The 56,329-nt window shown below is 69.1% G+C and carries 52 protein-coding genes and 1 pseudogene (1 of these 53 cut by a window edge); 32 read left to right on the plus strand and 21 right to left on the minus strand.

Annotated elements, in window-relative coordinates; translation table 11 throughout:
* From AC1DO7_RS03255 to AC1DO7_RS03265, 3 genes are all read right to left on the minus strand, one after another.
* A partial coding sequence (locus AC1DO7_RS03255) for a phosphatase PAP2 family protein (RefSeq protein ID WP_477115794.1) occupies nt 1–1,089 on the minus strand: 1,089 nt, incomplete at its 3' end.
* Entirely contained in the window at nt 1,089–2,864 is a 1,776-nt protein-coding gene (locus AC1DO7_RS03260) for a bifunctional alpha/beta hydrolase/class I SAM-dependent methyltransferase (protein ID WP_441616985.1), read from the minus strand. The genes AC1DO7_RS03260 and AC1DO7_RS03255, both read right to left, overlap by 1 nt.
* Before the next feature lie 6 nt (nt 2,865–2,870).
* Nucleotides 2,871–3,533 carry a CDP-alcohol phosphatidyltransferase family protein gene (locus AC1DO7_RS03265; protein WP_441616987.1) on the minus strand — a complete coding sequence of 221 codons (663 nt, stop codon included), beginning with the start codon at nt 3,531–3,533 and terminating at the stop codon, nt 2,871–2,873.
* 492 nt (nt 3,534–4,025) lie between these two features.
* Here AC1DO7_RS03265 and AC1DO7_RS03270 point away from each other — a divergent pair, with 492 nt between their 5' ends.
* Nucleotides 4,026–4,295, plus strand: coding sequence for a copper resistance protein CopQ (locus AC1DO7_RS03270; RefSeq protein WP_441616989.1), 270 nt, complete (start codon nt 4,026–4,028; stop codon nt 4,293–4,295).
* 44 nt (nt 4,296–4,339) lie between these two features.
* Here the strand turns inward: AC1DO7_RS03270 and AC1DO7_RS03275 are convergent, their stop codons facing one another.
* Both AC1DO7_RS03275 and AC1DO7_RS03280 read right to left on the minus strand, forming a co-directional pair.
* The gene (locus AC1DO7_RS03275; protein WP_441616991.1) at nt 4,340–5,182 is read right to left on the minus strand and encodes a beta-keto acid cleavage family enzyme; all 843 of its coding nucleotides are present in this window, start codon (nt 5,180–5,182) and stop codon (nt 4,340–4,342) included.
* A 48-nt stretch (nt 5,183–5,230) separates the two neighbouring features.
* Complete coding sequence (locus AC1DO7_RS03280) at nt 5,231–6,205, minus strand: 3-hydroxyacyl-CoA dehydrogenase family protein (protein WP_477115781.1); 975 nt, start codon at nt 6,203–6,205, stop codon at nt 5,231–5,233.
* Nucleotides 6,206–6,339: 134 nt separating this feature from the next.
* Between AC1DO7_RS03280 and AC1DO7_RS03285 the strand changes: the two genes are divergently transcribed.
* From AC1DO7_RS03285 to AC1DO7_RS03300, 4 genes are all read left to right on the plus strand, one after another.
* Nucleotides 6,340–7,266 carry a LysR family transcriptional regulator gene (locus AC1DO7_RS03285; RefSeq protein ID WP_441616995.1) on the plus strand — a complete coding sequence of 309 codons (927 nt, stop codon included), beginning with the start codon at nt 6,340–6,342 and terminating at the stop codon, nt 7,264–7,266.
* A gap of 190 nt (nt 7,267–7,456) precedes the next feature.
* Nucleotides 7,457–9,646 (plus strand): cation:proton antiporter, encoded by a 2,190-nt coding sequence (locus AC1DO7_RS03290; protein WP_441616997.1) that lies wholly within the window; start codon nt 7,457–7,459, stop codon nt 9,644–9,646.
* Between the two features lie 233 nt (nt 9,647–9,879).
* Nucleotides 9,880–10,911: a tripartite tricarboxylate transporter substrate binding protein gene (locus AC1DO7_RS03295; RefSeq protein ID WP_441616999.1), complete on the plus strand. Its 1,032-nt coding sequence runs from the start codon at nt 9,880–9,882 to the stop codon at nt 10,909–10,911.
* A 208-nt stretch (nt 10,912–11,119) separates the two neighbouring features.
* On the plus strand, nt 11,120–11,623 hold the full coding sequence (locus AC1DO7_RS03300; protein WP_441617001.1) for a phasin family protein: 504 nt from the start codon (nt 11,120–11,122) through the stop codon (nt 11,621–11,623).
* 45 nt (nt 11,624–11,668) lie between these two features.
* On the opposite strand, the gene AC1DO7_RS03305 is transcribed toward AC1DO7_RS03300, so the two are convergent.
* The gene (locus AC1DO7_RS03305) at nt 11,669–12,052 is read right to left on the minus strand and encodes a hypothetical protein (RefSeq protein WP_441617003.1); all 384 of its coding nucleotides are present in this window, start codon (nt 12,050–12,052) and stop codon (nt 11,669–11,671) included.
* Between the two features lie 259 nt (nt 12,053–12,311).
* Between AC1DO7_RS03305 and AC1DO7_RS03310 the strand changes: the two genes are divergently transcribed.
* From AC1DO7_RS03310 to AC1DO7_RS03330, 5 genes are all read left to right on the plus strand, one after another.
* Nucleotides 12,312–12,491, plus strand: coding sequence for a hypothetical protein (locus AC1DO7_RS03310; protein ID WP_441617005.1), 180 nt, complete (start codon nt 12,312–12,314; stop codon nt 12,489–12,491).
* A gap of 148 nt (nt 12,492–12,639) precedes the next feature.
* Nucleotides 12,640–13,413, plus strand: coding sequence for a GIN domain-containing protein (locus AC1DO7_RS03315; protein ID WP_441617007.1), 774 nt, complete (start codon nt 12,640–12,642; stop codon nt 13,411–13,413).
* Nucleotides 13,414–13,599: 186 nt separating this feature from the next.
* Nucleotides 13,600–14,460 carry an NAD(P)-dependent oxidoreductase gene (locus AC1DO7_RS03320; protein WP_441617009.1) on the plus strand — a complete coding sequence of 287 codons (861 nt, stop codon included), beginning with the start codon at nt 13,600–13,602 and terminating at the stop codon, nt 14,458–14,460.
* A 222-nt stretch (nt 14,461–14,682) separates the two neighbouring features.
* Complete coding sequence (locus AC1DO7_RS03325; RefSeq protein WP_441617011.1) at nt 14,683–14,865, plus strand: glycine zipper 2TM domain-containing protein; 183 nt, start codon at nt 14,683–14,685, stop codon at nt 14,863–14,865.
* Between the two features lie 80 nt (nt 14,866–14,945).
* Nucleotides 14,946–15,104 (plus strand): DUF3309 family protein, encoded by a 159-nt coding sequence (locus AC1DO7_RS03330; protein ID WP_441617013.1) that lies wholly within the window; start codon nt 14,946–14,948, stop codon nt 15,102–15,104.
* A gap of 192 nt (nt 15,105–15,296) precedes the next feature.
* Here the strand turns inward: AC1DO7_RS03330 and AC1DO7_RS03335 are convergent, their stop codons facing one another.
* The 4 genes from AC1DO7_RS03335 to AC1DO7_RS03350 form a co-directional block, all read right to left on the minus strand.
* Nucleotides 15,297–16,469, minus strand: a complete 1,173-nt coding sequence (locus AC1DO7_RS03335) for an acyl-CoA dehydrogenase family protein (protein ID WP_477115782.1) — start codon at nt 16,467–16,469, stop codon at nt 15,297–15,299.
* A 7-nt stretch (nt 16,470–16,476) separates the two neighbouring features.
* Nucleotides 16,477–17,463: a tripartite tricarboxylate transporter substrate binding protein gene (locus AC1DO7_RS03340; RefSeq protein ID WP_441617017.1), complete on the minus strand. Its 987-nt coding sequence runs from the start codon at nt 17,461–17,463 to the stop codon at nt 16,477–16,479.
* Between the two features lie 106 nt (nt 17,464–17,569).
* Entirely contained in the window at nt 17,570–18,547 is a 978-nt protein-coding gene (locus tag AC1DO7_RS03345; protein WP_441617114.1) for a tripartite tricarboxylate transporter substrate binding protein, read from the minus strand.
* A 77-nt stretch (nt 18,548–18,624) separates the two neighbouring features.
* Nucleotides 18,625–19,035 (minus strand): cupin domain-containing protein, encoded by a 411-nt coding sequence (locus tag AC1DO7_RS03350; protein WP_441617019.1) that lies wholly within the window; start codon nt 19,033–19,035, stop codon nt 18,625–18,627.
* 244 nt (nt 19,036–19,279) lie between these two features.
* Between AC1DO7_RS03350 and AC1DO7_RS03355 the strand changes: the two genes are divergently transcribed.
* Nucleotides 19,280–20,209: a LysR family transcriptional regulator gene (locus tag AC1DO7_RS03355; protein WP_477115783.1), complete on the plus strand. Its 930-nt coding sequence runs from the start codon at nt 19,280–19,282 to the stop codon at nt 20,207–20,209.
* 31 nt (nt 20,210–20,240) lie between these two features.
* Here AC1DO7_RS03355 and AC1DO7_RS03360 read toward each other — a convergent pair whose 3' ends face one another.
* Nucleotides 20,241–21,371: an alkene reductase gene (locus AC1DO7_RS03360; protein ID WP_477115784.1), complete on the minus strand. Its 1,131-nt coding sequence runs from the start codon at nt 21,369–21,371 to the stop codon at nt 20,241–20,243.
* Nucleotides 21,372–21,713: 342 nt separating this feature from the next.
* On the opposite strand from AC1DO7_RS03360, the gene AC1DO7_RS03365 reads away from it, so the two are divergent.
* The 3 genes and pseudogenes from AC1DO7_RS03365 (at nt 21,714) to AC1DO7_RS03375 (ending at nt 24,564) form a co-directional block, all read left to right on the plus strand.
* Nucleotides 21,714–22,451, plus strand: a complete 738-nt coding sequence (locus tag AC1DO7_RS03365; RefSeq protein WP_441617025.1) for a Gfo/Idh/MocA family protein — start codon at nt 21,714–21,716, stop codon at nt 22,449–22,451.
* A gap of 60 nt (nt 22,452–22,511) precedes the next feature.
* A complete protein-coding gene (locus tag AC1DO7_RS03370) occupies nt 22,512–23,753 on the plus strand; it encodes an MFS transporter (RefSeq protein WP_441643253.1) in 1,242 nt (413 codons plus the stop codon).
* Nucleotides 23,754–23,866: 113 nt separating this feature from the next.
* Nucleotides 23,867–24,564, plus strand: a pseudogene (locus tag AC1DO7_RS03375) (oxidoreductase).
* A gap of 81 nt (nt 24,565–24,645) precedes the next feature.
* Here AC1DO7_RS03375 and AC1DO7_RS03380 read toward each other — a convergent pair.
* Nucleotides 24,646–25,731: a ferritin-like domain-containing protein gene (locus AC1DO7_RS03380; protein WP_441617029.1), complete on the minus strand. Its 1,086-nt coding sequence runs from the start codon at nt 25,729–25,731 to the stop codon at nt 24,646–24,648.
* Nucleotides 25,732–26,145: 414 nt separating this feature from the next.
* Between AC1DO7_RS03380 and AC1DO7_RS03385 the strand changes: the two genes are divergently transcribed.
* A complete protein-coding gene (locus AC1DO7_RS03385) occupies nt 26,146–26,826 on the plus strand; it encodes a TetR/AcrR family transcriptional regulator (protein ID WP_477115785.1) in 681 nt (226 codons plus the stop codon).
* Here AC1DO7_RS03385 and AC1DO7_RS03390 read toward each other — a convergent pair whose 3' ends face one another.
* On the minus strand, nt 26,827–27,837 hold the full coding sequence (locus AC1DO7_RS03390; protein WP_441617033.1) for a GlxA family transcriptional regulator: 1,011 nt from the start codon (nt 27,835–27,837) through the stop codon (nt 26,827–26,829).
* 201 nt (nt 27,838–28,038) lie between these two features.
* Between AC1DO7_RS03390 and AC1DO7_RS03395 the strand changes: the two genes are divergently transcribed.
* From AC1DO7_RS03395 to AC1DO7_RS03420, 6 genes are all read left to right on the plus strand, one after another.
* Nucleotides 28,039–29,097 (plus strand): ABC transporter substrate-binding protein, encoded by a 1,059-nt coding sequence (locus AC1DO7_RS03395; protein ID WP_441617035.1) that lies wholly within the window; start codon nt 28,039–28,041, stop codon nt 29,095–29,097.
* The gene (locus tag AC1DO7_RS03400; protein WP_441617037.1) at nt 29,078–30,124 is read left to right on the plus strand and encodes an ABC transporter permease; all 1,047 of its coding nucleotides are present in this window, start codon (nt 29,078–29,080) and stop codon (nt 30,122–30,124) included. The genes AC1DO7_RS03395 and AC1DO7_RS03400 overlap by 20 nt, the downstream gene beginning before the upstream one ends.
* Nucleotides 30,118–30,945, plus strand: a complete 828-nt coding sequence (locus AC1DO7_RS03405; RefSeq protein ID WP_441617039.1) for an ABC transporter ATP-binding protein — start codon at nt 30,118–30,120, stop codon at nt 30,943–30,945. The genes AC1DO7_RS03400 and AC1DO7_RS03405 overlap by 7 nt, the downstream gene beginning before the upstream one ends.
* 42 nt (nt 30,946–30,987) lie before the next feature.
* Nucleotides 30,988–31,917, plus strand: coding sequence for a type 2 periplasmic-binding domain-containing protein (locus tag AC1DO7_RS03410; RefSeq protein ID WP_477115786.1), 930 nt, complete (start codon nt 30,988–30,990; stop codon nt 31,915–31,917).
* Nucleotides 31,918–31,983: 66 nt separating this feature from the next.
* Nucleotides 31,984–33,261 (plus strand): acyl-CoA dehydrogenase family protein, encoded by a 1,278-nt coding sequence (locus AC1DO7_RS03415; RefSeq protein WP_477115787.1) that lies wholly within the window; start codon nt 31,984–31,986, stop codon nt 33,259–33,261.
* A gap of 7 nt (nt 33,262–33,268) precedes the next feature.
* Nucleotides 33,269–34,711 (plus strand): FAD/NAD(P)-binding protein, encoded by a 1,443-nt coding sequence (locus AC1DO7_RS03420; protein ID WP_441617045.1) that lies wholly within the window; start codon nt 33,269–33,271, stop codon nt 34,709–34,711.
* Nucleotides 34,712–34,793: 82 nt separating this feature from the next.
* On the opposite strand, the gene AC1DO7_RS03425 is transcribed toward AC1DO7_RS03420, so the two are convergent.
* Both AC1DO7_RS03425 and AC1DO7_RS03430 read right to left on the minus strand, forming a co-directional pair.
* Nucleotides 34,794–35,636, minus strand: a complete 843-nt coding sequence (locus AC1DO7_RS03425; protein WP_441617047.1) for a substrate-binding domain-containing protein — start codon at nt 35,634–35,636, stop codon at nt 34,794–34,796.
* Between the two features lie 144 nt (nt 35,637–35,780).
* Nucleotides 35,781–36,704 (minus strand): LysR family transcriptional regulator, encoded by a 924-nt coding sequence (locus tag AC1DO7_RS03430; RefSeq protein WP_441617049.1) that lies wholly within the window; start codon nt 36,702–36,704, stop codon nt 35,781–35,783.
* Between the two features lie 285 nt (nt 36,705–36,989).
* Here AC1DO7_RS03430 and AC1DO7_RS03435 point away from each other — a divergent pair, with 285 nt between their 5' ends.
* Nucleotides 36,990–38,207: a GGDEF domain-containing protein gene (locus AC1DO7_RS03435; RefSeq protein WP_441617051.1), complete on the plus strand. Its 1,218-nt coding sequence runs from the start codon at nt 36,990–36,992 to the stop codon at nt 38,205–38,207.
* On the opposite strand, the gene AC1DO7_RS03440 is transcribed toward AC1DO7_RS03435, so the two are convergent.
* Entirely contained in the window at nt 38,204–39,313 is a 1,110-nt protein-coding gene (locus AC1DO7_RS03440) for an AraC family transcriptional regulator (protein WP_441617053.1), read from the minus strand. The genes AC1DO7_RS03435 and AC1DO7_RS03440 overlap by 4 nt on opposite strands.
* Before the next feature lie 169 nt (nt 39,314–39,482).
* Between AC1DO7_RS03440 and AC1DO7_RS03445 the strand changes: the two genes are divergently transcribed.
* The 5 genes from AC1DO7_RS03445 (at nt 39,483) to AC1DO7_RS03465 (ending at nt 45,067) form a co-directional block, all read left to right on the plus strand.
* Nucleotides 39,483–40,616: an acyl-CoA dehydrogenase family protein gene (locus tag AC1DO7_RS03445; RefSeq protein WP_441617055.1), complete on the plus strand. Its 1,134-nt coding sequence runs from the start codon at nt 39,483–39,485 to the stop codon at nt 40,614–40,616.
* 63 nt (nt 40,617–40,679) lie between these two features.
* A complete protein-coding gene (locus tag AC1DO7_RS03450; RefSeq protein ID WP_441617057.1) occupies nt 40,680–42,206 on the plus strand; it encodes a CoA-acylating methylmalonate-semialdehyde dehydrogenase in 1,527 nt (508 codons plus the stop codon).
* 25 nt (nt 42,207–42,231) lie between these two features.
* Nucleotides 42,232–43,134, plus strand: coding sequence for a 3-hydroxyisobutyrate dehydrogenase (gene mmsB, locus AC1DO7_RS03455; protein WP_441617059.1), 903 nt, complete (start codon nt 42,232–42,234; stop codon nt 43,132–43,134).
* Nucleotides 43,131–43,901 (plus strand): enoyl-CoA hydratase, encoded by a 771-nt coding sequence (locus AC1DO7_RS03460; RefSeq protein WP_441617061.1) that lies wholly within the window; start codon nt 43,131–43,133, stop codon nt 43,899–43,901. The genes mmsB and AC1DO7_RS03460 overlap by 4 nt, the downstream gene beginning before the upstream one ends.
* 8 nt (nt 43,902–43,909) lie before the next feature.
* Nucleotides 43,910–45,067 (plus strand): enoyl-CoA hydratase/isomerase family protein, encoded by a 1,158-nt coding sequence (locus AC1DO7_RS03465; RefSeq protein WP_441617063.1) that lies wholly within the window; start codon nt 43,910–43,912, stop codon nt 45,065–45,067.
* Nucleotides 45,068–45,076: 9 nt separating this feature from the next.
* On the opposite strand, the gene alaC is transcribed toward AC1DO7_RS03465, so the two are convergent.
* The 4 genes from alaC to AC1DO7_RS03485 form a co-directional block, all read right to left on the minus strand.
* Nucleotides 45,077–46,333 (minus strand): alanine transaminase, encoded by a 1,257-nt coding sequence (alaC, locus tag AC1DO7_RS03470; RefSeq protein ID WP_477115788.1) that lies wholly within the window; start codon nt 46,331–46,333, stop codon nt 45,077–45,079.
* A gap of 153 nt (nt 46,334–46,486) precedes the next feature.
* Nucleotides 46,487–46,993, minus strand: coding sequence for a winged helix-turn-helix transcriptional regulator (locus AC1DO7_RS03475; RefSeq protein WP_441617067.1), 507 nt, complete (start codon nt 46,991–46,993; stop codon nt 46,487–46,489).
* Between the two features lie 146 nt (nt 46,994–47,139).
* Nucleotides 47,140–47,955, minus strand: coding sequence for a siderophore-interacting protein (locus AC1DO7_RS03480; RefSeq protein ID WP_441617069.1), 816 nt, complete (start codon nt 47,953–47,955; stop codon nt 47,140–47,142).
* Between the two features lie 81 nt (nt 47,956–48,036).
* A complete protein-coding gene (locus tag AC1DO7_RS03485) occupies nt 48,037–48,753 on the minus strand; it encodes a PadR family transcriptional regulator (RefSeq protein WP_441617071.1) in 717 nt (238 codons plus the stop codon).
* Between the two features lie 269 nt (nt 48,754–49,022).
* Here AC1DO7_RS03485 and AC1DO7_RS03490 point away from each other — a divergent pair, with 269 nt between their 5' ends.
* Together AC1DO7_RS03490 and AC1DO7_RS03495 are read left to right on the plus strand one after the other, a co-directional pair.
* Nucleotides 49,023–49,238, plus strand: a complete 216-nt coding sequence (locus AC1DO7_RS03490; protein ID WP_477115789.1) for a hypothetical protein — start codon at nt 49,023–49,025, stop codon at nt 49,236–49,238.
* A gap of 175 nt (nt 49,239–49,413) precedes the next feature.
* Nucleotides 49,414–51,720 (plus strand): patatin-like phospholipase family protein, encoded by a 2,307-nt coding sequence (locus tag AC1DO7_RS03495; RefSeq protein WP_441617116.1) that lies wholly within the window; start codon nt 49,414–49,416, stop codon nt 51,718–51,720.
* A 281-nt stretch (nt 51,721–52,001) separates the two neighbouring features.
* On the opposite strand, the gene AC1DO7_RS03500 is transcribed toward AC1DO7_RS03495, so the two are convergent.
* A complete protein-coding gene (locus tag AC1DO7_RS03500) occupies nt 52,002–52,766 on the minus strand; it encodes a TetR/AcrR family transcriptional regulator (protein WP_477115790.1) in 765 nt (254 codons plus the stop codon).
* Between the two features lie 324 nt (nt 52,767–53,090).
* On the opposite strand from AC1DO7_RS03500, the gene AC1DO7_RS03505 reads away from it, so the two are divergent.
* From AC1DO7_RS03505 to AC1DO7_RS03515, 3 genes are all read left to right on the plus strand, one after another.
* Nucleotides 53,091–54,119, plus strand: coding sequence for a branched-chain amino acid aminotransferase (locus tag AC1DO7_RS03505; RefSeq protein WP_477115791.1), 1,029 nt, complete (start codon nt 53,091–53,093; stop codon nt 54,117–54,119).
* Nucleotides 54,120–54,528: 409 nt separating this feature from the next.
* Nucleotides 54,529–55,521, plus strand: coding sequence for a Bug family tripartite tricarboxylate transporter substrate binding protein (locus AC1DO7_RS03510; protein WP_441617079.1), 993 nt, complete (start codon nt 54,529–54,531; stop codon nt 55,519–55,521).
* A 4-nt stretch (nt 55,522–55,525) separates the two neighbouring features.
* Nucleotides 55,526–56,329, plus strand: the 5' portion of a protein-coding gene (locus AC1DO7_RS03515) for a M20/M25/M40 family metallo-hydrolase (RefSeq protein WP_477115792.1). It continues 699 nt past the right edge of the window; only the first 804 of its 1,503 coding nucleotides appear in the window; the start codon lies at nt 55,526–55,528; its stop codon lies beyond the right edge, outside the window.

Consider the following 56,329-nt stretch of genomic DNA (forward strand, 5'->3'; position numbering starts at 1 on the left):
GGGGATGCCGGCGGGCGCGAGCCGCGGCAATTCCGCGGTCAGGTCCAGCACCGCCTGCGCGCCAAGCCGGCGCAGCCCGCCTGCGTCGGGGAAGCGGCCCACCCAGATACCGGGCACGATCTCGCTGGCCTGCGGCCGGCCGCGCGTCCACCAGCGCGAATTGGCAAAGGCGCCAAGCTGGTACGGCGCCAGCACCCACCGCGCCGCCATCGGCATGCTGCCGTCGGGCCCTTTCTGGAACAACGCAGGCAACCCCCGCCGGTAGATCGCTGCCACGCAGGCCAGCGCCAGCGCCAGCCAGCCAAGCAGCAACGCCGCCAGGGCCGAGGCTGGCAGCACCGCCAGCGCCAGCGCGCCGGCCCCCAGGGCGCCGGCGGCGTAGCGCACGGAAAGCTGGCGCGTGCGCACCCCGCGCCCGGCCACGCCCCGCCGCTCGCCCTGCCCCAGCGGGAAGAGGAAGACGCAGAACCAGCCCACCAGCCAGCCGGTCGGCAAATCGATGGCATGGTGCTGGTAGGTGGTCAGCACCGAGATGCCGATCAGCGCGAACCACACATGCAGCAGCCAGCGCCAGGCACCGCGCGCATGCATGGCATAGGCCACCCACAGGATCACCAGCAAGCTGATATGCAGCGACGGCGCCTGGTTGAACGGCTTGTCGAAGCCGCCCAACAGCGCAAACAGACGGCCCGGCAAGCCGTCCGCCGGCGGGCGCTCGAAGGCAAAGCGCAACGGAAACGCGATGAAGCAGGCCACCGAGATCAGTTGCGCCGCCAGCAGCCGCCTGGCATGCGTGATGAGCGCCGCGCGCGTGCGCCACAGGAAGAAGGACAGGCCGTAGAGCAGATCGATCGACCAGTACGGCACGATGCTCCACGGTACGAAGGGAATATGCCGTTCCCACCCGAAGTAGAAATACGGCACGTCCGCGCGCAAGCTGGCCAGCCAGTTGGCGAAGCCGTAGGAAGAGAAAAACAGCACGCCCATGGCGCAGAGCAAGGCCAGCGCCAAACCCCACGGACGGGTTTCGGCAACGTCCATGCGCGGCGCCGTGCCTGCGCTGCCGCCTTCGGCCTGCTGCTGGAACATCACGCGACCCTGCGCGCCAGGCTGACCGTGAAGATGCCCCACGGATCGATGCGCTGCGCGATCTTCTCGAAGCCCGCCTGGCGGACCAGTTCGTCCATCTCGGCCTGCGAGCGGCGCCGCATGACCCAGGCCGAACCTGCGCGGTGACTGGTCAGCGCGCGCGCGATGAACTCCAGCTGCGGATGCCAGGGCTGCCCCGTATAGACCAGGTAGCCGCCCGGCGCCACCGCCCGGGCGAGGCCGCCCAGCGAGCGCGCCACCATGGCGTTGTCGCCGAACAGCTCGTACAGGCCGGAGACGATGGCCAGCGTGGGTGCCGGGTCGAGCGCGGCAAGCCCGTCACCGTCGAATGCATCGCCCTTCTCGAAGCGTGCGATATCCGCCAGGCCCTTGCTGCGGATGAGTGCGCGGCCTTGCTTGACGTTGATGTCGCTGTAGTCGCGCAGCAGGATGCTCTGCACGTGCTGCGCGGCGGAGCCGTTGAACACCTTGGCGGCAAGGGCCTCGAGCACGTAGCGGCCGTGGCCCGCCGCGATATCGACGATCCGCACCGGCACGCCGGCGGCACGCAGGGTGCCGATGGCCTGGCCAAGCAACTCCTCGACATGCACCTTGCGCTGGCGGATGCCGCGCCAGCCGATAGCGTCCAGGTAGCCGCGGTCGATCAGCGGTCCGATCCCGAACCTGCCCTGCGCCTTGTTGCAGTAGACGTAGTCCAGCGTGGAGCCCGAGTCGAAACCGGTCTGCTGCCCGAGGCGTACGCCGTCCGACAGCAGGCCGCCGAACTTCAGGCCGGCCCGTGTCAGGGCCCAGTACATGCCGGCCGGGCCGGCTGCGGGCCGGCCCAGGCGGTCGGACTCGTCCTTGAAGACGCCCCTGCGGTCCGCATCGAGCAGCGAGACTGGCGCCGACGGCATCTCGAACTCGCGCACGATAAAGCGCCGCGCGGCCGTCACGGCTTGCGCCCGGTCGCGCTCGCCAAGGGTGTCGTGATAGAAGCCGTCCAGCACGATACGCTCTTTCACGCCCGAGCCAAGCCGTTCGAAAAAGGCGTCCTGTGGCGCGCGGTGCACCACCCAGTCGGCGCCCGAGATCAGCAGCTGCGTGGGCACCGTGATGGCGGCCGCGTCGGCCACGATACGCTCGGCGGTCTCGTAGAGATCGAGCAGGATATTGACGGCGATCGGGCGCGTGATGAGCGGATCCTGCTGGTAGCTGGCAACGCGCTCCGGATCGTGCGTCAGGAACCTGGCCTTGACGTAGCTGTTGACGAAGAACTTGCCGCGCAGCTTGTGCATCAGCTTCAGTCCAGGCCGTGCCAGCGGTATGTAGAGCTTGACCTTGAATGCCGGCGAGGCCAGCACCAGGCAGCGGATCCGTGGCGCGTAGTCATGCACCCAGGTGGACACCAGTACCGCGCCGACGCTTTGCGCCACCACGGCGATGCGGCTGACCGGAATGCCATGCACGGCGGCGATGTGGTCGACGAAGGTCTGGATATCGCGCACCGACGTCGCCAGGCTGGGACTGTATCCGCGCTCGCCCGGCGAACGCCCGTGACCGCGCGCATCCCATGCGAAGAAGGCGTGTCCCGGCAGGTCAAGCTCATCGACCAGGTGGGCGATGCGCCCGGAGTGCTCGTGGCCCCGGTGGAACAGCACCACGGCACCCTGCGGCGCGTCATCCCTGGCTGGCCAGTGGCGGTAGAACAGCGACTGCCCGTCATGGGTCTCGAACTGTGCCTCGACGGCGGAACGCCCGGTTTGACTGTCCACGTAGGTTCACTCCACGGGTTGGGAAGACGGTTCGGTGCGTGGCGGCTGCGTGCGTGCGCTGCGGGCCTGCGTGCCCTCGGCCACCCCGCGGCGTACCCGGTTGGCAATGGTCAGCAGCGACAGCACGGCCAGCAGCACAAATAGCCAGTGCGCCAGCGGGGCCAGTCCACGGCCGAGACCGACCCACAGCCCCAGCGCGCCCAGCACCAGGGCGCGATCGCTCTTGCCAAGCGGGCCGTCATAGCGGCGGCTGGCCCCGGCCAGCGGGCCGATCAGGCCCGCGCATTCGACAATCACCGCCAGCACGGCAAACACCATGACCTCGCCGGCACCGAACGGGGCCACCATGGCAAACGGCAGGATCAGCGCAAGATCGGAGACGATATCGCCCAGTTCATTGAGATAAGCCCCCAGCACGCTTTGCTGGCCGTGTTCGCGCGCGAGCATGCCATCGATGGCATTGAGCGCCATGCGCAGGAACAGCCAGAGCGGCATCAGCAGGAATACGCCCGGAAGCCAGGCCAGCGCTGCCGTCAGCGCGCCGATCACCAGGGAGCCCGCGGCGGCGGCGAGCGTGACCTGGTTGGCCGTGACGCCACGCGCGGCAAGATGCTTCACCAAGGGCCGCAGCAGAGCCTGGAACTTCGGTTTGATCTGGTAAAGCGTCATGTTTGCGGCCGTTTCAGGCCTTATGTTTTCTGCTTCATCAATGATGGTGCGGCCGTGAGCCGCGTGCGCCCCTGTCTCCGAAGCGTCCAGAAGCGTCCAGAATCGTCCCGAGACACCTTCCCGTGTGCAGCACGCCCCACAATCGCGCAAGGATAGCGTGATTGCGCATTTCCGCCAATCATTAAGAATTTATGAGATTTTTGGCACATTTTCGACACGATTGGGCGCGGTACCGCCACGACGCGCACTTACATGATTGGAGAAGCGGCGCCGGATCGCAATAGAAGGAATGCCTGAGGAGCGTATTGCGCCAACCGCCCGGGAAGGACTCGGCCCGCGCGGCGGCGTCGCCGGGTGCAGCCACGCGGGCTGAAAGCCGGGATGATGCATGACAGCATTGTCATGCGGGGGTCATGTTGCCGTGGCCGCCGTCTTTCTAGACTTGCCTCCAAGGTCGATCGATGGCGATCGGCAAATCCTCGGAGAAGAACGATGCGTACTTTCAAGCAAGCCATGCTGCTCGCCGCCACGGCCGCCACGCTGGCCGGCGCGGCCGGTTTCGCCAGCGCCGCCCCGCGCAGCGTGGATCCCTACCTCGACGGCGCGGCCGCGGGGCAGCCGCGGGATGCAGGCGCGCAAGGCGTCAGCAACCACGGGACGCGCGACCCGTTCACCGATGGCGGCGGCAACATCAGCCCGCGCAACCCCTTCAGCGACGGCGCCCGCACCGGCCCGCGCGACAGCTTCACCGACGGCGTGTGAGCGCGCTCATTGCCGCCCGGCCCTCGCCGGCCGACGGCACGTGCTCAGCGGATCTGGCCGTAGATGCGGCGGGCCTGCTCGGCCGACGCTAGCGGGCGGCCCAGGGTCCGCGCGCCATCCGCAGCCTGCCCGACGAGCGCCGCGTTGCCTGGCGCGGTGCTGCCGTCGCGCAGCTTCAGGTTGTTCTCGAATCCCACCCGCACGTGGCCGCCGAAGGCAGCCGCGGTGGTCACGCAGGCATTCTCCTCGCGGCCGAAGGCGCAGATCGCCCACGGCAACGTACCGTCGAACACCTGCAGGAACGGCAGCAGGTCGCGCGGCGACGAAACCTGTCCGGCCGAGTACCGGCCCAGCACAAACAGCACCGACCACGCGCCCGGCGGCACCAGCCCCCGGGCGCGCAGCGCTTGCCAGCGCTCCACGTCGGCCGCGTCGTACAGGATGATCTGCGTCATCACGCGCTCCTGCGCCAGCCAGGCCAGGAACGCGGCCAGCTCGGTTTCGGCGATATCCGGCACCGCGATTTCGCGCAGTCCGATCGACACCGCCTCCGGACGCAGTTCGCGCACCATGGCGATCTGCTCGGCGGCGCGGTAGATGCCGGCCGCCTCGCTGGTCACCTGCACCAGCAACTCATCGCCCACCGCCTGCTTCACGGCGGCCAGCGCCTCGCGGTAGAGCTGGGCATCGAGGGAATGGCGGCCGTCGGGCTGGCGCACATGCATGTGCATCATGGCCGCGCCCGCGTCCAGGCAGGCGCGAGCCTCGGCCGCCAGCGCGGCCGCGGTGGTCGGCACCGCCTGGTGGTCGGCGGCGGTCTTGTACGCGCCGTTCGGTGCTACGGTAATGATCAGCGGCGAATCCGCCAGCAGGGCTTGTTCGGTCATGGTGCGCTCGGTATGGATGGCGTGTGCGGGATAAGGTCTAGGTTCGGATCAGGGCTCGATCGCGGGCAACTCGGGCGCGATCAGGTCGAGCCCCGCGCGCAGCAGCCGGTCATAGCGCTCCCGCTCGGCCGCGATGGCCTGCGGCGTCCACTGGTAGAAGCCTTCGCCGGTCTTCATGCCGTGGCGGCCGTCCGCCGCCCGCTCGGTCAGGCAGCGCGCCGGCTCGGCGGCATTGCAGAAGGTAGGGTACATGGTCGCGCCCGCCGCGGCATGCACGTCGATGCCGGCGTGGTCGCGCTGCATGACGGGCCCGGCCGCCAGGAAGCGGAAGCCAAAGCCAAAACGCACCGCCGCGTCCACATCCTCGGGCGAGGCGATGCCACGGTCGATCAGATCGAACGCCTCGCGTGACAAGGCGTGCTGCAGGCGGTTGGCCAGGAAGCCCGGCAGGTCCTTCTTCACCTTCACGGGCACCATGCCGCAGCGCCGCATGAACGCGATCAGCGCGTCTGCGCCAGTTTCGGCACTCCCCGCCCCCATCACCACTTCCACCAGCGGCACCAGGTGCGCCGGCATGAAGAAATGCAGGCCGAGCATGCGCTCGYGCGTGGCCAGGCCCTCGCCGATGGCGCTGATGGGGAAGCTGGAACTGTTGCTGGCGAGAATGGCGTCGGAGCGCGCCCGCTGAACCAGGTCGGCAAAGAGGGCACGCTTGATGTCCAGCCGCTCGGGTATGCATTCGATCACCAGGTCGACCGTGTTCCAGTCGATCGCATCAAGCGACGCAGCCACCGCCAGCCCGGACATGMCGGCCTCGGCGTCCGGTCCGATGGCGGCGAGATTGGCGCCGACGCGTGTCGATACGGCGGCGGCACGCCCGGCGTCCGGTTCCACCACGGTGGTGCGGCAATGTGCCCGCGCCAGCACGACGGCCACGTCGGCACCCATGGTGCCGCCGCCGACCACCACGGCGTGAGCCTTGCCGGGAGCGGCAAGCGGGAACGTTACGGGGGCGTGTGGCATGGCAGATCCTTTTCTATGACGGCTATGACGGCTTTAGGCGGGCGTTTTACAGTGCGAGCGCCAGTGTAGACAATCCCCTTTGATTGATGAATCAGATTTTTTAGATAAAATGATCTAAAAACGAGATCAATCCAATGAAGATCAACCTGTCGATGCGCGATGTCGAGACCACGCTGGTGCTCGGCCGGACCCTGAACTTCCGCCAGGCTGCCGGCCAGTTGCATCTTTCGCAGTCGGCCTTGTCCACCCAGATCCTGCGCATCGAGGAGTCGCTCGGGGTGCGCCTGTTCGACCGCACCACCCGCACCGTGCGGCTGACCGCGGCTGGCGAAGTCTTCATGCGGCAGGCGGCTGTGCTGCAGGCAGCCTTCCGCGACACCATCGACGCGGTCAGCGGCATTGCCAGCGCGCAGCGGGGCCAGGTCGCCGTGGCCGCCCTGCCCTCGCTCGCCGCACGCCTGCTGCCGCGTGTGCTGATGGCCTTCCGGCGCGACCATCCCAAGGTCGCGCTCAAGGTCTACGACACGCTCTCCGGCCCCGCCTTCGACCTGGTGCGGGCCGGCGAGGTGGACTTTGCGCTGACCGCGGCGGACCCGCAGCAGGCCGATCTGCATTACGAGCCGATGATGTCCGACCGCTTCGTGCTGCTGATCCCGGCCACGCACCCGCTCGCGCAAGGCAAGGGGCCGCTGCGCTGGGCCGATACGGTGGACGCCGAGCATGTGTCGATGACCCATCCCAGCAGCGTGCGCCAGTACGCCGAGTGGGCCTTCCTGCAGAACCGCATCCGCTTCCAGCCGGGCTTCGAGGCCGAGCACCTGGCCACCATCGCGGCCATGGTCGAATGCGGTTTTGGCGTGGCCGCGCTGCCGGAGATCGCGGCCGGCACGGTGCGCCAGCCCGGCATCGTCGAGCGCCTGCTGACCGCGCCGGTGACGGAGCGCTCGATCGGCCTGGTGACACCGCGCAACCGCAGCCTGTCGCCGGCCGCGACTGCGCTGGCGAGCGTGCTGCGGGCCCATCTGGCGCAGGCCGGTGGTGGCGTGGCGCAGGCCGGCTGAAGCCGCCCGGGCCAATCCGCAAGCAAACCGTACAGCGCTTGAAAGCGCCCGGCGATTCGGGGTATGGTCGGAGCCAGCCGCCGTCCAAGGATCCCGCAGTGACATCATCTCCAGCACCACCAGCATCAGCGCCAGAATCTGCGCCAGCACCAGCGCCGTACCGGGCCGCGCCAGCGTTGCGGAGTCGCGCTTGAATATCGTCGTCGACGTCCTGATCCTGGCCGGCGCCCTGCTGGCCATCGTGGCCGTGGTGCAGGTGGCCGCGGCCAGGCTGTCGCTGCCGGAATCCACCCTGCTGTCGGCCATCGGCATTGCCATCGGCGCGGGCTACGTGGCCATCGATGCCTCCGCCCCGCAGTTCGCCTGGCACTTCCTCCATCCGCTGATCGATCCGGCCCTGCCGCCCGAGGCCTATCTGTGGATCTTCCTGCCGCCGCTGCTGTTCCACGCCGCGCTGACCGCCGACGTGCGCAACATGCTGCCGGACGCGGCGCCCGTCCTGCTGCTGGCCATCGTGGCGGTGATCGTGGCCACCGGCGTGATCGGCCTGGTCACCGCGCTGGCCAGCGGCGCCAGCCTGGTGGTGTGCCTGCTGCTCGGCGCCGTGGTCGCCACCACCGACCCGGCCGCGGTGATTGCCATCTTCCGCGACGTGGGCGCGCCGGCCCGGCTGATCCGGCTGGTCGAAGGCGAGAGCCTGCTCAACGATGCCGCCGCCATTGCCATCGCGGGCGTGCTGGTCGCCATGCTGACCGGCCACGGCACCGAGGCCACGCTGGCCGCCGGCCTGCGCGAGCTGGCCTGGTCCTTCGCCGGTGGCGTGCTGTGCGGCATCGTCGCCGGGCGGCTGGTGGCGGACCTGCTGCCGCGCCTGGCCGGACTGGCCATGGCCGAAGGCGCGCTCACGCTGGCGTTGCCCTATCCGCTGTACCTGCTGGCCGAGCAGATGCTCGGCGTGTCGGGCGTGGTGGCCGTGGTATGCGCCGGCCTGATGGTCAGCGCGCTGGGCCCGACGCGGCTGAGGCCGCGCAACTGGCGCCACCTGCGCATGATCTGGGAGCAGTTCGCCGGCATCGCGGGAGCTGTCGTCTTCCTCCTGGCGTCCGTGCGCGTGCCGTCGATGCTGGCCGGGGTGACGCTGCACCACGGCGTGCTGCTGGCGGTACTGGTGCTGGCCGCGCTGGCCGCGCGCCTGCTGGCGCTGTTCGGCCTGCTGCCGCTGCTGTCCTGGCTCAAGCTGAGCGCGCCGATCAACGGCGCCTACAAGCTGGCGATCGCCTGGGGCGGCCTGCGTGGCGCGGTCACGCTGGTACTGGCGCTGGGCATCGCCGAGAACGACGCGCTGCCGATCGAATCACGCCATTTCATCGCCATCCTGGCGACCGGCTTCGTGCTGGTCAGCCTGCTGCTCAACGGCACCACGCTGCGCTGGCTGATCCGCCAGCTCGGCCTGGACCGGCTGTCGCCGCAGGACCAGGCGCTCCAGCGCCAGGCCATCCAGCTCTCCACCGAAGAGGTGGAGGCCACGCTCAACCGCATCGCCGAAACCTTCGGCCTGCCGCCAGCAGCCGCGCGCGAGGTCGCGCTGCAATACCGGCGCGAGATCGAGCTGGGGTCGGTGAAGTTCGATTTCGATAGCGCGCTGTCCGAGCGCGACCGCCTCAGCATCGGGCTGGTCACGCTGGCCACGCGCGAGCGCGAGCTGATCCCGGAATATGGCGACGGCGTGATCTCGGTCGCCAACCTCGATGCCATGGTGCACAACACCACGCGCATGATCGATGCCGCGCGCGAACAGGGGCGCCTGGGCTACAACCGCGCCGCGCGCCACATCCTGGATTACCAGCGCGGCTACCGCGTGGCGCTGTTCCTGCACCAGCGCCTGTCGATCGACCGGCCGCTGGCGCGCGCGCTGGCCGACCGCTTCGAGCTGCTGGTGTGCCGCCAGACGGTGCTGGAACGCCTGCGGCAATACAACCGCTCACTGCTCACGCCGGTGTTCGGCGCCCGCCTGGCCACGGTGCTCGACGGCGTGCTGGGAGACCGGACCAAATCGGTGCAGGGCGGGCTGGACGAGATGCGCGCCCAGTTCGGCAGCTACACGCTGGCGCTGGAGAAGCGCCTGCTGATGCTGTTCGCGCTGCGCAAAGGACAGCGCTCGCTGGAGGCGATGCGCGAGGAGAATGTGATTTCCAAGGAGGCCCACAACCAGATCGCCCAGGTGATCCTGCGGGCCTGGCAGGCCAACCTGCCGCGGCCACCGCTGCGCAGCGCGTGGGATGACGCCGCAGCGCGTCCGGCACCGCCGGCAGGCCCCGGCCACGCGGCGGCGCCGCCGCCCCGGCGCCAGCCCGAGCCTGAAACACGCGAACCCTATTAGTTCACAGGAAGACGATGTCTTCCTCCAGCGGATAGGCGGCAATGCCGCAACGTCGCACCGTCCGGATCAGCCTGATTGATTTGATTGGAAATACAGATCAGTCGATAGAAAAATTCTGATTCTTCTATCAAGAGGCGCCCCCTACACTCTGCCCTGACGAGCCGGGCGTCCCCGCGCTGCGACCGCAGCGGCCAGCATTCCAACTCATACCATCCCGGCGCAGGAGATCCCCCATGACTGGCTTCCGACGCTCTGTTCGCCGCAGCGTTTCCGCGCCCCGGCGCCATCTGTTGCTCAGCGCGCTGGCCAGCGCCGGCGCCCTGCTGGCGGGCGCCGCCTGCCCCGGCCTGGCTGCCGCCGCCGACTATCCCGCCAAGCCGATCCGCCTCGTGGTGCCCTACCCGCCGGGCGGCGCCACCGACGTGATCGGCCGCACCCTGGCCCAGCATCTTTCCACCGCGCTCGGCCAGCAGGTGGTGGTCGACAACCGCGCGGGCGCGGCCGGCAATATCGGCGCCGAGCTGGTGGCCAAGGCTCCCGCCGACGGCTACACCCTGCTGATGGGCGCGCTGACCAGCCACGCCATCAACGCGGCGCTGTACAAGAGCCGCGTGTCCTACGACATCGAAAAGAGCTTCGCGCCGATTTCGATCGTCGGCAACGTGCCGCTGGTGTTCGTGGTCAACCCCACCGTGAAAGCGGGCAGCCTGCCCCAGCTGATCGCGCTGGCCAAGGCCAGCCCCGGCGCCGTCACATTCGCTTCGGCCGGCAACGGCTCGCCCCAGCACCTGGCCGGCGAGATGTTCAAGCGCATGGCCGGGGTCGACATGCTGCACGTGCCCTACAAGGGCAGCGGCCCGGCCATGACCGACCTGATCGGCGGCCAGGTGCTGAGCATGATCGAAACCGTGCCGGCGGCCCAGTCCTATGTCAAGGGCGGGAAGATCCGCGCGCTCGCCGTCACCACCAGTGAGCGCGTCACCGCGCTGCCTGACGTGCCCACGGCACGCGAGGCAGGCCTCAAGGACTTCGAGGTGAACTCCATGTTCGGCATTGTCGCGCCGGCCGGCACCCCGGCCCCCGTGATCGACCGGATCAACAGTGAACTGAAGAAGATCCTGGCCGAGCCCGAGGTCAAGGCATCGCTGCTCAATCAGGGAGCGATCGCCACCTGGACCACGCCGGCGCAGACCCAGGCGCGCATCAAGGCGGAACTGGCGAAATGGACCGCAGTGATCAAGGAAGCCGGCGTCAAGCCGGACTAAACGCGGAACGAAAGCCGGCCGCAGCGCCCTAAATGGCGGCCGCACCGCCCCGGTGCCGGCCAGCCCACACGGACCGTGGGCATGTTGCAGCTCTTGACTCCGCGTCGAATACGCCTATGCTGACTAGCAGCGATGCTGCGGCGCAGCAGGCTCTGGTGCCGCCTGCGGAATCCCCGCAGGCGCCCGGCATCGCCCTCGGAGATTTTCAATGGCGCAACCCCCTCGCTCCACTTCTGTCGAAGCACACCTGGCGTTCCCGGACCCGTTTTTCGGCCTTGCCGACACATGGACACAAGCAGCGGAGAAGATCGGCGCACTGAACGCGCAAACAGCACAGGCTTTGTTCGCGGAAGGCGCTGAGTATGCGGCCGAAGCCGCGGCACAGCCGTTTACCTTCGGCACGTTCCGCCCGGAAATGGCCGATGTGATGGGCCAGCGCATGGCGGCCTATCTCAACAGCCTGAACGAAATCATCAACGCCGCCCAACTGCAATGGACGCAGGGGCTGCACCAGCAATTCGCCGCCATAAGCGGCAGCGACCCGTTCCAGTGGTGCCTGATGGGCCGCGACTTCCTGCCCGACCAGGGCAACGTGTTGCCGGCCATGGGCGACGCGATGACCAAGTGGGTCACGGCGTACCTGCCTGGCGCGGCGCCATTGCTGCCGGCCCCAGGCAGCAATGGCAGCGGCGCCACGCAGGCATCTGCTTAAGCGCTTGCCGCAGCCGCTCCGCGCTTGCCCTCCCGGCGGTCCTCCTCACTGGCAGGCCGTGCCCGGAACGGGCTTGCCGGAGTTGGTCGCACCCTGGCAGGCATCGCCCACGGCGGTGTCGGAGGACATGTTGCCGTAGGGCCTGAGCTTGCCGGCCACCGTGCAGCAAAAGCGTGGCTCGCTCGGGGCCGGCGCGCTCTTGGTCATGCGCGCCGAGGCCGGCGCCGAGCTTGCGGGAGGAACCTGGGCGGAGCGGGACGCCGCACTCCCGCCGTCGGTGCCATCGTCATCGGGTGGGGCGACGCACTGGCCCTGCTGACAAATCCGTTCCCCTTTGCATTGCATGTCATATTGGCAACCTGCCGCACCCGCGCGCAGCGGCAGCGCTATCGCCAGCGATGTGGCAAACAGCAAGCCCAGCGTTCTCATACACCCTCCTGCACAACCGCCAGCGCGCAATGCCCGCGCCAGGCATCGGCATGCCGTCGTCATGTGATTGCCGGCGCCGGTTGCCGTACTACGTCTTAAGCATAGCCACGCGCACAAGGTGCGGGAAACCTCGCCGCGCGGTACTGTGAGTGCCGTACCACCAAGCCACCCGGCGACGCTTGCCGCGCCTTGCACGACTGCCGGAGATGGCCTGCCGCGATGACCCGCGGCGCGCGCCAACACCGTTTCGGCACTGACCGTGGCCGTGCCGTTCATGCGTCGCGCCCGGCATTTCGAAGTCCTCAACTTCGCTTTCGTGGTCGCCTTCTGCGCCGGCGCACGCATGGTGCTCGACGGCATCGATGAAGCCGCCCGTCCGATCTGGGCGATGCTGGTTGCTGGCCAACGCCCTGATCAAAGCCGACGAAGCCCTCTATGATTCCAAGAGGACCGGCAAGGACAAGTACACCTTCCACCGGGACGCTGACGCGCGCCCGGCCACCACAGGCCCGGCGACCGAACCGGCGGACAGCCGGCAAACGGCAGGCTAGCCCGCCCTTGTCCTGCTTCCCCAACCGAGGATAGCCATGGCCTGCACTACTCTGCTACGCGTCTGCGCGCTGGCCACCTGCTGCCTTTGCGGCAGCGCGACGGCGCAACAGGGCACGGTGATCGTCAACCAGAGCACGACGGTGTCCACGCCCGGCTCGGGCAGCAGCAGCAGCAGCGTGGTCATCGTCAACGGCCAGGTGGTTTCTTCGCAAGAGGCGCTCCGCCCAAGCGGCCCGGAGAAGACCGAGCTGCGCCATCCGGGCGCATTCTCGGGGGTGCAGCTCAACGCGCCGGTCACCGCGGTCTTCTCGGTCAGCCCTGCGGCCAATCCCGGCTTCTCGGTGGCCATCACCGGCCCGGCCGACGTGCTGCCGCTGGTGCTGACCACCGTTGCCGACGGCCGCCTGTCGATCGACCTGAAGGCGCCGGTCGTGCTGGCGGCGCCGCTGAAGGTCGCCATCGGCGCGCCGTCGCTGCAGGCGGTCAGCATTCCCGGGGCCGCCTCCCTGCGGGCAAGCGGCTTGCGCGAGGCCACCATCGACCTCGAGCTCTCCGGGTCCGGCTCCATCGTGGCCGAAGGCCAGGCCGGCGAAGTGCGGGCCGCCCTCTCGGGCTCGGGCAACGTGGACGCCGGCGCGCTGCGGGCAAGCCGGCTGGACGCCTGGCTCAGCGGCTCGGGCCGCATTCTCGGCATTGCCTCGGACGAGGCCAGCATCGCGCTCGCCGGTTCCGGTCAGATCGTCGTCCGCGGCCGGCCGATGCAGCGCCATGTCAGCCGCACCGGCTCCGGCCAGGTGTCGTTCGAATAGCCGCGCGCCCGGGCCAGGAATGCGCCGCAGGCGCGGTTGACGTTGCAGTGCAAGAATGGCAGCATTCGCTGCTTCGTCGGGCTTACCGCCCGGTTTTCTCATTCTGCGGGCGCCCCGCAACGGCTGCCCCGCGCCAAGGGCAGGCAACGCACGACGTTGGCCTGCCGGTCAGGGAGCTTTCCAGTCATGCGTGTTGCATTTATCGGCCTCGGCGTCATGGGCTATCACATGGCGGGCCATCTCGCCGCCAAGGGCCACCAGGTCACGGTCTACAACCGCACGGCAAGCAAGGCCACGCAGTGGGTGGCCGAGTTCGGCGGCAAATCCGCGGCCACCCCGGCGCTCGCCGCGCAGGATGCCGAAGCAGTCTGCTCCTGCGTGGGCAATGACGACGACCTGCGTGCGGTGATGACCGGCGCCGACGGCGCCTTCACCCAGGCACCGGCCGGCTGTGTCTTCGTTGACCACACCACCGCCAGCGCCAATGTGGCGCGCGAGCTGTATGCCGCCGCCGCCGAGCGCGGCCTGCACTTCGTCGACGCGCCCGTCTCGGGCGGCGAGGTGGGCGCGCAGAAGGGCATCCTCACCATCATGTGCGGCGCCGACCAGCCCGCGTACGACCGCGTCGCGCCCGTGCTGGGCGCCTACGCGCGCGCCGTCACCCGCATCGGCGGCGCCGGCGCGGGCCAGCTGGCCAAGATGGTCAACCAGATCTGCATTGCCGGGCTGCTGCAAGGCTTGTCCGAAGCCATCGCCTTCGGCGAGCGCGCGGGGCTGGACATGCCGGTGGTGCTGGACGTCATCAGCAAGGGCGCCGCGGGCTCGTGGCAACTGGAGAACCGCGGCCCGACCATGGTCGAGAACAAGTTCGATTTCGGCTTCGCGGTGGACTGGATGCGCAAGGACCTGGGCCTGTGCCTGGACGAAGCACGCCGCAACGGCGCCAGCCTGCCGGTGACCGCCGTGGTCGACCAGTTCTATGCCGACCTGCAGCAGGACGGCTGCGGCCGCGCCGATACCTCCTCGCTCATCAAGCGCCTGCGCTGATCGCTTGCCGGCCGCCCCGCCGGGGCTGGTTCGCGCAGCTCGATTTCCCCTCCCGCCGCTTCCAGGCTAGCGGCGCCGCACACGCGGCGTCGTCCAATTCCTACATCCATATCAGCGCATGACCTGCTGGGCGCGCCGTCGCGCCCAGCTATCTTGGATGCATGGCAGACGCGTACCGCGCGCCTGCACCGCCATCGCAAATCATGCATGCAGGAGACCGCCATGTTGAGACTTGCCAGCGCGCTCATCGCGGGTGCCGCACTTCTGATGGGCCTGAATGGCTGCACCGCCACCGGCGCCGTGGCTGGCGGCGTGGCGGGGCATGAACTCTCGCACGGCAACACTGCCGCCACGGTCGGCGGCGCCGTCGCCGGCGGTGTGATCGGCCACGAGCTGGGCAAGTAAGCCCGGGCATGCAAGCGAGGCACTACCGCTGGAAACAACGGAAATCCAACAACGGAAATCCAACCGAAAAGGAGCCCATCATGGCCATCGGCACGATCCTGCTTATCCTTCTGATCATTCTGCTCCTCGGCGCGCTGCCGGCCTGGCCGTACAGCACAGGCTGGGGCTATTACCCCAGCGGCGGCCTTGGCCTCGTCGTACTGGTCGTGGTGGTTCTGCTAGTGATGGGCCGATTGTAGGACGAGGGATGGAAGAAACAGCTTGCAGGGAAAAGCACAACGCGCCGCTGTCGCCAGCRGCGCGTTTTTTATTATTTTCATCGCTGAAAGAATGAGACGCCCAGGAGCGGGATTGCCAGGATAAACGCTAAAGAATCGCGGCCCGCACGTCCCGCCCCGGCACGCGGATGCCTTCGCTCCGTGCCTTCGGTTTCAGTACGACTTCGGCAAACCCAGTACCCGCTCGGCGATATGGCACATGATCAGCTGGGCGCTGACCGGCGCGATGCGGGGGATGTACGACTCCCGCAGGTAGCGCTCCACCTGGTACTCGCGCGCATAGCCCATGCCGCCCAGCGTCAGCACCGCGGTCTGGCAGGCCTGATGCGCGGCCTCGGCGGCGAGGTACTTGGCGGTGTTGGCCTCGGCCCCGCAGGGCTTGCCCTGGTCGTACAGCCACGCGGCCTTCCACACCATCATGTCTGCCGCCTCCAGCGCCATCCAGGCCTGCGCCAGCGGGTGCTGGATGCCCTGGTTCTGGCCGATCGGCCGGCCGAACACGGTGCGCTCGCGGGCGTAGCGGGTGGYCGCCTCCAGCGCCGCGCGGCCCAGGCCCACGGCTTCCGCGGCGATCAGGATGCGCTCCGGGTTGAGCCCGTGCAGGATGTACTCGAAGCCGCGCCCTTCCTCGCCGATGCGGTCCTCCACCGGCACCTGCAACCCGTCGATGAACAGCATGTTCGAGTCCACCGCCGCGCGGCCCATCTTGTGGATCTCGCGCACTTCGATGTGCTTGCGGTCCAGGGACGTGTAGAACAGGCTGAGCCCCTGGGTCGGCTTGGCCACCTTGTCCAGCGGCGTGGTGCGCGCCAGCAGCAGCATGCGGTYGGCCACCTGCGCGGTGGAGATCCAGATCTTGCGCCCGTCCACGCGGTAGCTCTTGCCGTCCGCCGACAGCACGGCCTGGGTCTTGAGATGCGTGGTGTCGAGCCCCGCGTCCGGCTCGGTCACGGCAAAGCACGCCTTCTCGGTGCCGGCGATCAGCGGCGGCAGCGCAGCCTCCTGCTGGCGCGCGCTGCCGAACACCACCACCGGATTGAGCCCGAACACATTCATGTGGATGGCGGACGCACCGGAGAAACCGGCGCCGGAGGCCGACACCGCCTGCATGATCAGCGCCGCCTCGGTGATGCCCAGCCCGGCACCGCCATAGGATTCGGGCATGGCAATGCCGAGCCAGCCGGCCTTGGCCATGGCCTGGTGGAAGGCTTCGGGAAACTTGCCTTGCTCGTCCAGGCCCGACCAGTAATCGGCGCCGAAGTCGCCGCACAATTGCGTCACCGCCTCGACGATGGCGCGTTGCTCGGGGGTTCTTTCAAAGTTCATGCCTGCCTCATTCCGGCTGGATGCCGGCGTCCTTGACCAGCTTGGTCCACTTGACCAGTTCGCCGGCCACGAAACCGGAGAACTGCTTGGGCGATTGCCCGAATGCCTCGAAGCCCAGCGCCTCGAAGCGTGGCGCCACTTCCTTGCTCGAAGCGATGCGCGAAAGCGCCTGGTTGAGCTTGTCGACCACCTCGGCCGGCGCATGCGCGGGCGCGAACACGCCGTTCCACGAGGTGATGTCGAATCCCTTCAGTTCCGGCGCGTCGGCCAGCGGCGGCAGATCCGGCAACAGCCGGCTGCGCTGCGCCGTGGTCACCGCCAGCGCGCGCAGCTTGCCAGCCTTGACGTTGGCAATGCCAGCCGCCACGTCGACGAACATCATCGGCACCTGCCCGGCGATCACGTCGGTCATGGCCGGGGGCGTGCTCTTGTACGGCACGTGCAGCAGGTCCAGCTGCGTCAGGCGCCCGAAGGTCGCACCCGACACGATGCCGGTGCTGTTGCCACTGGCGTAGGACATGCCCGGATGCGTGCGCGCATAGGCGATCAGCTCCGGCACCGTCCTGACCGGCAGCTTGGGGTTGACCACCAGCATGAACGGCAGGTTGCCCATGCGCGCCACCGGCGTGAAATCGCGGATCGGATCGTACGGCAACTTCTTCATCAGGGAAGGATTGGCCGAGTGCGTCGTGTTCGTGGTCATGAACAGCGTGTAGCCGTCCGGCGCCGCCTGCGCGACGATCTCGGCGGCGATGGCGCCATTGGCGCCCGGGCGGTTATCCACCACCACGTTCTGCCTGAGGGCGTCGCCCAGCTCCTTGGCGGTGATGCGCGCCACCGCATCGGTGCCGCTGCCGGCGGCAAACGGCACCACCAGTCGGATCGGCTTGGTGGGATAGGCGTCGGCGGCTGCCGCATGCGGTGCGGCAAACGGCACCGCCGCCAGCGCCAACGATAAGAAAGCCGCGCGCCGCCGCGTGGTGAACATTGCCATGTCTTTGTCTCCTGTTGTTTCCGGCCGTATCCGGGTTGATCCCCACTGCGTCCCGTTGCCGCCGGCTGCAAGGGTCGCGCCGGCCATGCGTGATCGACGGCCACGCTCAAGGCGCGGTCTTGTCCTTGTAGTTGGTGTCCTTGACCAGCCGGGCCCAGCGTGCGGCGTCGTCGGCGATGATGGTGGCGAACTGCTCCGGCGTGCTGCCGACCGCCTCATAGTCGATGGCTGCCAGCCGCGCCTTGATATCGGGCTGCGCGACGATGCGCACGATCTCCTGGTTCAGCCGCGCCACGATCTCCCTGGGCGTGCCGGCGGGCGCCAGCAAGCCTGCCCAGGAATTGAAGTTCAGCCCCTGGATACCCGCTTCCTGCATGGTGGGCACATCGGGCAGCGCCGGCGAACGCCTGGGCGACAGCACCGCCAGCGGCCGCAGCTTGCCGGCGCGGATCATCGCCATCGCGTTGAACGGATCGATGGTCATGTCCACCTCGCCGGCCACCACCGCCTGCATCTGCGGCCCGGTGCCGCGGTAAGACACGCTGACCACGTCCGGCGTGCCGGCGGTCGCCTTGAAGGTCTCGCCGATCAGCTCGATCATGCTGCTGCCCGCCGACAAGCTCAGCGGCCGGCTCTTGGCACGCGCCAGCGCCACGAATTCCTGCACCGTCTTTGCCGGCACCGAGGGATGGACCACCATGACAAAGCCGATGCTGCTGATCAGGCTGATCGGCGCAAAGCTCTTGAGCGGCTCGTAGCCCGCCTTGTAGAGCACCGGGCTGAGGGTCTGCGCGCCGGCCGTATTGAGCAGGATCGTGTAGCCATCGGGCGCGGCGCGCGCCACCGCGTCGGTGCCGATGATGCCGTTGGCGCCCGGGCGGTTTTCCACCACCACCGGCTGCTTCAACGCCTCCGCCAGCTTCTGCGAGACCAGCCGCGCCACGACATCGGTGGCCCCGCCCGGCGCGTACGGCACCACCATGCGGATGGGCCTGCTGGGGTAGCCGTCACTCCAGGCCGCGCCCGGCAGGCAGGTCAATAGCGCCGCGCACAACAGCCACCGGCGTCGGGAAGACAAGGTCATCTGCATCTGTCTGCATCTCCTTCCAGGCTTGAACTACGAACGTCGCAAGCGCACACCCGCGCCGCGGGCGGCAAGGCTCAGGCCGGACGGATCACACGCTGCGGCGATTCCTCGTAAGGCGGGGCGTAGATCACCAGCAACTTGACCGGCTCGTCGCTGATCACGGTAAATACATGCATGGCATCGGCCGGGAAGAAGCAGCAGTCGCCTGGGCCCAGTTCGCGCGAAAGCCCGTTCACCTCGGCGCGTGCCCTGCCCTCCAGCATGTAGCAGACCTGCTCGATGCCGGGATGCGCGTGCGGCAAGGCGCCCTTGCCACGCTCGATGGTGCCGTGGATGACCTCCAGCTGGGTGGCGCCCACGTTCTCCCGGCCGATGATGCGGCGGTTCAGCGTGCCGACGTGATTGGCAGGGTGATAGCCGGCGACATCCTCGGTACGGACGAAGAAGTTTGGCTGCGCGGGCAGCGGGGTTGGCGATGAGGCCATCGATCGTCTCCTTGCCGGCCGCGCTGCACGCTGATGGAGCATGAACGTGTGGGACCGGCTATTTTCATGTTTGTGAACTAGATTTTATACATGTGAAAAACCTAGTCAACTACTTATGGGGAAATAAGGCGGCCCGCAGACACCGCGCCGGACGGCGGGACGCGCCGGGCCCCTCGCCGCGCGCCCGCCCCTGCCGATATAGAATCCAGTGCACGACATAGCACCTGGGCGGACTGGAACGATCATGGACAACTTGGCGGCCCTCAATGTCTTCGTGCGCGCGGCAGAGGCGCGCAGCTTCACCGAGGTGGGGCGGCAGCTCGGGGTCTCGCCATCCGCCGTCGGCAAGACGGTCGCGCGCCTGGAGGAGCGGCTCCATGTGCGGCTGTTCCACCGCAGCACGCGGAGCATCTCGCTGACGCCCGAAGGCGGGATCTTCCTGGAAAGCTGCAAGCGCATCTTCGCGGAGCTGGAAAACRCGCAACTGGAACTGGCGCAGTCGCGCGGCGCGCCGAGTGGACGGCTGCGCGTCAGCATGCCGCTGGTGGGATCGGTGCTGACGCCGGTGGTCGGCCGCTTCATGGCTGCCTATCCCGAGATCGAGATGGACCTCGATTTCAGCGACCGCCTGGTCAACGTCATCGAAGAAGGCTTCGACGTAGTGGTACGCACCGGCGATGTAGGCGACACCCGGCTGTCGGCGCATACGCTGAGCCAGTACCAGTTGAAACTGTTCGGCTCGCCCGCGTACTTCAAGCGTGCGGGCGTCCCCCGCCGGCCGCACGACCTGAAGTCCCACGCCTGCCTGCACCACAAGTTCCCGACCAGCGGCAAGCTCGAGCGCTGGCCGTTCGCGGCGGATGCAACGGACCCCGACTTCGAGCTCCCGGTTTCCGCCACGGCAAGCTCGGTGGAACCGCTGGTGGAACTGGCCGAACAGGGGCTCGGGATCGTCTGCGTGCCGGACTACTCCGTGCGCCGGCAGCGTGCCGAAGGCACCCTGGTCAGCGTACTGGACGATTACCTCGATCACACCGGCTGGCTGCGCGCGGTGTGGCCTTCCAGCCGTTACCTGTCGCCCAAGGTGCGGGTGTTCGTCGACTATCTGGTCGAGCATCTGCTGCCTGAACAGAAGCCAACGCGCCCGCCGGGTGCGCGCGCGCGGCAAGCCTAGGCCCGCCACGCGCTCCCGGCAAGTAGGCGGATCAGGCGGCCTGGCGATTCCCGTCCTGATGCTCCCGGGCCTCCGGATAGGTCGGGAAGTCGTTGTAGCCACGCTGATCGCCGCCCCAGAAAGTATCCCGGTCGTACGGGTTCAGCGGCAGGTCCTGGCGCAGGCGATCCGGCAGGTCCGGGTTCGCGGAAAAATGGCGGCCGAACGCGACCAGGTCCGCGTGGCCGCGCTCCACGATCTCCTGCGCGTCGTGACGCTCGAAGCCACCCGCCGCGATGATCGGGCCCTTGAACAGCGCGCGGATCTGGGCGGCGGCCACCGGCGGCTTGCCCTCTTCCGGCGCCTCGCCGCCGGCGATACGCGGCTCGATCACATGCAGATAGGCCAGCCCGAAGCGATTGAGCTGTTGCGCAACGTAGCCGAAGGTCTGCTGCGGATCGCTGTCGGACATCGAGGCCCACGTCCCGCTCGGCCCGATGCGCACGCCCACGCGGTCGCCGCCCCAAACCGAAGCCACCGCCTCGACCACTTCAAGCAGCAGGCGCGCGCGGTTCTCCACCGGCCCGCCGTAGGCATCGGTACGCTTGTTGGTGCCGTCCTGCAGGAACTGGTCAAGCAGGTAGCCGTTGGCGCCGTGGACTTCCACGCCGTCAAAGCCCGCCCGCATGGCGCGCCGCRCAGCCTGGCGGAACTCTTCGACGATGCTCGGGATTTCTTCCAGCGCCAGCGCGCGGTGCGGCGATACGGGGACCCAGCCGTGCGCAGTGAATACCACCTGTTCGAACGGCACCACCGAAGGCGCTACCGGCGGCACGCCACCGGTCATGTCGACATGGCTCTGGCGCCCGACATGCCAGAGTTGCAGGAAGATGCGGCCGCCCCTGGCATGCACCGCGTCGGTGACCTTGCGCCAGCCTTCGACTTGCGCGTCCGAATAGATGCCGGGTGCGCCGAGATAGCCACGGCCCACCACGGAGACCGTGGTTGCCTCGGCGATCTGCAGGCCGCCTTCGGAGGCACGCTGGCCATAGTGGGTGGCCATCAGCGCACCGGGCACATCGCCGGGCTGCTCTGAACGCAAGCGCGTGAGCGGTGCCTGGACGACACGATGCGTGAGTTCGACGGCACCGATGCGGGTCGGGGTATAGAGCTTGCTGGTCATGATGATGGACTCCTGGCAGTGAATATCAGTGAATATCGTGCAGGGAATGTTGTGCACGGAATGCGATCTCCCGGTGCCGCCGCCCCTTGCTTTGCCTGCAGCAGCGGGCGCCGGCCTCATGACCCGATCTGGCGCCCGGCGGCCGCGGCGGTAGAGGGCCAGCAGGCAAATCACTGCGGACACCAGTGTCCAAAGTCACCCCCGGCCAGGGCAGTGGCGCCTGCCGGGGCCGCCCCCGATTACTTCCATGGCGCTCCAGAGTGTTCGGAGTCCGCGAGCGTTTTTCTTTTGCCTCCCCGCGCCTAGACTGCCTTCCTCGTCAAGCACGGATCCAGAGGCATCATGACTTCACACCCCATCGCCGCACGCGCCACGGGCGGCGCGCCCATCCGCGTCGGCATCATCGGCATCGGCAACTGGGCACGGCACGGCCACCTGCGCGTGCTGAGCCTGCTGCGCGACCGCTATGCCTTGTCGGCCATCTACAGCCAGCGGCGCGAGGCCGCAACGGCAGCTGCCAGGCAATACGGCTTCCTGCACGTCGCCGATTCGCTGGAAGCACTCGTGGCGCATCCCGAGGTCGACCTGGTCATCGTCCTTACCACCGCCCCGCAGCATGAGAGCGCCGTGCGCGCGGCCATCGCCGCCGGCAAGGACGTCTATTGCGAATGGCCGCTCTCGACCAGCACCGCGGCTTCGGAACAACTGCTGCAACTGGCGCAAGACCGGGGCGTACGCCACGTGGCTGGCCTGCAGCGCCGCCATGCGCCACACAACCGCTACCTGCGGGATCTGCTGGCGCAGGGCTACGTGGGCAAGCTGCGCTCCGTGCGCATGCACGTCAGCATGAATTACTTCCAGGCGCTGAGGCCGCTTGCGCTGCGCTGGACGGCGCCGCCGGAGAACTTCTCCAGCGTGATCGCCATCTATGCCGGCCACTTCCTCGACATGTTGCTGCATGCCACGGGGTGGCCCCGCTCGGTCGCGGCGCCGGATTTCGAGGACGCCGTGCGCATGCACAGGCTGCTCGACGCGGCTGCCGAATCGTCCGCAAGCGGCCGGCGTACCGACGTGCCCTGAGCCATCGTCGCCTCGTCCCGAAGCATCCCATCAAGCGCATCCCATCAAGCGCACCCCATCATGAACGCTCCATCAATGCACACTTCCCGACCACAAGCCGCCTTGCCGTGGTCCGTCTACTGGATGGCCTTCGGCGCCTTCGCCATCGGCACCGAAGGCTTCATGCTTGCCGCGCTGCTGCCGGAACTGGCGACGGATCTCAGCGTCAGCGTACAGACCGCGGGCCAGCTCGTCACGGTGTTCGCGCTGGCCTACGGCCTGAGCTCGCCGGTCCTGACGGCCCTGTCCGGCAACCTGGGCCGGCGCACCCTGCTGCTGCTCAGCATGTCGGCCTTCGCCGCGGCCAACCTGCTGGCCTGGGCGGCACCGGGCTACCTGGCGCTGATGGCCGCGCGCATCCTGCTGGCAGGCGCGGCGGGCTTGTTCGTGCCCGGCGCCAATGCATTGGCCAGCGTCATCGCCGGCCCGGAGCGCCGCGGCCGTGCCATCGCGGTCGTCAATGGCGGCATCACCGTCGCCATCGCACTGGGCGTCCCGCTCGGCGCCACCATCGGCCACCGGCTCGGCTGGCGCATGACGTTCCTGGCGATCGCCGCGCTCGCCGTGGTGGCCACGCTCGGCCTGGCGCGCGGCCTGCCGCGCGGCATCGGTGCCGGCGTGGCGACGGCCACGCTGCGCGAACGCCTCGCCGTGGCGAAGCGGCCGGTGATCCTGCTGACGCTGATCAGCACCGCCTTGTGGGCCACGGGTGCCTATGTCGTCTACACCTACCTCGCCTTGTTCCTGGCGCAGGTCGCCGGATTCGGCGGCACGCAGATCAGCGCCGTGCTGTTCCTGTGGGGCGTGGCCGCGGGAATCGGCGTGATGACCGGTGGCAGCCTGGCCGACAAGCTGGGGGCCGCGCGCGTGATCGTGCCGGCCATCGGCCTCTCGGCGCTCGCCTTCCTGACGCTGTCCTTCAGCGCGGACTTCCTGTCGCCGTCGAGCGCCACGCTGCCGGTGCTCGGCGCGGTCGCTGCCTGGGGCCTGGCGCACTGGGCCTTCTATCCCGCGCAGCAGGCCAGGCTGGTGGCGCTCGCCGGCCTGCAGGCGACCCCGATCGTGCTCTCGCTCAATGCCTCGTTCATGTATCTCGGCTTCTCGGCCGGCGCGGCCCTGGGCGGCATCGTCGTCGCCAGGGCTTCGGTGGCGGACCTCGGCTGGGTCGCGGGCCTCTGCGAGATTGCCGCGCTGGGCCTTTCCGTCGCGTTGCTGCGCACGCGCAGCCGCAAGCCAGCCATGCCATGTCCCGCCGCGACCTGACACCCACATGGCATCCGACCGTTGCGATCGCCGGACACGGATTGCCGAACCAGCGCCCGCCTGAACCAGAACCACAACCACAACCAGAACCAGAACCAGAACCAGAACCCACCATGTCGAAGCTCTTTTCCCCCCTCCAGCTTGGCCCCTACAGCCTGAAGCATCGCATCGTCCACGCCCCCATGACCCGCCTGCGTTCCGATCCGGACGACACGCCGAGCGAGATGATGGCGCGGTACTACAGCCAGCGCGCCTCGGAAGGCGGGCTGATCATCACCGAGTCGTCACACACATTGCGCTCGGGCCGCGGCTACCTCGGCGGCCCGGGCATCTATGAAGACAGGCACATCGCCGGCTGGCGCAGGATCGCCGATGCTGCAAATGGGGCGCGATCTCCGACAGCAACCCCGAAGCCACCTTCGCCTATGCCGCCGGGCAGCTGAACCGCTTCGGGCTGGCCTACCTGCACGTGGTCGAGCCGCGCGTGATGGGCGTCGAGACGCTCGATGCAGATCGCCCGCCGGTGGCCGCGGTGTTCCTGCGCAAGATCTTCAAGGGACCGGTGATCGCCGCGGGCGGATTCGACAAGGCTGGCGCAGATGCGATTCTCGCCAGGGGCGATGCCGACCTGTTCGCATTCGGCCGCTTCTACGCTTCCAATCCCGATCTGCCCGAGCGCCTGCGGCGCGACCTGCCACTCGCCCCCTACGACCGCTCGGCGTTCTGGGGCGGCGACGAGCGCGCGTATGTCGACTACCCCGAATACGGCGAGGCCGGCGCACCAGATGCGCTGGCAAGCGAGGCCGGATAAGCCGCTGCGGACAGCGCCGACCGGCATGCGCTGCGGGGAGGCGCCTCCCGCCTCCCCGCACGCGGGCCCGGCGTTGCGGCGTCAGTTCGCCGCAGGCGATTGCGCGCTGTCGATGGAGGCCATCACATGGCGGCGCGCATCGAACTCCTCGGCAATCTTGTGGTCCTGGGCAAATTGCGCCTCGACATCGATATTGGCAAATTCGATGGCCCCCATGTCGGCAAACGCGTTCTGCACGCGCGGGCTCCACAGGCCGATGTCCTTGACCGTCGGGACGATGCGGCTGAACAGGCGCTGGCGGAACTGCCGCATCGTATCCGACTCCCGCACTGCCTTCGCGCACTCGTCTTCCGGCAGGCCGAGGCGGCTCCATACCTCTTTCTGGTCGAAACGGTCACGCATCAGGTAGCAGGCCTCGATCACGAAGTCTTCGCGTTCCTTCTGCTCGGCCTGGGTCAACTGCGGATAGTAGCCGCGCAACGCGGTACGCCCGAAGGCGACATGGCGCGCTTCATCCTGCATGACGTACGCATTGATCGACGCCGCCAGCGGATTCTTCGAATAGTCCCGGATCCGCTGGAACGCCGCCAGCGCCAGCCCCTCGACCAGCACCTGCATGCCGAGGTAGCAGAAGTCCCAGCGCGAGTCCGTCAGGACGCTCTCGAGCAATGACTTGAGCCCCGGCGTGATGGGATAGAGGATGCCGACCTTCTCGTGCAGCAGGCGCGAGTACGCCTCGACGTGGCGCGCTTCGTCCATGGTCTGCGTGGCCGCGTAGAACTTCGCGTCCATGCCGGGCACCATCTGGACGATCCGCGCGGACACCATGAGCGCCCCCTGCTCGCCGTGCAGGAACTGCGACAGCGAATGTGCCTGCTGGTGACGGCGCACTTCGATGCGGTCGTGCTTTCCCATCTTCTCCCACAGCGGCGTGCCGAAGATCGGGATCATGCGGTCGTCGAGTTCCTGCGGGTTCTCGGGATCCAGTTCCTGCGACCAGTCGATCCGGTCCGAAGCGTTCCACTGGTGCTTCTTGCCGGTCTCGTAGAGCTGCAGCAGCTTCGAGCCCTCGTTGTCGTACTCCCAGTTGAACTCGGTGGCCACCTGGCTGCCGATCGACCAGCCCGTCTGAACCACGGGCAGCGTGTAGCGGTGAAGCGATGACATGCAGTCTCCTTTGGCGTTCATGGGGATCGACCAGTCTCCACGCCATTCTTTGCCGGAGGTGGGATCGGTCTTGTACTTGCTCTCGGGTCCGGCTATAAACAGAATCATAATTCTGTTTCTTCTTATATCAAGGACCGCATGGGGCCGCGGGCGCGCGGCGGGCGCTTCATGCAGTTGCACCAATTGGCCGTCGCGCAGATGATTCGGGAAGCCGCAGACATGCTCCCCTGCACGCCCGGGCTTTTGCGTGCGTCGCAGCAATCCCTGGCTTGCGGTGCCGCGCGGCGGGCCGCCTTCCGGGTAAACGTGGACAGGGCGGCGCAGCGGCGCAACTGGCTGCGCTCCAGGCCGCGCTCCTGGCCGCCGGGAGCAGGAAAAACCGCGGGGCGAACCGCTGGCATTCACCTTTGACCCATGACATCCGAAACCACGACCCCGGGCGCATCGGCGGCCCCGCGCGCCGGGATGAAGCAGCCGCAGCAAGAGCGCAGCGAAGCCACCCTGAAGGCGCTGCTGTCGGCGGGCAGGACACTGATCAACGAGGCCGGGAGCCTGACCGGCTTCTCCCTCGCCGATCTCACCCGGGCCGCCTCCACTTCGGTCGGCGCTTTCTATGCGCGCTTCTCCGACAAGGAGACCTTCTGTGCGCTGGTGCTGGAAGACACCCTGGCCGAGCTGCGCGCCGCGCTCGACTTCGCCCTGGCCACCGATGCGGCCTGGACGACAGGGCCGGCCGCCGTCATCTGCGGCCGCGTCGTCGGCTTCTATGCCGGTCAGCTCCGCAGGCACAGAGGCTTGTTCGCGGCCTATATRCGGCACGGGCCGGCGCAGAACCCGCTGTGGCAACCCATTCGCGAGGCCAATCAGCGCATGCTCGACACGATGGTGCCGCGCCTGGCCCGGCATATCCCGCCCGGGCGCTTTGCACGGCAGGAAGCCGAGACCCGGATCGCCATCCAGCTGGTCGTCAGCGCGCTGACCAGCATCGTGCTRCATGCCCCCAGCGGGCTGGACCTGGACGATCCGCTGCTGGAGCACCGGCTCACCGGGATGCTGCACCGCTACCTCGCGCTGCCGGCCGACGAGCCGGCCTAGTCAGGCCCTGCCGAACCGTTCGCGGTAGTCCCTCGGGGTGATGCCCAGTTGCCGCAGGAAGGCGCGGCGCAGGCCCTCGTCGGAGCCAAAGCCGGTCCGTGCGGCAATCGCCTTGAGCGGCAGGTCGCCCTGCTCCAGCAGGCGGCGCGCGCCTTCGATGCGGGCCGACTCGACGAACGCCATCGGGCTGACGCCTGCCTCTTTCGCGAACACGCGCCGGAAATTGCGCTCGCTCATGGCTACGCGCGCCGCCATTTCCGCCAGCGTGAAATCGTGCGCCAGGTCGGACAGGATCCAGTCCTGCAGGCCGCGGATGCCGGCGTGGCTGGTCGCCTGGCTGGCCAGGTGCAGGCTGTATTGCGACTGCCCGCCCGGGCGCTTGAGATAGACCACCAGTTCGCGCGCCAGGTCCAGCGCCAGCTCGCGGCCCAGGTCTTCCTCCACCACCGCCAGCGCGAGGTCGATGCCGGCGGTGACCCCGGCCGAGGTCCACAGGTTGCCCTGGCGGATGAAGATGGCGTCGGCATCGACTTCCACCGCCGGGAAGCGCTGGTGCAGCAACGTCGCCACGCTCCAGTGCGTGGTGGCCCGGCGCCCGTCGAGCACGCCCGCCGCAGCCAGGAAGAAGGTGCCCGAGCACAGCGCGATCAGCCGGCCGATGCGCGGCGCCACTGCGCGCGCCCACGGCACGATGCCCTGCGCCTCGGCCATGGCGCGCTCGATATCGCGCGCGCCCACGATCAACGCGATATCGGGCAGCAACACGGTATCGAGCCGGGCCGTGGCCTCCAGCGTCATCAGCGTGTCGGAGCGCACCGGCCCGGCCTCCAGCGCCACCACGCGCGTGGCATAGGCCGGCGGCTGCCCGCGCTGGGCCAGGCGCACATTGGCGTAGTCGAACACCGTCATCGGGCCGACCGCCTCCATCGCCTTGAAGCCGGGGTACACCACGATATCCACCCGCCGCGGGGCGGTGAGTTCCTGCGCTTGCATTGGCCTGTCCGCAATCAAAACCGGCGATCTTAACCCGGTGCGGCAAGTGCCTCGCCGGACAGGTACAAGGATATGCACCCACCGCCTAAAGCGCTGCCCGTGCAAGCTTGTGCCAACAAATTCGTTCTGTTGCCGGGAACCGCTACTTAGCATGATGCATATCTTCCACATCCTGCAGCCCCTGCCACGACATGGCGGGCAGCACAACCGAGGAGTGCCATGCATCGAGAGCCAGGGCAGCCGTCTGCCGTCAACCGTCCCGCCGACGCCCCGCGCGCCACCGGCACCCTGAGCCGCCGCGGCTGGCTGAAGGCCGCCGGCACGCTGGCGGTGACAGGCGGCGCCGCGCCGTTCGTGTGGGCGCCGCGCGCCCGCGCCGCCGGGCAGCTCAAGCCGGTCAGGCTGGCCTGGAACGCCAGCTCGGTGTGCCTGGCGCCGGTGGCCGCGGCGCTCAAGGAGAACATCTTCCGCAACCACGGGCTGGATGTGGAACTGGTCAACTTCGGCGGCTCCACCGACCAGTTGCTCGAAGCCATCGCCACCAGGAAGGCCGATGCCGGCGTGGGCATGGCGCTGCGCTGGCTCAAGCCGCTCGAGCAGGGCTTCGACGTCAAGCTCACCGCCGCCACGCACGGCGGCTGCATGCGCCTGCTGACCACGCGCAACTCCGGCGTGACCGACCTCAAGAGCCTCAAGGGCAAGACCGTGGCGGTGAGCGACATGGCCAGCCCGGCCAAGAATTTCTTCTCCATCCTGCTGGCCAAACGCGGCATCGATCCGGTGCGCGACGTGCAATGGCGCCAGTACCCGGCCGACCTGCTCGGCATCGCCCTGGAAAAAGGCGAAGCCCAGGCCGCCGCCGACGGCGACCCGCGCACCTACCTGCTGCGCAAGGAACGCAGCCTGGTCGAGGTGGCCACCAATCTCTCCGACGAATACGCCAGCCGCGCCTGCTGCGTGCTGGGTATCCGCGGCAGCCTGATCCGCGAGGACAAGGCCACCGCCGCCGCGCTGACCCACGCCGTGCTGCAGGCGCAGGACTGGACCGTGGCCCACCCGGAGGAAACGGCCCGCCACTTCGCGGAGTTCGCCAAGGTGCCGCAGGGCGATGTGGTGGCCATGCTCCGCAGCCACACCCACGGCCATCATCCCACCGGCGCTGACCTGAAGAAGGAACTGGCGCAGTACACGGACGAACTCAAGCTGGTGTCGGTGATCCGCCCCGGCACCGATTCCACCAAATTCGCGGAGCGCATCTATGCCAACGTACTCAGCTGACGGGCAGCGCGGCGCGCACGATACCTTCGATCGCGCTTTCGATGGCAACGACGATTTCCTCGCCCTGCCCGCGCCGGCCGTCCGGCGCGTCTGGCTCGGCGGCGCGCTGGCCGCGGCGGGCTGGCTGGCGGTGGCCGCCACGGTGAAGTTCTGGCCCGAAGCGGAAGACTGGCCGCTGACGCACGAGACCGCGCAGCTGTTCGCCGGCCTGGCCGCCGTGCTGCTGGTGCTGGCCTTCGTGCAGCACCGGCTGGGCGGCGTCGGCGCCGCCTTGCGCCGTGCCGGACCATGGCTGCTGGTGCTGGCGGTGCTCACCTTTGTCTGGGAAGTGGTCACCGCCAAGCTGGGTCTGCTGCCGCGGCCCTTCTTCGCACCGCCACAGGCGCTGCTCGAAGTCTTCCTGGACGACTACGCCAAGCTGGCCGACGCCGTGGCGCACTCGCTGCGCCTGCTGGCCACCGGCTACCTGCTCGGCGCGCTGGCGGGCTTCCTCACCGGGGTGGCGATCGGCTGGTCCAGCCGCGCCGGCTACTGGGTCCACCCGGTGCTGCGCCTGCTCGGGCCGCTGCCGGCCACGGCCTGGCTGCCGATCGTGTTCTTCGCCTTTCCCAGCAGCGCCAGCGCGGCGACCTTCCTGGTGGCCCTGGCCACCTGGTTCCCGGTCACGGTGCTGACATGGTCCGGCGTGGCCGCGGTGGACCCGGCCTACTACGACGTAGCCCGCACGCTGGGCGCGAAGGAGCGCTTCCTGGTGCTCAAGGTGGCGGTTCCCGCCGCGCTGCCGAGCGTGTTCGTGGGCCTGTTCATGGGGCTCGGCGCCTCGTTCTCGGTGCTGGTGGTGGCCGAGATGCTGGGCGTCAAGTCCGGCCTTGGCTGGTATCTGCAATGGGCGCAGGGCTGGGCCGCCTACGCCAGCATGTACGGCGCGCTGCTGGTCATGGCAATCCTGTTCTCGGGCCTTATCACCCTGCTGTTCCGCTCACGCGATCGCCTGCTGGCATGGCAGAAAGGAGTCGTCAAATGGTAAGCGCTGCCGCAGCCGTGCAAGCCCCGGCAGCCGCTTCGCCGGACACATCGCTGGCCGCGGCCAGCAACGGCGTGCGCCTGACCATCGACCAGGTCAGCCACCATTTCAGCCTGCGCGACCAGGTACTGCCGGTGCTCAACCGCGTCAGCCTCACCGCCGAGCCCGGCGAGTTCGTGGCCCTGCTCGGCCCCAGTGGCTGCGGCAAGTCCACGCTGCTGCGCCTGGTGGCCGGGCTGGAAGCGCCTCGGCGCGGCACGCTGGCCGTGGATGGCGTGCCCATCAGCGGGCCGGATCCGAGCCGCGTGGTGGTGTTCCAGGATCCCACGCTCTACCCCTGGCGCACCGTGTGGGACAACGCCGCGCTCGGGCTCGAGGCGCGCGGCCTGCTGGGCAGCCAGCGCGGGCGCGTGGACGACGCACTGGCGCGCGTGGGCCTGAGCGATTTCGCCCGGGCCTATCCGCGCCAGCTCTCCGGCGGCATGGCGCAGCGCGCGGCGCTGGCGCGCGCGCTGGTCAACGAGCCGCGCCTGCTGATCCTGGACGAGCCGCTGGGCAAGCTCGATTCGCTCACGCGCCTGAGCATGCAGGGCGAACTGGTCTCGCTGTGGCAGCGCGCCGGCTTCACCGCACTGCTGGTCACGCACGACGTGGAAGAAGCGCTGCTGCTGGCCACGCGCGTGATCGTGTTCAGCGAGCGTCCCGCGCGCATCACGGCGGAACTGAAGATCGACCGTGCCTACCCACGTCACCGCGACGACCCCGAACTGATCCGGCTGCGCCGCGAGATCCTCGGCCTGCTGGGACTAGGCCAGGGATGGTAGGCCGGCGCATGCAGGGCCCACGCCCCGCACCGCGGGATCGCCATGCCGGATGAACTCTGGCACCTGCACGGCGCCTGGTGGCTTGGCGCCGACGTGCTGCCCGGACGTGCCGCAACGCCGCCGCGCCTGGCACGCGCGGCGCGGCGGATCGCCGGCATCACCCTGCGTGCCCTGGCCGGCGCCGCCTTGCTGGGCTGGCTCCTGCCAGGCTTGCCGTGGCAGCAACAGCCTGTTCCCGGCCCGCTGCTGCAACAAGCGCAGGCCCGCGGCGAGCTGGTGGTCGGCGTGCACGCCTATGCGCGCGCCACGCCGCCCGGGCGGCCGCTGGTGCCGGTGCCCGATCCCGCCGAGGCTGCGCTGGCGGCTGAGCTCGGCCGTGCGCTGGGCGTGCCGGTCAGGCTGCGCCACCTCCCCGCCCCGGCGCCCGGCGGCGATGCCGGGCCACCCGGCGCCGGCACCGACCTCGTCTTCGGCAACGCCGGTGCCGCGCGGCCGCGCGCGGCCACCGTGCATGCGCCCGCCATTCCCCCAGGCACCCTGCTGACGCTGCGCTTCACACCGGTGGACCGGCTCGGCCTGCTGGCCGGCAAGACCGCATGCGCGAGCCAGGACAGCCCTTATGCGCCCGCGCTGGCCMGCGCCGGTGCCGAATTGCGCCGCTATCCGTCCGCGCTGCAGGCGCTGCTGGCTTTCCGCCGCGGCGAGTGCGCGGCGGTGGCGGCCGACGCCGCGCTGGCCGCGCGCGTCATGCGCCTGCCCGAATGGCGTTTCTTCGCGGCAGCGCCGCTGCTGCTGCACGGCGAAGGCCCGCTGCTGACCCTGCCCCGCGCCGATTCGCAATCCGTGCGCTACCTCGAGCAGTGGCTGGCGAGCCGGCAGCGTGACGGCCAGCTCGCCCGGTGGCGCGACGCCGCCGCCGGCGAGGCGGCTTTCAACACCATGCTGGTGGAGAGCGGCCTGATCTGCCACTGAGGGCGCACCGGTGCGCCGCACACTTCGAACACACAAGCAGCAGAACATCGCGACACAGGAGCAAGAATGAGTTTGTCACCGGGCGGCACGAGCAACCGCCAGCGCATAGCGGACTGGCATCGCCAGAGCGGCTTCGCCCCCGCCTCCCTCGAACCCGATGCGGCACCCGGCCCGGCACCACGCGCCCTGCCCCCTGACGACATCCTGCGCGCGCTGTCCGAGCGCTTCGCCGCGCGCGCCGCCACCCATGACCGCGACGCCAGCTTCGCCCACGAGAACATCGCCGAACTGCATCGGCTCGGCCTGCTCTCGCTCACCGTGCCGCGCGCGCTCGGCGGCGCCGGCGCGGGGCTGGCGGAGGCACGCCGCGTGATCCACCACGTTGCCGCGGGCGACCCGTCGACGGCACTGGTGCTGGTCATGCAGACGCTGGGCCACCGCAACCTCGCCAACGACACGCAGTGGCCGCAGGCGGTGCGCGAGGCCGTGCAGCGCAGCGCGGTGGCGCATGGCGCGCTGATCAATTCGCTGCGCGTGGAGCCGGAGCTTGGCTCGCCCGCGCGCGGCGGCCTGCCCGGCACGGTGGCGCGCCGCCATGGCGACGGCTGGATCCTGTCCGGCCACAAGATCTACGCCACCGGCATCCCCGCGCTGGACTGGCTGGCCGTGTGGGGCCGCACCGACGAGGCCAGTCCGCGCACCGGGGTGTTCCTGGTGCCGCGCGACGCGCCGGGCATTACCGTGGTGCCGACCTGGGACCACCTCGGCATGCGCGCCACCGGCAGCCACGACGTGATCTTCGACAACGCCCCGCTGCCGGCCGAATACGCCGTGGACCTGCGCCAGCCGGCCGCCTGGGCCGAGCGCGTCGACCCGRCCTGGGCCACGTGGACCGCCACCCTGCTCGGCACCTTGTACGATGCCGTGGCGCGTTCGGCGCGCGACTGGTTTGCCGGCTGGCTCAACCTGCGCGCGCCCGGCAGCCTGGGCGCGCCGCTCGCCACGCTGCCGCGCTTCCAGGAAGCGGTGGGCCGCATCGACGCCTGGCTGCTGGCCAACCGCGTGCTGCTGGACCGCTTCAGCGCCGACGCGGATGCGGGCGCGCCGGCCAGCGTCACCGACAGCAACCTGCTCAAGCTCAACGTCACCGACAACGCCATCGCCGCCGTGGAGCTGGCGCTCAGGCTGGCCGGCAACCCGGCCTTGTCGCGCGGCAACCCGCTCGAGCGCCATTACCGCAACGTGCTGTGCAGCCGCATCCATACCCCGCAGAACGACGCCATCCTGGCGGGCGCGGGCGCGCAGGCCCTGCGCGCGGCCACCGGCGCCCCCGCCGCAACCTGAGACTGCCATGACCCGACCCCGCTACAGCCCGCGCCGCATCGCCATCGTCGGCGGCGGCATGGCCGGCACCCTGACCGCCATCCGCCTGCTGCGCGACAGCAGCGTGCCACTGGCCATCCACCTGTTCGAGCCGCGCGCCGAGGTAGGCCGCGGGCTGGCCTACAGCACACCGGACCCGGCGCACTACCTGAACGGGCCCGCGCTGAACTTCAGCCTGTTCCCGGAAACGCTGGAGGATTTCTCGCACTGGCTGGTCGGGCACGGCCACGCCCATGCCGCCACGGCCGACGACACCTTCGCCCCGCGCAGCGTCTATGGCGACTACCTGCGCGACACGCTGGCGCGCGCGCTGTCCGCCGCCGCCGGGCGTGCCACGCTGGAGCATGTGCGCACGGAGATCACCGACCTGACCATCGGCGTGCCGCACCGTGTGCGCGGCGCCGACGGCCGCGGCTGGGACGCCGACCATATCGTGCTGGCCACCGGCGTGCAGCCGGCACGGCCCGCGCTGGCGCAGGACCCGGCGCTCGAAGCCGACGGCCGCTATGTGCCCGATCCCTGGCAGCCGGATGCGCTGGCCGCGCTGGCCGGCGCGCGCGACATTGCGCTGGCCGGCACCAGCCTGACCATGCTCGACGTGGTGGCGACACTGGAGCGGCTCGGCTTCAGCGGCACCTACCATGCCTTCTCGCGGCGCGCGCTGTTGCCCTGGCTGCGCCACGGGGCGGGACCGTGCGACGACTTCCTTGCCGCCGCCGGGCCGGCGGCGCTGGCCGCCCCCACCGCGCGCGACGTGGTCCGCCGGGTGCGCGCCCAGTGCCGTGCGCTGACCGCGCAGGGGCTGGACTGGCAGAGCGTGCCGCCCGCGCTGCGCGCCCATATCGGCCCGCTGTGGGCAGCCGCCAGCGTGCCGGAGCGCCAGCGCTTCCTGCGTCATGCCCGGCCGTTCTGGGACAACCTGCTGCACCGGGCGGCGCCGCCCACGCATGCGGTGCTAGCGGCAGTCCGCGCGCAAGGCCGGCTGCGCGTCCATGCCGCGCGGGTCACGCGCCTGGATCGCTCGGGCGATGGCCGGCTGGCGCTGCGCCTGTCGCGCGAGCTGCCCGCGGTGCCCACGGTGGACGGGCTCGTCAACTGCACCGGCGCGGAATATGGCTGGCATGCCGGCAACGAGCGGCCGCTGGTGCGCAGCCTGCTGGCGCGCGGCCTGGTGCGCCCGGCCGCGGCGGGATCCGGCGTGGACGGCGACGCGCGCGGCATCGTGTTCGACCGCGGCGGCCGCGCGGTGCCGGGCCTCAGCGCCCTGGGCGCGCCCTTGCGCGGCGCGCTCTGGGAGTCCGGCACCATCATCGACGTGCGCAACCAGGCCGCGGCGCTGGCCGCGAGGCTGGTCGGGGAACTGGAGCTGTCTGCCTGGCCCGAGGCGGTGATCCAGGCCGAGGCAGCCTAGGCGGGCAGAAGGGCAAAAGGGCAGAAGGCCGCCGGCCGCCGCCTGAACAAGCTGCCTGACCGCGCTGTCTAATCGCGCTGTCTTAGCGCACCGCCTTCGGGCTGACGATCGGGTCAAGGCCGCTGCGCTCCACTTCCGCGCGCGCGGCCGGGGAGGCCAGGTAGCGGATCAGGGCCCGGCCCGCATCCGGATGCTCGGCGCCGACGGGCACGCCGGCGGCAAAGGTGGTGATCTTCTGCATCGACTCCGGAATCTTGCCAACGAAGGTGATGCCCTGCACCGGCAGCAGTTCGCTCACCTGCTGCAGGCCGACCTGGTAGTCGCCGCTGGCGACCACGCTGCCCACGGGGATCTTCTCGATCATATGGGCGCGGCCCTTGACCTGCTCCTCGATGCCGAGCTTCCTGAACATCTCTTTCTCGACGTACACCCCGCTCGCGCTGTCCGAATAGGCAATCGAGCCGGCCTTGAGCAAGGTGTCGCGGAAGGCGTCCACGGTGCCGATATCCGGCCTGGCCGCCCCGGCCCGCACCGCCAGCCCGATGCGCGAATCAGCCAGGTCGGTGCGGCTGTCCGGTATCACCTTGCCCTGCTTGACGAGGTCATCTAGGGCATAGCCCACCATGATCACCACGTCGGCATGCTCGCCGCGCGCCAGGCGGTTGGGAATCGCCTCGGGCGACTTGCCCATCGAGGGGCCCCAGGCCGTGCTCAGCGTGTGGCCGGTGGCCTTCTCGAAGCTCGGGCCGAGCGCCTTGTAGGCGGCGGTGAAGCCGCCCGAATTCATGACCTTGACCTCGTCGGCCAGCGCATTGCCGGCAGCCAGGACCAGGCTGGCGGCCACGGCCAGCGCCAGCGCAGGCCACGGCTGGCGGGATTGGGGAAAGGAGTGACGGACGGGCCGGCTGGCCGATGAGATAGACATATGCGCTCTCGGTGGGCATTGAAGGGAAAGACCCGCCGCCGCGGAGGTCTCGCATCGGTGTTTCGGCGGGTGGGCCGCTCATTCTATGCAAGGCCGCCGGGCCGCGATAATGCAATCTTTCTTGGCATTGATCGCTTCCTTGCATCAATGCGCGCCCCGCTTTCTGCCCCGCCCGGGCACGGCTTCCAGCACCATCTCGTACAGCGCCTGCGCATGCGGCGACAGCATCTGCCCGCGGCGGCGCAGGATGCCGAGCGTGCGGGTCACGGCAGGCTCGCGCAGCGGGACCGCGGCCAGCGCGGCGCGCTCGCCGCCCGGCAGCGCCAGGCGCGGCACCGCGGCGATGCCCAGCCCGGCCTCCACCAGCGCCAGCACGCTGCTGACGTGGCGCACCTCGTAGAACGCCGCCGGCCGCCCCGGGACGTCGGCCAGCGCCAGATCCAGCATGAGCCGGTTGCCGCTCGAGCGGGATAGCGCCACCAGCGTGTACTTGCCCAGCTCGGCCCATTTCACCGAGCGGCGGCGCGCCAGCGGATGCGCCGGGTGGCAGGCCAGCACGAAGGGATCGCGCAGCAGCGGCTCGAACAGCAGGTCGGCCTCCTGGGTGCCGATGAAGTTCAGGCCGAAGTCCGCCTCGCCGCTGGCCACGCTGTGCAGGACCACATTGGCGCCTTCGTCCACCATCTTGACGCGCACATTGGCGAACTGCGCATGAAAACGCGCGATCACCGCCGGCAGGAAGTAATGCGCGGCCGAGGGCACGCAGGCAATGGTCACCTCGCCGCTGCGCGCGGCCGCCGGATCGCCGATGCCGAGCAGTTGCGCTTCCACCTCCGCCAGCACCGCGCGCGCCTTGCCGACGAACTCGCGTCCCACCAGCGTCAGCGTGACCCGGCGCGTGGTGCGCTCGAACAGCTTCACGTTGAGCGCCTCTTCGAGCTTCTCGATGCGGCGCGAAAGGGCTGGCTGCGACAGGCTGAGCGCCTCCGCCGCGGCGCGGAAGCCGCCCTGCTCCACCACCGCCACCATGGCCTGCAGGTCGCCGAGGTCGAATCTGATCTGTTGCATCGTGTCTTGGTGGTTTCGGGGTGGTATCAGGGTGGTACGGGGTGTATCCCGGTGGATCGGGGTGGCATCGAGCGGCGCGCAGGCCAGCCGCAAGCGGCGCATGCCAGGCGGCATTGATGCGCGCCGCCGATCAAAGGCCCGGGCCTGCCATTCTAGCGCCGCCCGGCGCCCGCGCGTGCCCGACACCCCACCTGCGTAGGTGAATGGGCGGCGCCGGCCTGCGGTATTCTCCGGGGCTTCGCCTGCCCGCCCCGGGCCGGCCCCCCACCCGGAGGAAACCGGCCGATGAACGACCCGTTCGCCCTGCTGGCAGTCACGACGCTGCTCAGCGTCATGATGCTGGGCATCGTCTGGTCGCTGCGCCGCAGCGGCCAGCCGGGCGTGACGCAGTGGTGGTACTGCGCCCTGACGGCCATCGGCGCGCTGACGCTGTTTACGCTGCGCGGCAGGATCACGGACGTGCTGGCCGTCGTGGTGGCAAACGGCGCGCTGGCATGGGCGCTGGCGCTGTTCTACGCCGGCACGCTGCGCTTCTGCGGGCGCGAGCCGCCATGGCGGCGCCTGGTGGCCTGCACGCTGGCCGTGATGGGCGGCATCGTGACCTGGCGCTACATCTTCCAGGACTTCAACACGCGCGTGGTGATCGTCTCGGCCTTCCACGCGTGGTTCTGCGCCGCAACCGGCGTGGCGCTGGTGCGCTACCGCCCGCGCGGGCGCGCCACCAGCCATCACCTGACCACCGCCGGCTTCGCTTTCTTCTTTGCCGCGGCGCATACGCTGCGCGGCGTGCTGTCCGCACTGGCCGTCATGGACGACCCCGCCACCATGGCCTCGCCGGGGCTGAACGCGGGCTTCCTGGTGGTGGGCGCGCTGGCCATCCCGGCCCTGAGCATGGGCGCGGTGCTGATGGTCCACGACGCCATGGTGCGCCGGCTGGAAACCATCGCCAATACCGACTTCCTGACCGGCGTGCTGTCGCGCAAGGCCTTCGAGGACGAGGCCGGGCGCGAGCTGGCGCGCGCCGCGCGCGGCGGCCGGGCGCCGGTGCTGCTGATCGTCGATATCGACCACTTCAAGGCGGTCAACGACACGTTCGGCCATGCCACCGGCGATGCGGTACTGGCTGAGTTCGCCCGCCTGGCGGCGGCCAGCCTGCGCGCGCCAGACCGCATCGGCCGCATGGGCGGCGAGGAGTTCGTGGTGCTGCTGCCCGCATGCTCGCTGGACGACGCCCGCCACGCCGCCGAGCGCATCCGCGCCCAGGCCGAAGCCAGCCACGTGGGCCACGCAAGCAATACAGGCAATGCAAGCCGCCCGCCGGACAGCGTGCGCTATACCGTCAGCGGTGGCTACGCCGCATGGCAGCCCGGCGAGACCCTGGCGCAGCTCATGGCGCGCGCCGACGCCGCGCTCTACATGGCCAAGTTGTCCGGGCGCAACCGCATGCTGCCGGACGCTGCCGGCATCCAGGCGCCGGCACCCGTGGGCATGGCGAGTCGCTAGGCCTTGGCCGCGGCCATGGCGGCGCCGGAAGTGTCGGCAGCGGCGCAAGCGCTGGTGGCGCGGTAGGCGCCGGGCCGTGAGCCGGTCCAGCGCCTGAACGCGCGGTGAAAGGCGCCGGGCTCGGCAAACCCCAGCTCGGCGGCGATCTCCGCCAGCGGACGGCTGGAATGGCTGAGCGCCTCGATGGCGAGGTCGCGCCGCAGCTCGTCCTTGAGCTGCTGGTAGGTCCCGCCCTCTTCCATCAGCCGGCGCCGCAGCGACGACGGCGACATGTGCAGCCCCTGGGCCAGTTGCTCGAAGGTGGGCCACCGCTCCGGCGCCAGGGCCCGCAACTGGCGCCGCACGCGCGCCATGATGCTGCTGCGGTCGTTGTACTTGACCACCACGTTGTGCGGTGCGTCGCGCAGGAAGGCCTTGAGGCTGCGCTCGTCCTGGTGCACCGGCTGTTCCAGCCAGGCCGCGTCGAACACCAGCGCCGTGGCGGGCTGGTCGAAGGCCAGATGGCGCGAGTACATCAGCCGGTATTCGGCGGCATAGGGCGGCTGTGCATAGCTGAACGCCGCCAGCAGCACCGGCACGCGCCGGCGCAGCAGCCAGCTCATCAGGCCATGCAGCATGATCAGCATGGTCTCCTGGGCGAATACGCCCGGCGGCCGCTGCGAGGTAGCCGCCAGTACCAGCGCCGCGCGCTCGTGCCCGGCGGCGGCTTGCCCGGCCATGGCCTTGCCGAGGTCGTTGCCGGCCGCCACCGCGCCCTCGCGCACCAGGCGCACGCCGATATCGTCGAGCAGCAGGCCGAAATAGCGCGCCACCCGTTCCAGCCCCTGCGCCAGCGTCTTGCTGCCCGCCACCGCGTGGCACAGCATGGCGAAGCTGCCGCATTTCATCCGGCGCGAATCCTGGCCGAAGAATTCGTCGTCGAGCGCGGCGGCCACCTCCATCCACAGGGCGCTGTAGCTGGCGGCCGAGACGCGCGCCTGCGGCACCGCCAGCAGCGCCGGCGCGATGCCGGCGGCCTGCAGCACCGGCTCCGGGGCAATGCCGCGCGCGCGCAGGCCGGCAATGGCGTGGTGGACGAAACAGATGGCGACGCTGTGTTTTTCCATGGGCAGGCAGGCGGGGACTGGCGAAGGAACTGGCAAACGAGTTCAGCAAATCTGGCGGATTCTGGCATAGGACCGTCCCTGCCGTCTTCCTACACTGCTGCCAGGCCTTGCCGGAACGTTGCACCAGCGCCCCGGCCAGCAACCCCACCTACCTCCACCGCGACCCGCCATGCCACACGACCTGACCGAACAGCAAGCCATGATCCGCGATACCGCCCGCGCCTTCGCCGGCGAGCGCCTGGCGCCGCGCGCGGCCGCGTGGGACCGCGCCGCCGAACTGCCGCCCGAGGTGGTGGCCGAGATGGGCGCGCTCGGCCTGCTGGGCATGATCGTGCCGGAGCAATGGGGCGGCACCTACACCGACTATGTCGCCTACGCGCTGGCCATCGAAGAGATCGCGGCCGGGTGCGCAGCCTGCGCCACGCTGATGAGCGTGCACAACTCGGTTGGGTGCGGGCCCATCCTGCACTACGGCAGCGAGGCGCAGAAGGCCCGCTACCTGCCCCGCCTGGCCGCGGGCGAGATCATCGGCGCATTCTGCCTGACCGAGCCGCAGGCCGGCTCCGAGGCGCACAACCTGCGTACCCGCGCGCGGCCGACGGACGATGGCTGGGTGCTCAACGGCAGCAAGCAGTTCGTCACCAACGGCCAGCGTGCCGGCGTGGCCATCGTGTTCGCCGCCACCGAACCGGAACAAGGCAAGCGCGGCCTGTCGGCCTTCGTGGTGCCCACCGACACGCCCGGCTTCGTGGTGCACACGCCGGAGCGCAAGCTCGGCATCCGCGCCTCCGACACCTGCGCCATCACGCTGGAAGACTGCCGCGTGCCGCACGACGCGYTGCTGGGCGAGCCCGGCGAGGGCCTGCGCATCGCCCTGTCCAACCTGGAGGGCGGACGCATCGGCATCGCCGCGCAGGCGCTGGGCATCGCGCGCTCGGCCTTCGAGGCGGCGTGCCGCTACGCCGCCGAACGCGTGCAGTTCGGCCGCCCGCTGCGCGAGCACCCGCCCATCGCCAACATGCTGGCCGACATGGCCACCGAACTGAACGCCGCGCGCCTGCTGGTGCACCGCGCCGCGCATATGCGCAGCGCCGGCCTGCCCTGCCTGTCCGAGGCCTCGCAGGCCAAGCTGTATGCCTCCGAGCTGGCCGAGCGCGTATGCTCCAAGGCACTGCAGATCCATGGCGGCTACGGCTACCTGGAGGACTACCCGGTCGAGCGCCACTACCGCGACGCCCGCATCACACAGATCTACGAAGGCACCAGCGAGATCCAGCGCATGCTGATCGCGCGCAGCCTCTAAGCAGCATGCCTGCCCCTTTCCCGCCTTGTACCACCCGAACCTAGAACCGACGGAGACCACCCAATGAGTGCCCAGCCCGCTACCGCAACCACCGCCGTTCCCACCGTCAAGCTGCTGATCAACGGCGAGTGGGTGGAATCCGCCGCCACCGAGTTCCGCGCGGTGGTCAACCCCGCCACCCAGGAAGTGCTGGCACGCGTGCCGCTGGCCACGCCGGCCGAGGTGAACGCGGCGGTGGGCGCCGCGCAGCACGCCTTCGCCACCTGGCGCCACACCCCGCTGGGCGCGCGCCTGCGCATCATGCTCAGGTACCAGGCCCTGATCCGCGAGCACAGCAAGCGCATCGCCGCCATCCTCACCGCCGAGCAGGGCAAGACCCTGGCCGATGCCGAGGGCGACATCTTCCGCGGCCTGGAAGTGGTGGAGCACGCCTGCTCGATCGGCACGCTGCAGCAAGGCGGCTTTGCCGAGAACGTGGCGTCCACGGTGGATACCTACACCCTGCAGCAACCCATCGGCGTGTGCGCCGGCATCACGCCGTTCAACTTCCCCGCCATGATCCCGCTGTGGATGTTCCCCATGGCCATCGTGTGCGGCAACACCTTCGTGCTCAAGCCGTCGGAGCAAGACCCGCTGTCCACCATGGAACTGGTCAGGCTGGCGGTGGAAGCCGGCGTGCCGGCGGGCGTGCTGAACGTGGTGCACGGTGCGCGCGAGGTGGTGGATGCCCTGTGCACGCACCCGGATATCAAGGCAATCTCCTTCGTCGGCTCCACCGCCGTGGGCACCCATGTGTACGATCTGGCCGGCGCGCACGGCAAACGCGTGCAGTCGATGATGGGCGCCAAGAACCACGCCGTGGTGCTGCCCGACGCGCACCGCGAGCACACGCTCAATGCGCTGGTGGGCGCCGCCTTCGGCGCGGCCGGCCAGCGCTGCATGGCGACCTCGGTCGCGGTGCTGGTCGGCGCGGCGCGCGAGTGGCTGCCCGAACTGGTCGCCAAGGCTGCCACGCTCAAGGTGGGCGCCGGGCACGAGCCCGGCACCGATGTCTGCCCCGTGGTCTCGGCGGCGGCAAAGCAGCGCGTGACCGCCCTGATCGACAGCGGCGTGCGCGAAGGCGCCGCCCTGCTGCTGGACGGACGCGGCGTGCAGGTGCCGGGCTACCCGGAAGGCAACTTCATCGGCCCGACCGTGTTCGCCGACGTGACCACGGAGATGTCCGTCTACACCCAGGAAATCTTTGGCCCGGTGCTGGTGGTGATCGGCGTGGACACGCTCGACGAGGCCATCGCCCTGGTCAACCGCAACCCGTTCGGCAACGGCACCGGCGTGTTCACGCAGAGCGGCGCGGCGGCGCGCAAGTTCCAGAGCGAGATCGACGTGGGCCAGGTCGGCATCAATATCCCCATCCCGGTGCCGGTGCCCTACTTCAGCTTCACCGGCTCGCGCGGCTCCAAGCTCGGCGATCTCGGCCCCTACGGCAAGCAGGTGGTGCAGTTCTACACCCAGACCAAGACGGTCACGGCGCGCTGGTTCGACGACGCCACCGTGAACGACGGCGTGAACACCACCATCAACCTGCGCTGAGCAGCGTCAACGGCAAGGAGCAAACATGCATATCGCCTTTATYGGTCTCGGCAACATGGGCGCGCCGATGGCCCGCAACCTGCTCAAGGCAGGCCACAGCCTGACCGTGTTCGACCTCAGCCCCGCCGCGCTGGCTTCGCTGCAGGCGGACGGCGCCGCGGTGGCCCGGTCGGCGCGCGAGGCGGCCGCCGAAGCCGACTTCGTCATCACCATGCTGCCCGCCGCGGCACACGTGCGCGCGGCCTATCTCGATGCCGATGGCGTGCTGGCCAGCGTACGGCCCGGCGTGCCGCTGGTGGATTCGAGCACCATCGACCCCGCCACCATCCGCGCGCTGGCCGTTGAAGCCGGCAAGCGCGGCAACCCGATGGCGGACGCGCCGGTCTCCGGCGGCACCGGCGGCGCGCAGGCCGGCACGCTGACCTTCATGGTGGGCGCGCAGCCCGAGCTCTTCGAGCGCATCAAGCCGGTGCTGGCCGGCATGGGCCGCAATGTGGTGAGCTGTGGCGATACCGGCACCGGACAGGTCGCCAAGATCTGCAACAACCTGATCCTCGGCATCTCGATGATCGGGGTGTCGGAGGCGATGGCCCTCGGCGCGCGCCTGGGCATCGAGGCGGGCGTGCTGGCGGGCATCGTCAACACCTCCACCGGGCGCTGCTGGGCCGCCGACACCTGCAACCCCTATCCGGGCGTGATCGAGACCGCGCCGGCCTCGCGCGGCTATAGCGGCGGCTTCGGCGCGGACCTCATGCTCAAGGACCTCGGCCTGGCCGCCGACGCCGCGCGCAGCGTGCGCCAGCCGCTCTTCCTGGGCGCGCTGGCGCAGCAGATCTACCAGGCCATGAGCCATGCCGGCGACGGCCAGCTCGACTTCTCCGGCGTGATCCGCCAGTACCTGGCGCAACCGCAGGAGCCGGCGGCATGATCGAGCACGCCATCGACGGGCATATCGCCCGTATCACGCTCAAGCGCCCGCCCGCCAATGCCTTCCATGCCGAAGGGCTGGAGCAGTTGCGCCAGCTGGTGGCCACGCTGGACGCCGATGCGCGCGTGCGCGCCATCGTCATCACCGGCGACGGCAGCAAGTTCTTCAGCGCCGGCGCCGACCTCAACGGCTTCGCCGAAGGCGACCGCGCCCATGCGCGCGAGATGGCCCGGCGCTTCGGCGAAGCCTTCGAAGCGCTGCAGAACGCGCGCCCGCTGGTGATTGCCGCCATCAATGGCTATGCGATGGGCGGCGGGCTGGAATGCGCGCTGGCCTGCGATGTGCGCATCGCCGAGGAGCAGGCACAGATGGCGCTGCCGGAGGCCGGCGTGGGTCTGCTCCCATGCGGCTGCGGCACGCAGACGCTGCCGTGGCTGGTGGGTGAAGGCTGGGCCAAGCGCATGATCCTGGCCAACGAGCGTGTCGATGCCGCCACGGCCCTGCGCATCGGCCTGGTGGAGGAAGTGGTGCCGGCCGGGCAAGCGCTCGACAGCGCCCTGAAACTGGCCGAGCGCGCCTGCAACGTCAGCCCGCGCGCGGCGGCATTCAGCAAGCAGCTGGTGCACCTGGCACGCCAGGGCGTGCCGCGCGGACCCGCGCTGGCGCTGGAACGCGAGCGCTTCGTCGACCTGTTCGACGGCGAGGACCAGCGCGAGGGCGTCAACGCCTTCCTGCAGAAACGCGCGCCGCAATGGCGCAACGCATAGGAGCACGCATGCGCCTGAACCCGAACGAGGCTGGCCAGCAAGACCCGGCGAGCGCAGCGCAAGCCGCGGCAGCAACTGCAGCCGCGCCCAGCGTGCGCTTCGAAGCGATCAACGGCGTGGGCGTGGTCACGCTGGACCGCCCGCGCCAGCTCAATGCCCTGTCCTACCCGATGATCGGCGCGCTCGACGCGCAGCTCTCGGCATGGGCCGGATGCCCCGACATCGTCGCGGTGCTGTTGCGCGGCGCCGGCGGCAAGGCTTTCTGCGCCGGCGGCGATATCCGCGCGCTGTACGACAGCTTCCACGCCGACACGCCGCTGCACCGCGAGTTCTTTGTCGACGAATACCGACTGGACTTCCGCCTGCACCGCTATCCCAAACCCGTGGTGGCGCTGATGGACGGCATCGTCATGGGCGGCGGCATGGGCCTGGCGCAGGCCGCGCAGCTGCGCGTGGTCACCGAGCGCTCGCGCGTGGCCATGCCGGAGACGGGCATCGGCCTGGTGCCGGATGTGGGAGCGAGCTTCTTCCTTGGCAAGCTGCCGGTGGCGCTATCGCTCTACGTCGGGCTGACGGGCGTGACGCTGGGCGCGGCCGATACGCTGCTGTGCGGACTGGCCGACCTGTCCGTGCCATCGGCCAGCCTGGAGAACCTGGCGCAGACGCTGGCCGCCATCCGCTGGGACGGCGATGTGCTCGGAAAACTGCGCTCGGCACTGCAGCCGCATCTCCATGCCGCGGCAGAGCAGGCCCCGTTGCAGCCGATGCTGCCGGCCGTGCTGAAGCATTTCCGCGCCGACGCCAGCGTGTCCGAGCTGTTCGCCAGCCTCGCGGCGGAAGCCGACCCGCGCTACGCGCAATGGGCGGCCGCTACGCTGGAGGTGCTGCGCAAGCGTGCGCCGCTGATGCTGGCGGTCACGCAGGCGCTGCTGCTGCGCGGCAGGCGGCTGGACCTGGCGAGTTGCTTCCGCATGGAGCTGGGCGTGGTGTCGCACGCGTTCACGCAAGGCGATTTCATCGAAGGCGTGCGCGCGCTGATCGTGGACAAGGACAATGCGCCGCGCTGGCGCGTGCCCTCGCCGAAGGAAGTCAGTGACGCCACGGTGCAATCGTTCTTCGCCAGCCCGTGGCCGCCCGAGGCCCACCCGCTGGCGGACCTCGGCTAGGCAGCCCGCTCAGCCACGCGCCTTGGGTGCGTGGCCGTGCGGCGCGTGCTCGTCCACCGGCACCTTGACCAGGCCGTCGGTGCGGAACATCGCCTTGATGCCGCGCACGGCCTGGCGGATGCGCCCTTCGTTCTCGATCAGGGCGAAACGCACGTACTCGTCGCCATAGTCGCCGAAGCCGATGCCCGGCGACACGCAGACCTTGGCCTTGGCCAGCAACTGCTTGGAAAACTCCAGCGAACCCAGCGCGCGATACGGCTCGGGAATACGCGCCCAGATGTACATCGAGGCCTTGGGGATCTCCACCGGCCAGCCGGATTCGATCAGCCCGCGCGCCAGCACGTCGCGGCGCGTCTGGTAATGCGCGGCGATTTCCTTGACGCATTGCTGGTCGCCTTCCAGCGCGGCGATGGCSGCCACYTGCAGCGGCGTGAAGGTGCCGTAGTCGTGATAGCTCTTSATKCGCGTSAGCGCSGCCACCAGGTCCGGRTTGCCSACCATGAAGCCGATRCGCCAGCCSGCCATGTTGTAGCTCTTGGACAGCGTGAAGAACTCCACTGCGATGTCCTTGGCGCCGGGCACCTGCATGATCGACGGCGCCTTCCAGCCATCGAACACGATGTCCGCGTAGGCCAGGTCGTGCACCACGAAGATGTCGTGCTTGCGCGCCAGCGCGATCACGCGCTCGAAGAAGTCCAGCTCCACGCATTGCGCGGTGGGATTCGACGGAAATCCCAGCACGATCATCTTCGGCTTGGGATAGCTGCCGCGGATGGCGCGCTCGAGCTCGGCGAAGAAATCCACGCCCGGCACCAGCGGCACCGAGCGGATATCGGCGCCGGCGATCACCGCGCCGTAGATATGGATGGGGTAGCTCGGGTCCGGCACCAGCACGGTGTCGCCGCGGTCCAGCGTGGCCAGCATCAGGTGAGCCAGGCCTTCCTTGGAACCGATGGTGACGATGGCTTCGCTGTCCGGGTCRATCTCCACCGCATAGCGCTCCTGGTACCAGTGGGAGATGGCGCGGCGCAGGCGCGGAATGCCCTTGGAGGCGGAGTAGCCGTGGGTGTCGGGCCGCTGCGCGGCTTCGGTGAGCTTGGCGACGATATGCGGCGGCGTGGCGCCGTCCGGATTGCCCATGCTCATGTCGATGATGTCTTCGCCACGGCGGCGCGCCGCCATTTTCAGCTCGGCGGTGATATTGAAGACGTACGGGGGGAGACGATCGATACGCGCGAAGCGGCGCTTGCCTGCGGAGGCGGACATGAATTTTCCTTGAACGTAAGCGCCCGGAACCGTCCGAGCGACGCTGCCGGCCGTTGTTTGCGGCCGAACGGAAAAGATCTTAGCGGCGAATGCGCGTGGCGTCCACGGGTTTTCGCAGCGCGGCGCTATCCAACGCTACGCACGCTACCCACGCTATCCACGCGATGCACGGGATGTGCGCGGCCTGCCGGCGCTGACCGCCTTGCCGCCGGCGCCGTCCACCTTGCGCACCACCGTATCGTCCGGCCCCAGCAGGCGGCCGTCTTCGGCGCGTACCTCGAGGGGCCGCACGGGCTTGCCGGCCACGGCGTCCACCAGCACGGAATGCGCTTCGCCGGGCGCGAAGAAAAAAGCCTCGCCCCACTGGCGCAGCCCCACCACCACCGGGAACAGGCCACGGCCCTTTGCCGTCAGCACGTATTCCTGGTAGGCRCTGCCGTCCGAGGCCGGCACCTGTTCGAGGATGCCGTGCGCCAGCAGCGTGCGCAGGCGGTCGGACAGGATGTTCTTGGCCAGGCCGAGGCTGCGCTGGAACTCGCCGAAGCGGCGCAGGCCGTCGAAGGCATCGCGCACGATCAGCAGCGACCACCAGTCGCCGATCACATCGAGCGAGCGGGCCACCGGACACTCGGCGCCTTCCAGGCTGGTTCGCCGCACCATAGACGCAACTCCGTGAGCAGGCCGCCGGTGCCACGCCGCGGAATGCGGCGCGCGGCGTTGGCGCGGCCCCGGCGGGAACGGCGCCCGCGGCGGAGCGGTTGCATTGTAAAACCGCCTTGCGCCAGCGACAAGGACAAGCCGCGCGCTCAGTCGTCCAGGTTCTCGTGCACGGCGGCGGCACCGGCCTTCCAGTAGCTGGCCGCGCGGATGCGGCCCTTCTCGATGCCGCGCTCGCCCACCAGGTACTGGCGCACGGCGCGGATCGCGGCGCCCTCGCCGGCGGCCCATACATAGCCTTCGCCGCGCGGCAGCGTGATCTCGCGCAGGGCCCGTTCGAGCAGCCCTGCATCACCGTCCGGCGCGCTGTCGCGATGCTGCCAGCGGACTTCCACCTCGGCGCGGCTGGGCAGCGGGATCCGGGCCGCGGCATTGTCCACCGCCACCACCGCCAGCGCGCGCACGCCGGCCGGCAGTTCTTCCAGGCGGCGGCCGATGGCGGGCAGCGCGGTCTCGTCGCCCACCAGCAGGTGCCAGTCGAAGCCGTCGGGAATCACGAATGAGCCACGCGGGCCGCCCACCCCGAGATACTGCCCGGGCGCGGCCTGCGCGGCCCAGGTGGAGGCGGGGCCGTCGCCATGCAGCACGAACTCGAGGTCGAGTTCGCCCGCCACCGGATCGTAGCGGCGCGGCGTGTAGTCGCGCGCGGCCGGCCTGGCCGCGCCTTCGGGGAACACCGGGCCGTTGGGGCCAAGTTCCGGCAGCGCGGGCTTGTGCTGGCCGGGGGCGGGGAAGAAGACCTTGACGTGATCGTCGAAGGAGGCGGAGACGAAGTCCTTGAGGTCGCCCCCGGCCAGGGTGACGCGCAGCAACTGCGGCGACACGTTTTGCGTGCGCACCACCTGCAGCAGGCGCATCTTGAGGGTATGGCGAACGCGTTGGACGGTGAGGTCGCGGGTAGTCATCGGTATCTGGTCCTGTTGGTTGGCTTGTGTCGTGCGGGTGTCCGCAGGGACAGGGGCAAGGGCAAGGGCAAGGGCCGGCGCTCAGCGCGGCGCGGCTTGCGCGGGCGGCTCTGCTTCGATCTCCGCGGTCGCCCGCGCGAGGATGGCGGCGATACGCCGCTGCTCGGCCGGGCTGGCTTCCGTGCGCAGCAGCAAGGCACGCTTGAGCGCCAGCCGCGCCTGCACGAACTCGGGCAGCCAGCCGCCGCGGGTGTCGGCATCGTCTTCGGCAACGCCCGCCTCGGCGTTGTCGCCCGACAAGGCGCGCCGCACCCATTCCATCTTGCGCGCCACGTGCTTGAGCTTGTTGAGCATGAGCGCGAGCCGCTCGCGGTTGGCGTCGAGGTGCGAACGGCCCGGTTCGGCCAGCTGGTAGCGCTTCTTGTTGCCCTCGCTGTCCACGGTGGCGTAGCCCACCTCCTCCAGGAAGGTCAGGGCCGGATACACCATGCCGGGGCTGGGCTTGTAGAAACCATTGGTGCGGGTCTCGAGCGCCTTGATCAGCTCGTAGCCGTGGCTGGGCTTTTCTTCCAGCAGCGACAGCAGCATCAGTTGGAGGTCGTCGGAGCTGAACTTGCGGCCGCGGCGCCAGCTGTCGCCGTCGCCGTCGAAGCCGTCCCCGCCGCCGCCGAAGAAGCCGCCGGGTCCGCCGCCATGGCGGTGGCGCCCGATGGCCTGATGCGGGTGGGACGAAAAGTGAGAAGAAAGGTGGGCAAGCATGTGGTGACCCATCCTGCCCATCATGAGGGGGTGACGCATGGCGAGTGCTCCTGACTATCTAAAAACATATCTTAAGATATATATCGTAAGTAATAAAGTCAAGGCCGGAGAGAACGGAAGCCGTCAGCCAGGCGCGTGGCCGGGTGCGCACGGCATGTTGTGCAGCACAAACCGCGGTAAATCACGAAAACATTCAATTGCCCTGCCCCGGCCCATGATCGAACATGAAAGACGCCTCCCGGCTCTAAGCAGGCACGGCGCGTAGCGCGTCGTGCGCCGCAACGCGCCGCCCACCCGAGGAACACGCCATGGAATTGCACCTGGATGCCGCAAGCCTGCGGCCGCCCCCCGCGGGCGCGGCGCATGCGCAGAAGCACGCCGTGTATCGGGCCAGCGGACCCGGCGCGCGCCGGCGAGGCAAGGACGAGGCGGGCTATGYGGGCCCGCTCAAGCAATCCACGGGCGTGACGCCGGCCACGATGGCCCCGATGCCCCCGCCGGGCCGCGGCCACACCCTGCCCTAGTCGTTATCCGGGCCGGAGCGCATGCCGGCAGCGCAGCGCCGGGCCTTCCGGCAAGCCTTCGYGCGAGCGAGGAAGCCAAAGCCAGCCGTTGCCGTCGCCATCCATGCACTCTTCGTCCTTCCGTACCCGCATATACCGGCTGCCGGCCATGCTGGCGGTCCTGGCGTTGCTGGCCATGTCGGGCGTATCGCGCGATGTGCCGGCCCAGACGGCGGAGCCGGTCCAGCCCAGCGCAGCGGCACCGCTGGCGCCCGCGCAACCCGCGCAACCCGCGCAACCGGCGCAACCGGCCCAACCTGCCCAAGCTACACAGCCCGGCACGCCCGCTGCCCCGGTGGCAGGCCCCCCACCAGTTGTCGGGCGCCCGCGCATCTGCCTGGTGCTGTCGGGCGGCGGGGCGCGCGGCGCCGCGCATATCGGCGTACTCAAGGTGCTGGATGAGCTGCGCGTGCCGATAGACTGTATCGCCGGCACCAGCATGGGCTCGCTGGTGGGCGGGGCCTATGCCACGGGCATGGCGCCGGACGAGATGGCGCAACTGGTCGGCGGCCTTTCCACCGAGAAGCTGTTCAAGGAGCGCCCGCCACGCCAGGACCTGGCGATCCGCCGCAAGATAGACGACCACACCAACCTGGTCACGCCCGAGATCGGCGTCAGCGGCAAGGGCCTGCTGCTGCCCAAAGGACTGGTGTCGGGTGTCCAGCTCGAAACCGTGCTGCGCACGCTGGCGCGGACGCCCGGCTATCGCGATTTCGACTCGCTCCCCATTCCGTACCGCGCGGTGGCCACTGACCTCGTCGCCGGCACCGCGGTGGTGTTCAGCCAGGGCGAACTTGCCAACGTGATGCGCGCCAGCATGTCGGTGCCCGGCGCGGTGGCGCCGGTCGAATACGAGGGGCGGCTGCTGGTGGACGGCGGCCTGACCGATAACCTGCCCGTCGACGTGGCGCACCGCATGGGGGCGGACATCGTCATCGCGGTCAATCTCGGCACCACCCTGATGAAGCGCGAAGACCTGACCTCGGTGATCGGCGTGACCAGCCAGATGCTCAATATCCTCAGCGAGCAGAACGTGCGCGCCTCGCTGGCGCAGCTCAAGCCGCAGGACATCCTGATCCAGCCGGAGCTGGGCGATTTCTCCGCGGGCGACTTCGACAACTTGCTCAAGACCATCCCCATCGGCGAGGCGGCGGCGCGCAAGGTGGCGGACCGCCTTTCGGCACTGGCCTTGCCACCGCAGGCGTATGCCGCGCTGCGTGTGCGCCAGCGATCCCTCGCGCCGCCCGACTCCCGCGGCGTCGACGAAATCCGCTTCGCGCCGATGAAGCGCGTCAACCCGGACTTCGCTGCCGCCACCATGGAGACCAAGCCTGGCCAGCCGATCCAGCAGGACCAGCTCGACCAGGACATGCGGCGCCTGTTCGGCACCGGCGACTTCGAGCACGTCAACTACCGCTTTCTCGAAGAGCCCGGCAAGCGTGTGCTGGCGGTGGATGCCGTCGAGAAATCCTACGGCCCCAACTACCTGCGCTTCGGACTTGGCCTGAACTCGGATTTCCGCGGCGATGCCTTCTTCAACGTACTGGCCAGCTACCGCCGCACCTGGCTCAATTCGCTCGGCGCGGAATGGCGAACCGATCTCCAGGCAGGGCAGACCAGCAGCCTCGTCAGCGAGTTCTACCAGCCGCTCGACGTGCACCAGTACTTCTTCGTCGCCCCGCGCATCGAACTGGAGCGCCGGCCGGTGAATATCTACAGCGGCGGCAACCGCGTTGCCATCTACGACCTCCGGCGCATGGACGCCGCGCTCGACGTGGGCAGCCAGTTCACCAAGTACGGCGAGGCGCGCCTGGGTGTCCTCACCGGACATGAAAACGCCTCGCTCAGCACCGGCCCGGCCCTGCTGAGCCCGGGACCGGGCAGCTTCGGCCGGGGCGCCATCACCGGGCGGCTGCTGTTCGACCAGCTCGACAGCGTGAACTTTCCCCGTTTCGGCTATGGCGGCGCCCTGCGCGTCTACGCGTCGCAGCACGCACTCGGCGCCGACCAGGCCTATGTCAAGGCGGATACCGACGGCACCTTTGCGTGGTCGTACGGCGAGCATACGATCAACGTGGGTTTCAAGGCGGGCAGCAATATTGGTGGCAATCCGCTGCCGCGCTACGACCTGTTCCAGTGGGGCGGCTTCCTGAAGCAATCGGGCTATAGCACGGGTGAACTGATCGGCAGCAACCTGGAGTTCGCGCGCCTCGTCTACTACAACAAGTTCGTCAAGCAGACCCTGCTGGAGGGCGTATATGCCGGCATGTCGCTCGAAGCCGGGCGCATGGGCGGGCCGCTGGTGGCGGGCAGCCCGACCGGGCTGCTCAAGTCAGGCTCGCTGTTCCTGGCGCTGGATAGCCCGGTCGGCCCGTTCTACCTTGCCTACGGGCGGGCCCCGGGCGGGCGCTACAGCTTCTACCTGTTCCTGGGCAAGCCTTGAGGGGATGCATGCGCCTGAACGGCCAGGGAGGCCAGCACATCGAGGCCCGCACCGTACGAGCCGGAAACCCGGCCAAAGAAAAGCCCCTGGCCGGGGTGGTCAAGGGCTGAAGGACTAAAGAGGCGGGTCGCGGGGCACGCCTCAGCGCCGGATCATAGAGAGTCCGGCAGGCGGCGCCATCACCTGATCGGGTGACACATGCACGCGCCTCTGGCTTTTCAGCGCTTTTTTTGCATTTTTGGCGTTTCCTGCTGCGCAAAAACTACACTGGCGGCCGCAATCTACTCGCCCTTGCCTTCTGCCCGCGCGCCAGCCRGCACGATGCGCGGCTTGCTGATCGGCGCGGTCAGGCCTGCCGTGCAGTAGTCCACCAGCTCGGCCACCGGCGGCAGCCCGCGCGGCCCGCGCGCGCGCCGGCACCACTGCGCCAGCGAATACACCGCGCTGTTGTTGAACCAGACCTGCCGCAGGTGCAGCACCTTGCGCGGCATCGCGGGCAGCGCGGCGGCGATCATCCTGCGCGCGCGCAACACGCCGGTCATGGCGTCCGGATCGATCAGGTCGGCATTGACCAGGCTGGGACTGAACGTGGCTTGCGCCAGCACCTGCACGTAGCGTGCGCCCCAGGGGGTATCGCGGATGGTATCGGCAAGCGCACTGATCGACGCTTCCACGATGGCGCGCACATCCCCCGCCAGGCCGGCGGCCTCGACCTCGTCCAGGTAGCGGTTGCGCACCTTGTTGACATGCGTGAGCCGAAAATTCAGCAACTGGCTGACCAGCGCCTCGCGCGAACCGAAGTGATAGTGCAGCGCTGAACGGTTGCGCTGCCCCGCCYCCACCACGATCTGGCGCAGCGGCACCAGCTCGACCCCGTGCTCGGCGAACAGGCGTTCCGCGATCTCCAGCATGCGCCGTGCCGTCTCGTTCTCCAGCGGGCCGGCGGCGGCCTGCGCCCCTTCGGCCGACTTGCGCGGCAGCGGCTTGTCGAGGACGGCGCTGTCGGCGAGTATGGTGGCGAGAGAACGATTGCGTGTACGGGTCATAGGCTCGAAGGATGCCGGCAATGTAATGCATCGGATTATGGGTCTAACGCCATGGTCCCGGCAAGCAAGGGGAAACCGCCGGCAAGCCTTGCTGGTGCAGCGGGCCGCCCCGACCCATCCTCAGGCAGCACATCCATGTAACTTCTACGCCTTCCCTGGCGGCGCGGCCTGCCCGGAGAGCCGCGGCATTGGTACCATCTCGTGGCGTCCTCGCTGGTTCTCGGCGGGGTGGCGCCGGTCACCCCCGCCAATCCAGTTCCGGGCAGGGAATCCTCGGATCATGACAATGGCATCATGATCCTGTTCAACTCAATGGAGAGCTCAATGACAAACGCAGACACCCCCGCTATCGACTGGGACCGGCTGGGGTTCGAGTACATCAAGACCGACCTCCGGTACCGCGCCCACTGGAAGGACGGCGCCTGGCACGAAGAAGGATTGGTCGCGGACAACGTCCTTCATGTCAGCGAGGGCTCGACCGCGCTCCACTACGGGCAGCAATGCTTCGAAGGGCTGAAGGCCTATCGCACGGAAGACGGCTCGATCAACCTGTTCCGCCCCGACCAGAACGCCCTGCGCATGCAGCGCAGTTGCGACCGCCTGCTCATGCCGAACGTGCCGACCGACATGTTCATCAACGCTTGCAAGGCAGTCGTGTCGGCCAACGCCCGCTTCATTCCCCCCTACGGCAYCGGCGGCGCGCTCTACCTGCGCCCGTTCGTGATCGGCGTCGGCGACAGCATCGGGGTTCGCACCGCGCCCGAATTCATCTTCTCTATCTTCTGCGTCCCGGTCGGCCCTTACTACAGAGGCGGCCTGAAGGCGCAGATCTTTTCCGTCTCCGACTATGACCGCGCCGCGCCGCACGGCACCGGCGCTGCCAAGGTGGGTGGAAACTACGCGGCCAGCCTGCTGCCCGGCACGCAAGCCAAACAGGCCGGGTTCGCCGACTGCATCTACCTGGACCCCAGGACACGTACCAAGATCGAGGAAGTCGGGACGGCGAACTTCTTCGCGATCACGAAGGATGGCCGCTTCGTCACGCCCCACTCCCCGTCGATTCTCCCCGGCATCACGCGCCTTTCCCTGCTGCATCTGGCGCATGCGTACATTGGCATGCCCGCGGTGGAAGCCGATGTGCTGATCGACCGGCTGGACGAACTGGAGGAAGCCGGGGCGTGTGGTACCGCCGCGGTGATCACGCCCATCCGGGCAATCTCGTACGGGGGGAAACTCCATGTCTTCCACGAAGAGCATGAAACCGGGCCGATCACGCAACGGCTGTTCGATACGCTGACCGGAATCCAGACCGGCCGCATCGAGGCGCCCGAGGGCTGGATCGTCAAGGCCTAGGCATCACCCCTTTCAAGGTGATCAAACGACACGTCCGGCCTTGAGGACGCGCATGGTCGAGACATGACATCGCGCCCCGCAGCCGGCAACGTAGCCTTTCTTCCTGGAGGCTTTGGGTCCGCGCGGATGCTTGCGCGGCGCGCGGGGTCAACGTGAATCGCCATTTTTCTCAGGGCCCGGCCAAGCTGGCCGGGCGTGAGTCGACCATAGCCATCTTGTTGGCAAGTGCTACGGTGACCACGTTCGGCCATCGTCGTTTCTGTTTTTGCTCGACCCACGTCCGGCATGCTCTGCCAGGGCGCAGATTCTCGATCTGGAAAACAAATAGTTTGACCTGAACAATYGATTTCACAACTCAGTCTCGGAATCGTAGAGTGCATGCAAGACCGATCCACCACGAGTTCCCTTCATGCTTTTTGCCCCCCTGAGCCGACGCCTTGGCGTTGCGCTTCTGCTCTCTCTGTCAGGCTTCCCGCTTGCCTCCACCGCCTCTGATGCCGATCCCTATCCCCAGCGCGCGGTCAGGATCGTCGTACCGTTCGGCGCGGGCGGTACTACCGATATCGCGGCACGAGCGCTGGCCTCCAAGCTCCAGGCTCGCCTGGGCCAACCCGTGATTGTCGAGAACCGTGCCGGTGCGGCGACGGCGATTGGCAGCGAATTCGTCGCCAAGGCTGCCCCGGATGGGCTGACGTTGCTGTATTCGGGTTCGACCACTTTCTCCGTGCTGCCAGCGCTGCGGCAGGACCTGCCGCTGAATCCCGACACCACCTGGGCGCCGATCGGCATGGTGGCGCAGACCGCCGTGGTGGTATCAACGCGCGCCACCGGCAAGATCCATAGCTTCGCAGATATCGCCAGGCAGGCCAATGCAGGAGGCGCCGGCGTGACCTACGGCACCTTCGGTCCCGGCTCCGCACCCCACCTGGTTGGCGCGATGATCGCCCGCAGCATCAAGGCAGACATGACGGCGGTGCCGTACAAGGGCAGCGCGCAGGTCTTCACCGATGTCATCGGCGGGCAGATCGACCTGAGTATCGATCCGGTGGCGGTCGTGCAGGGGAATATCAAGGCCGGCAAGCTGCGTCCGCTGGCGATCAGTTCGGCCACGCGTTCACCCTTGCTACCCAACGTGCCGACATTCGCCGAGGTGGGCGTCGCCGGTGGCGAGGCCTCGTTCTGGTATGGACTGGTCGCCCCCAAGGGCACCCCGGCGCCGATCGTGGACCGGCTGCAGGCGGAACTGCGTGCGATCGTGCACGACGCCGGGTATCGCGAAGTCCTGGCCAAGCAGGGCCTGGAAACGCTGTTTGGCGGCGCGGAGGAGTTCCGGCGCAGGACGCGCGTCGAGATCACGCAGTTCCGCCAGTTGGCGCGGGATGCAAACATCCGCATGGAGTGACGCTATGCTGGCTAAATCGACCATGCGCGCTGCTCCCGACCATGCGACGGAAGATGTGCGCGCCGTACAGACCGCGCGCGCGAGCTGGAGCGAGTTTCTCGCGCTGCTGAGGCTGCCGAACGTGACGGCCGACGCCGCGGACGTATGCAAGACGGCCGACTGGCTGTCGCAGGCATTCGCGCGCCGCGGCTTCGCGGTGACGTCGCTGCCAAACGGCGAACGTCCCATGCTGCTGGCCGGGCGCCGCTGCCCGGATCCGGCAGCGCCGACCATCCTCTGCTACATGCATATGGATGCGCAGCCCRTGGCCAACCAGCCATGGAGCCAGCCCAGCCCGTGGCAGCCAACGCTGCGCCCCTCCAGGTCGATGCCGGATGGCGCATACGTCGATCCTGCCGATGCGCTTGCCGGCGACACGATCGATCGCGATGCGCGGCTCGTGGCACGCGCGGTGGCGGATGACAAAGGGCCCATCATGATGCTGCTGGCCGCGCTGGACAGCCTGGCCGAAGAGGCACGCGGCACGTCGGTGCATCTCAAGGTGCTGCTCGACAGCGAAGAAGAGATCGGCGCGCCCAACCTCGGGACGGTGGTGTCGGCCAATCGCGAGGCCCTGAAGGCTGACGCGATGCTGGTACTCGACGGCTCGATGCACGCCAGCAATCGCCCCACCATGATCCTCGGCAATCGCGGCGCGTTCATGACCACGCTGACCGTATTCGGCCCCCGCCGCGACCTGCATAGCGGCCAGTTCGGCAACTACGCGGCGAACCCCGTGTTCCGACTGGCAATGTTGCTGGCATCGATG

This window comes from Cupriavidus sp. 05N40 (assembly GCF_056397305.1).

Bases quoted from the DNA above. Each gene is read 5' to 3' on its own strand.
- AC1DO7_RS03495 (WP_441617116.1), top strand. From the start codon at position 49,414: ATGTCGGGCGTATCGCGCGATGTGCCGGCCCAGACGGCGGAGCCGGTC.
- AC1DO7_RS03365 (WP_441617025.1), top strand. From the start codon at position 21,714: ATGACTTCACACCCCATCGCCGCACGCGCCACGGGCGGCGCGCCCATC.
- AC1DO7_RS03305 (WP_441617003.1), bottom strand. From the start codon at position 12,052: ATGAGAACGCTGGGCTTGCTGTTTGCCACATCGCTGGCGATAGCGCTG.
- AC1DO7_RS03265 (WP_441616987.1), bottom strand. From the start codon at position 3,533: ATGACGCTTTACCAGATCAAACCGAAGTTCCAGGCTCTGCTGCGGCCC.
- AC1DO7_RS03420 (WP_441617045.1), top strand. From the start codon at position 33,269: ATGACCCGACCCCGCTACAGCCCGCGCCGCATCGCCATCGTCGGCGGC.
- AC1DO7_RS03395 (WP_441617035.1), top strand. From the start codon at position 28,039: ATGCATCGAGAGCCAGGGCAGCCGTCTGCCGTCAACCGTCCCGCCGAC.
- AC1DO7_RS03510 (WP_441617079.1), top strand. From the start codon at position 54,529: ATGCTTTTTGCCCCCCTGAGCCGACGCCTTGGCGTTGCGCTTCTGCTC.
- AC1DO7_RS03340 (WP_441617017.1), bottom strand. From the start codon at position 17,463: ATGGCAATGTTCACCACGCGGCGGCGCGCGGCTTTCTTATCGTTGGCG.
- AC1DO7_RS03300 (WP_441617001.1), top strand. From the start codon at position 11,120: ATGGCGCAACCCCCTCGCTCCACTTCTGTCGAAGCACACCTGGCGTTC.
- AC1DO7_RS03380 (WP_441617029.1), bottom strand. From the start codon at position 25,731: ATGTCATCGCTTCACCGCTACACGCTGCCCGTGGTTCAGACGGGCTGG.
- AC1DO7_RS03320 (WP_441617009.1), top strand. From the start codon at position 13,600: ATGCGTGTTGCATTTATCGGCCTCGGCGTCATGGGCTATCACATGGCG.
- AC1DO7_RS03315 (WP_441617007.1), top strand. From the start codon at position 12,640: ATGGCCTGCACTACTCTGCTACGCGTCTGCGCGCTGGCCACCTGCTGC.
- AC1DO7_RS03325 (WP_441617011.1), top strand. From the start codon at position 14,683: ATGTTGAGACTTGCCAGCGCGCTCATCGCGGGTGCCGCACTTCTGATG.
- AC1DO7_RS03270 (WP_441616989.1), top strand. From the start codon at position 4,026: ATGCGTACTTTCAAGCAAGCCATGCTGCTCGCCGCCACGGCCGCCACG.
- AC1DO7_RS03370 (WP_441643253.1), top strand. From the start codon at position 22,512: ATGAACGCTCCATCAATGCACACTTCCCGACCACAAGCCGCCTTGCCG.
- AC1DO7_RS03400 (WP_441617037.1), top strand. From the start codon at position 29,078: ATGCCAACGTACTCAGCTGACGGGCAGCGCGGCGCGCACGATACCTTC.
- AC1DO7_RS03275 (WP_441616991.1), bottom strand. From the start codon at position 5,182: ATGACCGAACAAGCCCTGCTGGCGGATTCGCCGCTGATCATTACCGTA.
- AC1DO7_RS03480 (WP_441617069.1), bottom strand. From the start codon at position 47,955: ATGACTACCCGCGACCTCACCGTCCAACGCGTTCGCCATACCCTCAAG.
- AC1DO7_RS03405 (WP_441617039.1), top strand. From the start codon at position 30,118: ATGGTAAGCGCTGCCGCAGCCGTGCAAGCCCCGGCAGCCGCTTCGCCG.
- AC1DO7_RS03435 (WP_441617051.1), top strand. From the start codon at position 36,990: ATGAACGACCCGTTCGCCCTGCTGGCAGTCACGACGCTGCTCAGCGTC.
- AC1DO7_RS03440 (WP_441617053.1), bottom strand. From the start codon at position 39,313: ATGGAAAAACACAGCGTCGCCATCTGTTTCGTCCACCACGCCATTGCC.
- AC1DO7_RS03425 (WP_441617047.1), bottom strand. From the start codon at position 35,636: ATGTCTATCTCATCGGCCAGCCGGCCCGTCCGTCACTCCTTTCCCCAA.
- AC1DO7_RS03450 (WP_441617057.1), top strand. From the start codon at position 40,680: ATGAGTGCCCAGCCCGCTACCGCAACCACCGCCGTTCCCACCGTCAAG.
- AC1DO7_RS03350 (WP_441617019.1), bottom strand. From the start codon at position 19,035: ATGGCCTCATCGCCAACCCCGCTGCCCGCGCAGCCAAACTTCTTCGTC.
- AC1DO7_RS03295 (WP_441616999.1), top strand. From the start codon at position 9,880: ATGACTGGCTTCCGACGCTCTGTTCGCCGCAGCGTTTCCGCGCCCCGG.
- AC1DO7_RS03485 (WP_441617071.1), bottom strand. From the start codon at position 48,753: ATGCGTCACCCCCTCATGATGGGCAGGATGGGTCACCACATGCTTGCC.
- AC1DO7_RS03330 (WP_441617013.1), top strand. From the start codon at position 14,946: ATGGCCATCGGCACGATCCTGCTTATCCTTCTGATCATTCTGCTCCTC.
- AC1DO7_RS03345 (WP_441617114.1), bottom strand. From the start codon at position 18,547: ATGACCTTGTCTTCCCGACGCCGGTGGCTGTTGTGCGCGGCGCTATTG.
- AC1DO7_RS03460 (WP_441617061.1), top strand. From the start codon at position 43,131: ATGATCGAGCACGCCATCGACGGGCATATCGCCCGTATCACGCTCAAG.
- AC1DO7_RS03465 (WP_441617063.1), top strand. From the start codon at position 43,910: ATGCGCCTGAACCCGAACGAGGCTGGCCAGCAAGACCCGGCGAGCGCA.
- AC1DO7_RS03285 (WP_441616995.1), top strand. From the start codon at position 6,340: ATGAAGATCAACCTGTCGATGCGCGATGTCGAGACCACGCTGGTGCTC.
- AC1DO7_RS03430 (WP_441617049.1), bottom strand. From the start codon at position 36,704: ATGCAACAGATCAGATTCGACCTCGGCGACCTGCAGGCCATGGTGGCG.